Below are 57,671 nucleotides of genomic sequence, written 5' to 3' on the forward strand. Positions count from 1 at the left end.
CCCGTCCATGCGCGCGGCCAGCCAGCGCCGGCGCCGCAATGGACAGAAACCGCGGCCGGCCCCCGCAAGCCGCCAGCGCCAGCCCGCCAGCTCGCAACCCGCTTTTCCCGATTCCCGATTCCCGATTCCCCGCCCCACCAATATGCGAAACTGACACGATGACAATCGTTCTCATCGCGTTCGCCTTGTATCTGCTGGCCACGGCGCTGCTCACCCGGTCGGTGCTGCGTGATGGCAACCAGGCGCCGGCACGCTGGCTGGTCCCGGCGCTGGCGGCCGTGGCGGTGCACGCCGGGTATCACGTGCTGGTGGCATTGCGCACCGCCGGCGGGCCGGACATGCATTTCTTCGCAGCGCTCTCGCTGAGCGGCCTGGGCATGGCCGCGCTGACAGCGGTGTTCGGCGCGCGCGGGCGCATGGCGGCGGTGGGCGTGGTGGTGTTCCCGCTGTCGGCGATCCTGCTGGCCTGCTACCACGCCTACGGCCACGAACCGAGCTCGGACCTGGGCTGGCGGCTGGAACTGCATGCGTGGATGGCGCTGCTGGCCTATGCCACGCTGGGTATCGCCGCGTTGCTGGCGATCATGCTGTGGCTGCAGGAGCGGGCCCTGCGCCGGCGCGATTTCCACACCTGGCTGCGCGCGCTGCCGCCGTTGACCGAGCTGGAGACGCTGCTGTTCCGCACCATCACGGTGGGCTTCGTGCTGTTGAGCCTGACCCTGCTGACCGGCCTGCTGTTCGTGCAGGACTTCCTGGCGCAGCGGCTGCTGCACAAGACCGTGCTCAGCATCCTGTCGTGGATCGTGTTCGGTGCGCTGCTGATCGGCCGCTGGCGCAACGGCTGGCGCGGCACCAAGGCGGTGCACTGGACGCTGACCGCGATGGCGCTGCTGGTGTTGTCGTTCTTCGGCAGCAAGTTTGTGATCGAACTGGTGCTGGGGCCGCGCTGATCGGCCTGGCTTCAGGCGCGCCGCGGCCTCACCGTCGCGGCGATCCACGCGCTCAGGCGTCCAGCGCAGCGCTCACCACCGGCCAGGGCTGATCCGGCCCCGGGTCGGCGAAGTGATAGGCGATGCGGCGGCGGTAGACCTGCCCGGGCCGCAGGATTGTCGACGGGAAGTTGGGGTGATTGGGCGCATCCGGGTAGTCCTGCGGCTCCAGGCAGACGCCGCGGCCGAGGCCGGGGTGGTGGGCGTCCAGATGCTGGCCTTCGTAGAGTTGCACCGCCGGCGCGTCGCTGCTGATGCGCAGCGCCACGCCACTGTGCGGCGAGTACAGCTCGGCAACGCACTCGGCCCCGGCGGCCAGCACCAGGCATTGGTCGTAGCCCTTGCCCAGCACCACCTGCGGGTGCGACGGAATGATGTTGTCGGCCAGCGCCGCCGCATGGCGGAAATCGAACGGCGTGCCGGCGACCGAGGCGATCTCGCCGGTCGGGATCGATTCGGCATCCACCGGCAGATAGCGATCGGCCGGCACGCGCAGCACCTGCAGCGCGGCGCGCTGATGCGGGTCGCCGGAGAGATTGAAGTAGGGGTGATGGGTCAGGTTCAACGGGGTGGCGGCATCGCATTGCGCCTCGAAGTCCAGCTGCAGGCGGCGCCCTTGCAGCTGCAGCCGCGCGCGCACCTGCAGATTGCCGGGATAGCCTTCTTCGCCGTCGGGCGAGTGGTAACCGAGCAGCAGCTGGTCCGGCGCCTGCTCCAGCACGCTCCACACGCGCCGCCCGAAGCCGCGCAGGCCGCCGTGCAACTGGTTACGCCCTTCGTTGGCGGCCAGCGTGTGGGTGACACCGTCCAGCGTGTAGCGCGCACCGGCGATGCGGTTGCCGAAGCGGCCGACCAGGATGTTGAGGCTGTCGCCATCGGCGGCGTACGCCGGCAGATCCGGCAATGCCAGCAGCAGCGGCACTACCCCGCGCGCGGTGGTCAGCCGCAGCGCATGCAGGATGCCGCCGTAAGTGAGCACTTCCGCCTCCAGTCCGGCATCGCTGCGCAGCGTGAGCGCATGGACTTCGACACCGCCTGGCAACTGCCCGAACACTCGCTGCATGGATCGTCCCGCCGATACTGGAAGCTGGCGAGCATAGCGGGGGAGCGCGGTCGACGACCATGCCCCGGCGCACATCCCGGCGCGCGGCGATGGCGATGGCGGCAAGGCATGCACCAGCGTCCGGCGGCTTGATCGCGATGCAGCAATACAAGCCGAGGTTGCAGGCACTAGGCTAGCGACGCGCCCGCCGACGCTGCGGCGTGCGACAACCTCGATCGATCAGCACAGGAGCGCCAAGCCGATGCAGTGGATTCTTCCCGCCTTGCGGATATCGCCCAGACGGCTGTTGCAGGCTGTCGTTGGCGCGGCCTTGGTCGCCAGCGCGCTCGCCGCCTCTGCTGCCGAGGTCGAGGTGACCGGCACGCTGCGCGCGGACCAGCCCGGCGCGCAGGTGTCGCGGCAGCTGTTCGGCCAGTTCGCCGAGCATCTGGGAACCGGCATCTATGGCGGGGTGTGGGTCGGCGAGGACTCGGCGATTGCCAATACGCGTGGCTATCGCAACGATGTGCTGGCCGCGCTGAAGGCGATTGCCGTGCCCAACATCCGCTGGCCCGGCGGCTGCTTCGCCGACGAATACCATTGGCGCGATGGCGTCGGCGCGCCGGCCCGGCGCCCGGTCAGCGTCAACACACACTGGGGCGGCGTGGAAGAATCCAACCGCTTCGGCACGCACGAGTTCATGGACTTCACCGAACTGCTGGGCACCCAGGCCTATATCGCCGGCAACGTGGGCAATGCGGCGCCGGACGAAATCGCGCAGTGGGCCGAATACATGACCGCACCCACCCGCTCCAGCCTGGCCAACGAGCGCCGCGCCAATGGCCGCAACGCGCCGTGGCAGGTGCCCTACTTCGGCGTGGGCAACGAGTTGTGGGGCTGCGGCGGCAACATGCGCGTGGAATACGCGGCCGACGTCTATCGGCGCTACCAGACCTTCGTCAAGGCACCGGCCAACCAGAAGATCCTCAAGATCGCGCCCGGCCCCAACAACGACGACTACCACTGGACCGAAGTGATGATGCGCGAGGCCGGCACGCTGATGGACGGCCTGAGCCTGCACTACTACACCGTGCCCGGTGGCTGGCCGCCGCGCGCCTCCTCCACCGACTTCGACGAAGCCGCCTGGATCGACACGCTGTCGCGCACGCTGGTGATGGACGAGCTGATCAGCAGACACAGCGCGATCATGGACCGCTACGACCCGGGCAAGAAGGTCGCGCTGGTGGTGGACGAATGGGGCACCTGGTACGCCGGGCTGCCGGATGCGAACCCGGGCTTTCTGCATCAACAAAACAGCCTGCGCGATGCATTGGTGGCCGCGTTGAACATCGACATCTTCAGCGCACATGCCGAACGCGTGCGCATGGCCAACATCGCGCAGATGGTCAATGTGCTGCAGGCGATGATCCTCACCGACGGCGACAAGATGGTGCTGACGCCGACCTACCACGTGTTCGCGCTGTACAAGCCGTACCAGGACGCCACCCAGCTGCCGCTGCAACTACGCACACCCGAGTATCGCCACGGCGATGTCCACGTGCCCGCAGTGCACGGCTCGGCGGTCAAGGCCAAGGACGGACACGTCTACATCGCGCTGACCAATCTGGCGGCCAACGCAGCGGCGAGCGTGAGCGTGCAGGTAGAAGGCCTGTCAGCGAGCAGCGTGGATGGGCAGATCCTCACTGCGCCGGCGATCACCACGCACAACACCTTTGCCCAGCCGCATGCGGTGGAGCCGAAGGCATTTAAGGGCGCACGGGTACGAGGCAAGGCCTTGACGGTGGCCTTGCCGGCGCGTTCGATCGTGATGCTCAAGCTGGAGTGAGTGATGGCGGCGGCACCAGCTGCCGTCGCCGCAGTGGCTGGCGAGCGATGACTGCGCAAACGGTGTTGCAAGGCGATTTTCTCGACGCATCGCGCGCCCGCGCATGACGCCTGCGTGCGCCTGGTGGACCAGGGCACGCAACCGGGCGGTCTCCAGATGTCGAATGCCGGCTATACCCCGGTTGCCGCCTGGGCGGGCGCAGGCGCCAGCGTGGGTTCGGCGATACGCCATTGCACGGGCAGGCGTTCGAGTACGTGCTGCATGAAGGCACGCACCTTGGGGGTGAAGTCGCGGCGGTCGGCGACGCAGAGGTAGATACGCAGCGGTTCCGGCAATGCCTGGGCGGTGCTGCCGAGAGCTGAGACAAACAGCGGCTGCAGCTGGTCGCGCTGCAGATAAGGCTGCACCACATAGGCGGCCAGGCGCGCGATGCCGCCGCCGGCGGTGGCCATGGTGGCGAGCGCATCGATATCGTCGCTGACCATCGCCTTGCCCAGCTCCGGCTGGAAGCGCACGCCATTGCGCACGAAATTCCATGGCAGGCAGCGCCCGTCGACCGGGTAACGCAGCAGCAGGCAATCGTGATACTTCAAGTCGTCCGCGGTTTGCGGCGTCCCGCAGCGCGCCAGATACTCGGGAGCTGCGCAGACCACCAGCGGCACCTGGGCGATGCAGCGCGCCACCAGGCCGTCTTCCAGCTGCGCTTCGATGCGCAGGCTGACATCCACGCTTTCCTGGGCGTGCTGCACAGCCCGGTCGGTACACAGCAGCTCGATCTCCAGCTGCGGATACTGCTGACGCAGGGCCGGCAGCATCGGGGCGAGCACGTGCCGCGCGAAGGCCGCGGTGCTGGCCACCCGCAATCGCCCCGCCGGCGCCTGCTGCGGCCCGGCCACCGATTGCCGCGCGCGCTCCAGATCGCGCTCCAGCTGCCGCACCTGTTCGAAGTACAGCGTGCCGCGCTCGGTCAGCGCCAGGCTGCGCGTGGTCCGGTGCAGCAGACGCACGCCCAAATGCTGTTCCAGACGCGCGATGTTCTGGCTGACCGCGGCAGCACTGATCCCCAGCAACTTGGCGCCTCCGGCAATGCTGCCGGCATCGACAGTGCTGACAAAGCTGCGGATGGACTGAAGAATGTTCATTGAATAGGCAAGTATTACCAAACGATTCGTAAGTTTTTCTTACGTAAGCCGCAAGGCTACGCGATCTACCCCGGCCGCGGTGGCGTCCCTACAGTGCTGCCCATCGTGCCGATCCGCGGCAACCGAGGCCATTGCATGTCGACATCTCCCCCTTCCTCCCCGTTGATGCGCCCACGCTGGAAACTCGGCGTGCGCACCACCCCGTTCGTGTTCGCGTTCTACATGGCCGCGATCATGGCCCTGCTGATGTGCCTGGTGATCACGGGCGCCAATACCGGCCTGGCCCCCGGCTACCTGTGGCGCGTGCTGGACGCCTACCGCATCGCGATGCCTACCGCATTCTGCTGCGTGCTGGTGGTGCGCCCGCTGGTGATACGACTGGTGGCGTGGACGGTGCACGCCGGGCATTGAGTCAGGCGTGCGCGAGCATGCCCGGAAACGGCCATACGGCAAGCGTACCGATGCGTCTGCGCAGCCATCGATGAGCAGCAGCATGCGCCTTGCCTGCCGCAGCGGCATCCAGGACGGGGCATTGCGGCAGGTGCAGCACGCGCCCGCATGCATCGTCGATCCGCCATCTCCCCCGCTTGAATGTTCCGACCTGGACGCTGCGCATGCCACCTGCCGGCAGCGGACATTCGCAGCCAGCTGCTGCCGCGCAACATCCGGTGCATGCAGTCTGCGACCGCCGTCATGACAATGCTGGACTATTCCGGAATGAACACCACGGAACTGAAACGCGCCACACAATTGCTTTGACACTGAAGTAGCGGCTGCGCAGCGTCACGTCTCCATGGACATCGGTCCACTTTCTGGAGAAGCACGCATGAACACGCGACGCAGTGCCGCTGTGCAGCTCGCCCTGCTCTGGGCCGTGGCGATGCCACCAGGCGCGCACGCGCAAACCCTGGTGTGGGAGGACAACTTCAATGGGCCCGGCATCGATGGCAACAAGTGGACCTACGATGTCGGCAACGGCTGCCAGATCGGCTTGTGCGGCTGGGGCAATGGCGAGATGCAGTACTACACCAGCCGCGCCGAAAACGCGCGCATCGAGAATGGCCGGCTGGTGATCGAAGCGCGGCGCGAAGCGTTCCAGGGCATGCCGTTCACCTCGGCGCGCCTGAAGACCGAAGGCCGCATGCATTTCAAGTACGGCACGCTGGAAGCGCGCATCAAGACGCCGGTGGTGGGCAACGGGCTGTGGCCGGCATACTGGATGCTGGGCACCATCGGCGTGTGGCCAGGCCGTGGCGAGATCGACCTGATGGAAGCCGGCATGGCCGCGGCGATCGCCAATGGCACCGCCAATCGCCGTATCGGCGCCGCCGTGCACTGGGACTACAACGGCCAGCAAGCAGACTACGACACCAGCTACACCAGCCCGGTGGATCTGCATGCCGACTTCCATGTGTACCGCATGACCTGGGACCCGCAGTTCATCCGCGTGTCGATCGATGGCCAGCAATACTTCGAGTTTGCGATCTCCAATATCGAAGGCGCCTCGCTGCACGAATTCCATCAGCAGCAGTATCTACTGCTCAATCTCGCCGTGGGCGGCACCTATACCGGCATCACCTCGCCTGCGGCGGTGACCGCGCCGCTGCCGGGCAGGATGGAGGTCGACTACATCCGCCTGTATCAAAATCCCGGTTCGCAGCTGTACGTGGGCGCGCAACATGCCGCGCCGGCAGGGCGCTTTGGCGTGTTCACCGAGCAGGCCGACACCAGCGGGCGGCTGCAGTTCGGCCAGGATGCCGAGCTGTATCTGTGGAACAACCTCACCCCGATTGCGCAGGCGCCGTTCGAAGGCAGCAACGTGATGGCGTACCGCGCCAACGCCGGTGCCTGGTATGGCCTGGGCATCCAGACCGACTATCGCAACATGGCCGCCTACGCCGGCGGCGCGCTGAAGCTGCATCTGAAAACCACCACGCCGTCGACGTTCAAGATCGGCATCAACACCAGCTTCGGCGACAGCTGGGTGGATTTCACCGCTGGCGGCAATCAATACGGCCTGGTGCGCGACGGCGCCTGGCACGAGGTGAGCATTCCCTTCAGTGCGTTCTACGATCTGGACCTGCAGGCGGTCAAACAGATGTTCATGCTGGTGGCCGATCCCCCCGCCGCGCCGGTGGAGATCGCCATCGACAAGGTGTATTACCAGAGCCGTTGAGCGGCATCCATGCAGCAATCCCGGCGAAGGCGCCACACGATGGCCGCGCAATTCCGTGCAGCGGTTCCTGCAGCGCGCGACCGGCGCAGCCAGTGCTCAGGCGTTGGCTGCAACGCCTTTCAACACGTCGATCAGCTGACGCAGGCGATACGGCTTGGGCAGGAAATCCACCCGCGCCGGCAGCGGTGGCAACTGCGCCTTTGCGAATCCCGAGGCCAGGATCACCCGCGCCTGCGGCAGCAGTTGCGCCACGTGTTCGCTCAGTTCGATGCCCGACATGCCGTTGGGCATGCGGACATCGCTGAAGACCACATCATAGGGACCATTCTCGCGCAGCATGCGCAAGGCGCTATGGCCGTCGTCGGCGGTCTCGACGGTGATGCCTGCATCGCGCAGCGCCTCGCCGATCAGTTCGCGCAATTCCTGCTGATCTTCCACCATCAACAGACGCAGGGGTTCAGTCATGCTCAGCCTCCTCGATGGCCGGGAGAAACAGGGTAACGGTGGTGCCGCGGGCGGGAGCGGTGTCCAGCTCGACGAAGCCGCCGGACTGGGAGGCGAAGCCATACACCTGGCTCAATCCCAGGCCCGAGCCCTTGCCCACGTCCTTGGTGGTGAAAAACGGCTCACTGGCGCATCGCGCCACGTGCGCGGACATGCCGGGGCCGTCATCGCGCACGGCGATACTGACGTAATTGCACGGCTGGCCATGCGGATCGGACGGCGCAGCACGCTGCTGTACGGCCGTTTCCAGCACGATATTGCCGCCGCCGGGCATGGCATCGCAGCTATTGAACACCAGATTGAGCAAGGCCGCTTCCAGTTGGCCAGGGTCCACGCGGATATCGGGCAACTGCTCGGCGAACGCCAGCGACAGCACGATCCCGGCCGGGCAGGCACGCCGCAGCAGCTCCAGCGAGCGCGTCACCACCGCGTTGGCGCCATGGCGCTCGGGAATCAGCCGCTGCCCACGTGCGAAGGACAGCAGTTGGCGCGTCAGCAAGGTGCCACGATCGACTGCGGTCTGCGCTGCTTCCACCAGCATGCGCGTGCGTGCATCGTCGCCGGCACGCAGCGCGATCAGATCCAGGCTGGTCACCATCACGGTCAGCAGATTGTTGAAATCGTGCGCCATGCCGAGCGTCAGGCGGCCCAGCGCATCCACCTTCTGCGACTGCAGCAGGGCGTGCTGCGCCTGCTGCAACAGCTGCTGCGCCTGGTGTCGCTGGTCGATGTCGCAGGTGACCTTGGCAAACCCCACCAGGACGCCGAATTCCAGCACCGGTTCGATCGCCACGCTCGCCCAGAAGCGGCTGCCGTCCTTGCGAAGCCGCCAGCCCTCGGTGGCAAAGCGCCCTTCGCGCTTGGCGGTGTCCAGATTCTGCGCCGGTTCGCCGCGTTGCACGTCCTCGGGCAGGTAGAAACGCGAGAAGTGCGAGCCAATGACCTCGGCGGCGGTATAGCCCTTGATGCGCTCGACACCGGGATTCCAGCTGCACACATGGCCGCCCGTATCGAGCATGTAGATCGCGTAATTGGACACGCTCTGCACCAACAGCTGGCACTGCCGGCTGTCGTGAGAAAGCGGCCCCGCACTGTCGACGGCCGTCTCCGCATCCATCGCGCGACTTTTCCCCGGAAAAGCGCGCGACCATAGTGACGGGTGCGTGAAGGCTGCGTGCAAGCCGACCCGACTGCAAAGCGTCAAAATACCGGCGATTTGAACGTGAAACTTATCGGCTACCATGACCGCCCCCCAGTCAGGTCCGCGCCGTCATGCAGAACATCTCGACCACACGCGACCGCTGGGTGTGGGTGATCGCGGGGGCCCTGATGGCGGGAACACTCGGCGTGGAGTTGGTCACCCCACTCGGCTATGCAGTGTGGCTGACCTACTTCGTCGCAGTGGGCGTGACGGTCTTCCAGAATCGCGTGCAGGCGCCACTGGTGGTCGCGGCGCTGTCGTGCGTGCTGCTGGCAGTCGGTTTCAAGCTGGCGCCGGCCAGTACCAGTTCGAGTTTCTCCTCGATCAACCGCAGCATCGGCGGGGTCTCGTTCCTGGCGATGGCGCTGGTGGTGATGCAGGCCATCCGCGCGCGCCGTCAGGCCGAACTGGCGTTATGGCTGCAGCAGGCCGAAAACACCGTCGAAGCCAGTCTGCGCGGCGACCACAGCCCGGACGATCTGGCCAATGCGGCCGTGCAGGCACTGTGCGACACGCTGGATGCCCAGGTCGGCGCGCTGTATCGCATCGAAGGCGACCGCCTGCGGCTGACCGGCGGCACCGCGCTGCCGGCCGATGTATCCAGGACGCTGCCGACCGATGCCGGCCAACTCGGCGAGGCCTTGCGTGGCGGCACGGTACGCCGGGTGCGCGGCGTGGACGCCGGACATCTGCAGATCGCCTCCGGCCTGGGCCGCAGCGCCTGCCAGGAGCTGCTGCTGGCGCCGGTCATCGCCGATGGGCGGGTGATCGGCATTCTCGAGCTGGGCCGCGCCGCCGCACCGGGCATCGCCCGCACGCGCGAAGAAGAGCTGCTCGCACGCTGCGGCGAAAACATCGGCCTGGCCTTGCGCACGGCATTGCTGCGCGCGCAGCTGGTGGCCCTGCTGGAAGAAACCCAGCGTCAAAGCGAAGAACTGCAGACCCAGCAGGAAGAGCTGCGCGTGGCCAACGAGGAGCTGGAGGAACAGAGCCGCAGCCTGCAGCAATCGCAGAGCGATCTGGAGATGCAGCAAGCCGAACTCGAACAGACCAATGTGCAGCTGGAAGAACGCACCCAGGCACTGGAAGCGCAGAAGCAGGCCTTGCTGGTGGCGCAGAATCAGCTGGTGCGCAACAGCAACGAGCTGTCCACCGCCTCGCGCTACAAATCCGAGTTTCTGGCCAACATGTCGCACGAGTTGCGTACGCCGCTCAACAGCGCGTTGATCCTGGCCAAGCTGCTGGCGGACAACAAGGACGGCACGCTCAGCCCCGAGCAGGTGAAGTACGCACAGGCGATCCTGTCGTCCAACAACGATCTGCTGGCGTTGATCAACGACATTCTCGACCTGTCCAAGATCGAGGCCGGGCATGTGGAACTGGCCGACGAAACCATCGCCACCAGCTCGGTGGTGCAGCGCCTGCGCGAAACCTTCGAGCCGCTGGCGCGCCAGAAAGGCCTGGCCCTGCAGCTGGCTGCCGAATCCGATGCACCGACGCAACTGGTCGTCGACAGCCAACGTCTGCAGCAGATCCTCAAGAACCTGCTGGCCAATGCGATCAAGTTCACCGAGCACGGCAGCGTCAGCCTGTCGATCCAGGCGCATACGCCGGGCCGGGTGCTGTTCAAGGTCAACGACACCGGCATCGGCATCGCGCACGAACAGACCGAGATCATCTTCGAAGCGTTCCGTCAGGCCGATGGCAGCACACGCCGCCGCTATGGCGGCACCGGCCTGGGCTTGTCGATCTCGCGCGACCTGGCCCAGCGCATGGGCGGCAGCATCCGCGTGGACAGCCAACCGGGGCGCGGCAGCTGTTTTACGCTGGAATTGCCGATCGACGGCGCACCGGCCGAGCTGGCGATGGCCGCGCCGGCAAACGCAGGCGCAGCACTCGGCGGCACGCCGTCGCCGCAGTTCGCCAGCGGCACGGCCATGGCCTCGCGGCTTGATGGGCGCGCCACGGTGGCCTCCACCGGGATGCCGCTGCCGCTGCCGATTCCGGCAACCGCCACTGCGCCGCTGCAGCGTGCCGACGACGATCGCGACCAACGCACCCGCCCCGGCCGGCTGATCCTGGCAGTGGAAGACGAAGCACGCTTTGCGCAGGCGCTGGTCGACCTGGCGCACGAACTGGATTTCGACTGCGTGGTGGCGCCCAGCGCCGAAGAAGCGCTGCGCCTGGCAGCCGAACTGCGGCCCAGCGGCATCCTGCTCGACCTCGGCCTGCCGGATGCGTCTGGCCTGAGCGTGCTCGAACGCCTCAAGCGCGATCCGGCCACGCGCCACATTCCGGTGCATGTGGTATCGGCGCTGGAGCGCAGCCAGATCGCGCTGGAACTGGGCGCGGTGGGCTATTTGATCAAGCCGGCCACGCGCGAGCTGCTGGCAGGTGCGATCCGTCAACTGGAAGACACCAATGCCCGCGCGGTGCGCCGCCTGTTGATCGTCGAAGACGACAGCGCCCTGCGTGCGAATCTGCAATTGTTGCTGGCGCGCGACCAGCTGGACATCATCGCGGTGGGCAGCATTGCCGACGCGATGCAGCAGCTGGCCGGCTCGACCTTCGACTGCATGGTCACCGATCTGGCGCTGCCCGACGGCAGCGGCTACGACCTGCTCGAACGCATGGCCGGCAACGACGCGGTGGCGTTTCCGCCAGTCATCGTCTATACCGGACGCGCGCTCACTCGCGACGAGGAACAGCGCCTGCGCCGGTATTCCAAGAGCATCATCATCAAGGGGGTGCGCTCGCCCGAGCGTCTGCTCGATGAGGTGACGCTGTTCCTGCACAGCGTGGAAGCCTCGCTGCCCAGCGACCAGCAACGCCTGCTGCGCGAAGCGCGCCGCCGCGACGCGGTACTGGACGGCGCCACCGTGCTGCTGGCCGAAGACGATGTGCGCAACATCTTCGCGCTCTCCAGCGTGCTCGAACCGCTCGGCGTGACGCTGCAGATCGCCCGCAACGGCCGCGAGGCGCTGGAACATCTGGCCAAGCACGAGGTGGACCTGGTGTTGATGGACATCATGATGCCGGAGATGGACGGGCTGACCGCGATGCGCCAGATCCGCGCCAATCGCCAATGGCAGGATCTGCCGATCATCGCGCTGACCGCCAAGGCCATGGCCGACGATCGCGAACGCTGTCTGGAGGCCGGCGCCAACGACTACATCGCCAAGCCCATCGACGTGGACAAGCTGGTGTCGCTGTGCCGTGTGTGGTGCTCGCGGCAATGAATGCGGTGGAGCTGTTCGATCTGGAGCTGCGGGTGCTGCTGGAAGCGGTCTACCAGCGCTATCACTACGACTTCCGCGATTACGCGGTGTCCTCGCTGCGCCGGCGCATGCGCCACGCGATGGCACGCATGGAGTGCACGCGCGTGGCCGACCTGCAGCACCGCCTGCTGCACGAACCTGACACCTTCGCGCAGGCGATGCAGTTCTTCACCGTGCAGGTGTCGGAGATGTTCCGCGACCCGGCCTACTTTCGCGTCCTGCGCGAACATGTGGTGCCGGTGTTGCGTACCTATCCGTCGATCAAGCTGTGGGTGGCCGGCTGCAGCACCGGCGAGGAAGTCTGGTCGCTGGCCATCCTGCTGCACGAAGAAGGCCTGCTGGAAAAGGCGGTGATCTACGCCACCGACATCAATCCCGAAGCCTTGGGCATGGCCGAAGCCGGCGCCTTCGGCATCGACCGCATTGCGCAGTTCAGCCGCAATTATCTGGACGCCGGCGGCCGCAGCTCGCTGTCCGACTACTACACCACCGCCTACGATGGCGCGGTGTTCGACCGCCGTCTGAAGCGCAATATCGTGTTCGCCGATCACAGCCTGGCCACCGATACGGTGTTTTCCGAAGTGCACCTGGTGTCGTGCCGCAACGTGCTGATCTATTTCAACCGCAGCCTGCAGGACCGTGCAGTGGGCCTGTTTTACGATGCGTTGGTGCATCGAGGCTTCCTGGGCCTGGGCAGCAAGGAGTCGCTGCAGTTCGGCGCGCATGCGCAGGCGTTCGAAACCGTGGCGCGCGAGCAGCGCCTGTTCCGCAAGGCGGCCGCATGAACGTCTTGCACACGGCGGCAACTCATTTCGACGCGATGGTGATCGGGGCCTCGGCCGGCGGTGTCGTGGCCTTGCAGGCGCTGTTGTCCAGCCTGCCTGCGGATCTGCCGATGCCGGTGCTGGTGGTGCTGCATCTGCCGCGCGACCGCACCAGCCACCTTGCCGAGCTGATGGATGCACGCTGCGCCTTGCCGGTGCGCGAGGCCGAAGACAAGCAGCCGCTGCTCGCCGGCAGCGTGACCATCGCCCCGCCCGACTACCATCTGCTGGTGGAAACGCGCGACAGCCTGGCGTTGTCGATGGATGCACCGGTGCTGTTCTCGCGTCCGGCGATCGACCCCTTGTTCGAATCGGCTGCCGACGTGTTCGGGCAGCGCCTGCTGGCGATCCTGCTCACCGGCGCCAGCAGCGACGGCAGCGCCGGGGTGGCGGCGGTGCGCGCGGTCGGCGGCAGCGCCTGGATCCAGCGCCCCGACGATGCCGCCTCACCACTGATGCCCGCATCGGCGCTCGCCCATGCCGGCGCCGATGCGGTGCTCACCCTGCAGGCGATCTGCAGCCGACTGGAAACCTTTCACCCATGAACCTCACCGCGACCGGCCTGGCGACAACCAGCAACGATGACGAACCGGCCAAGCTGCTGATCGTCGACGACGTGCCGCAGAACCTGGTGGCGATGGAAGCGCTGCTGCAGCGCGACGGCATCCAGGTGCTGTGCGCCGCCTCCGGTGCGCAGGCGCTGGAGCTGTTGCTCGAACACGATGTGGCGCTGGCATTGCTGGATGTGCACATGCCGGAAATGGACGGCTTCTCGCTGGCCGAGCTGATGCGCGGCTCGCAGCGCAGCCGGCATGTGCCGATCATTTTCCTGACCGCCTCGCCTAACGATCCGATGCGCGCGTTCCAGGGCTATGAAACCGGCGCGGTGGATTTCCTGCACAAGCCGATCGAGCCGCACGTGATCCTGAGCAAGGTCAATGTGTTCATCGAGTTGTACCAGCAGCGGCGCCTGCTCAAGGCACGCAATGCCTCGCTGGAACGCGCGCTCACGCTCAACGAAACCATGATGGCCGTGCTCACCCACGACCTGCGCACGCCGCTGTCGGTGATTCTGCTGTGCGCCGACAAGCTCAGCCTGGATGTGGACGCCGATGGCTCGGCCGCGCGCACGCTCGATCACCTGGAAAACAGCGCGCGGCGGATGGCGCGGATGGTCGAGCAGCTGCTGGATTTCTCGCGCCTGCGCAGCGACGGGCTGTCGATGCAGTTCGGCCCCTGCAATCTCGGCGACGTTACCCACAGCGTGGTGGGCGAAGTGGCACAGGCCAATCCGCACACCCCGATCGACCTGCGTACCGAGGGCGACCTGCACGGCGATGGCGATGGCGATCGCCTGGCACAGGTGGTGTCCAATCTGGTCGGCAACGCGGTGCTGCACGGTGGCAGCGAGCCGGTGCGGGTGCACCTGGACGGACGCGAACGCGACACGCTGCGGCTGTCGGTGCGCAACGTCGGACGCATCCCCGACAGCCTGATGCCGCGCCTGTTCGAGCCGTTCAAGGCCAGCTTCCATGCCAGCCAGGGCCTGGGGCTCGGCCTGTTCATCGCCGACCAGTTCGTCAAGGCGCACGGCGGCACGCTGCAGGCACGCAACGAAGACGGCGACGTGGTGTTCGAAGCCATCCTGCGGCGACACAACCTGGCCGCGTAGTCGCGGCCATGCGGCGGCCGGGCAGCACGCCGGGCTGCCGCCACGGCGCACCCGGCAAGGCGTGCGGGGTGATCGAAACCCATGCAATCCCGATGCTGGCGGCCTGTCGCAACCCCAGCCCTTCGTGACAACATAATCCCTCTGACGAACTCATCCAGGACGCCTCACGCAGCGCGCGGCGCATGCGATCCGACAACGGAACTTGGCACGAAAACGGTTTGCAACGTCATGCGAGCGCGACCAGTGCTCGCCATCCAGATGCACCGTATGCTCGCAATCCACGCGGGCAACACGCACCCTGGCGCTGCTTTCCAGCGTGTTCCGATCGCACCAACATCTGTTCGCCGTCATCAGGTGCACGCCGTGCGCCATGTCTGAGGAGGTGCTTATGTCGTATGTGGATGGGTTTGCACTCGCGGTGCCCACGGCCAACAAGGCCGCGTTTCTGGAACATGCCCGCATGGGCGATGCCATCATCATCGAATACGGCGCACTGCGCGTGGTGGAGTGCTGGGGCGATGATGTCCAGCATGGACAACTGACCGACTTCCATCGCGCGGTCGCTGCCGGCGAGGACGAAACCGTGGTGTTCTCCTGGATCGAATGGCCGGACAAGGCGACCCGCGATGCGGGCATGCGCAAGATGATGGACGACCCGCGCATGGACCCGTCGGTCAACCCGATGCCGTTCGATGGCAAGCGCCTGATCTACGGCGGCTTCGTCCCGATCCTGAGCCTGGGGCAAGCGGGCTGACCACGGCAGCGTGCTGCGGCGCGCCTGTCTGTCTGTTGCGGCATTGCGGCACACCCGGTGCGGCGGCGGCAGCCTTCGGCATCGGGTCCTTGGCGATGGCCGTTACACTGGCCGCATGCCGCCGCGCCCGCCGCCCATGGGATGCGGGCGCGGCGACTGCATTGCCTGCCACCGGAGACCGCCAGATGCCCGACGCACCGCTCCTGATCGCCTGCCCGAGCTGCGCGGCGATGAATCGTGTCGCACACGCGCGTCTGCGCGATGCGCCCAACTGCGGCAGTTGCCATAAACCATTGTTCCTGGGCACGCCGGTGGCGTTGTCGGCGGTCGACTTCGACAAGCATGCGGTACGCAGCGCGCTGCCATTGGTGGTGGATTTCTGGGCGCCGTGGTGCGGGCCGTGCCTGAGCATGGCACCACACTTTGCCGCCGCCGCGGCGATGCTCGAACCGCAGGTGCGGCTGGCCAAGGTCGATACCGATCTGCATCCGGCGCTGGGCACGCGCTTTGGCATCCGCAGCATCCCGACCTTGCTGGTCATCCGCGGCGGCAGTGAGCTGGGCCGGCATTCCGGCGCGGTGAGCAGCGCGCAGATCGTCAGCTGGGTACAGTCGGTATTGCGCAGCCGTTGATACAAAAAAACCCGCTGCGTGATGCACGCAGCGGGCCTGGTTCTACGATTGGCATCACTGCGACGCATGCGCAGTGATGCGGTCGATCGACCAGCAACCGGGAGCGGCTGACAAGATGACCGTGCAGCCGCTAGCTACTGGTTCAACCGCTCTTACTGCCAGTTGACGTTGACCGACACACCCACGATGCGCGGCTCGTTGTAGACCGCCGCCATGTAGTTTTCGATCACGCCCTTGACGTTCTTTTCGTTGGTGATGTTGCGCGCGAACGCCGCCACTTCCCATGCACCGTAGCCGCCGGTGTAGCCAAGCTTGAAGCCGCCTTCGACATTGCCGTCGGCGCGGAACTCGGTGGAGTCGTACAGCACGAAGCTGGTTTCGCCCTGCTTGTTCCAGTCGGTGGAAACGAAGAACGCGCCATCGGTGCCCACCGGAATGTCGTAGCGCGCCGCCAGGTTGAGGTTGTACTTGGGCGCGTTGGGCAGCGGGTTGCCGTCGATTTGCGCGAAGGTGTTGGCACCGACGCGGATGGTCGGGTCGTTGACCGTGCACACCACCACGCCATTGAGCGCACAGGCCTGCGCGTAGACGCGATCGTCGTGGATTTCGCTATGCAGCAGGCTCAGGCCCGCGGTCAGCGACAGGTTGGAGATCGGGCGCCAGTCCAGATCAGCCTCCAGGCCGTAGGCCTTGGCCTTGTCGGCATTGAACAGCACGCCGTTGCCGTCCGAATCGTTGCCGTTGAGCTGGATGTCGTCCACCGTGTAGGTGAAGCCGCTGACATTCAGACGCAGGCGATTGTCGAACAGGCTGCTCTTGATGCCCGCTTCCCACGACAGGATGGTTTCCGAATCGGCAGTGGTGAAATCCGAATTGAACACCGCGCTGCGGCCCTGGATGGTCGGGCCGCGGAAGCCGCGTGCCACGCGCGCATAGACGCTCAGCTCCGGATTGATTTCATACATCGCGCTGAGATCCCAGCTGGGCTGGGTGTCGGACAGGCGCACGTCGCGACGGCCGCGATAGGTCACCGCGCCTGCGGCGGTATCGGCGGTCTTGAGCAGGCGGGTTTGCTTGGTGTCCTTGGTCTGGCGCAGACCGGCGGTCAGGGTGAGCGCGTCGGTGGCCTTGTAGCTGAGCTGCCCGAAACCGGCCCAGGAGGTGTTGGTGTTGCGCAGGCGCACCCAATTGTTGGGGTTGCGCGCGGCGGTCTGCAGGAAATACGCACGCTGATAGAAATCGGTGGTGTCGCGCCCGTCGAAGTAGAACGCGCCGACCTGCCATTGCAAGGCATCGTCGCCTTCGCTGGCCAGGCGCAGTTCCTGTGTGTACTGATCCAGGTCGCGGATCTGCCCCATCGACTGGCCGAAGCCGTTCGGCACGCCGTTGACCGGGTAGTTCGCCGCCGCACCGCCATCGGTATCGCCACGGCTATAGCCGGAGGTGGTTTCGTAGGCGGTGATGGAGGTCAGCGACACGCCACCGAAATCGTAGATCGCCTTGATCGAGCCGCCATCGGTCTGATACGCCTGCGGGTTGTCGTGTGCCTCGTCATAGGCCACGCGATCGCGCGGCACGTCGACCTTGTCGCTGCCGCGCATCACTGCATTGCGCAGGAACAACGTGGAGGTGCCGTCGTAGTCGCGCGTATGCACCGAGCCCAGCAGCGAGAATGCGTCGTTGGGCTTGAGCAGCAGCTGCAGGCGCGCATTGCGGTCGTTGTAGCCGCCCATCGCATCCTTGCGCGGCGTGCGCGTCCCGTCGGCGCTGCTGCCGGCGAAGGTGTTGTCCACCCAGTCGTCGCGGTGCTGGTACAGCGCCGACACCCGGAACGACAGCACCTCGTTGATCGGCCCGCCAAAGCCGCCATCCAGCGACACCGTGTTGTAGCTGCCGTAGCTGGCATCGACGCGGCCGGTATAGGTCTCGCCGGGCTTAACCGTGTCGAACTTGACGATGCCGGCGGTGGTGTTGCGGCCGAACAAGGTGCCCTGCGGGCCGCGCAGCACTTCGACCTGGTCCACGTCGTACACCGGGTTGGACTTGAGCACCACGTGTTCCAGTACCACGTCGTCCTGGATGATGGACACCGGCTGCGAAGCGCCGAGGTAGAAGTCGATATTGCCCAGGCCGCGGATATAGAAGCGCGGGAAGATGCGCCCGGTGGTGGTCTCGGCGTAGAAGCCCGGCACGCGGCCGGACAGCGCCAGCAGCGTGTCGTCGCCACCGGCGGTGAACTCGCGCATTGCCGCACCCTGCACCACGCCCACCGACACCGGCACCTCCTGCAGGTTTTGCTCGCGGTGCTCGGCAGTGACGGTGACTGCATCCAGCGCCGTCGGGCTGCCCTCGCCCTGGCGCGCCGGCACCTGCTGCGCAGCGGCCGCTGCCGCCAGCGAGGCGAGCAGCAGGCCGGCGCAGGCGCGCGCCAGCGGCGTGCGCTGCAATGCGGCGCGACGGGGTGCGGTTACGTGCGTGGCGGCGGGCGTCAGCGACGCGGAGACAGACGAGGACAACGACATGCGAGATGATCCTTGGGTAGGTGACGCGAGGGGTGAGACAGGGGCAATAGCGGCGATCAACATGACTGCGCAGCCATCGGGCGCGCGCGGCCGGCGCTCGGAACCGGGTGCACCACCGGCACCCGGTTCCTCTGCGCCATCCGCGCCATCTGACAGCCGCGCTACGTTTTGTTTCCCCCACCAACATCCGTCGGCATCGAACATGCCGGCCGGAGGCGCAACGTGGCGCCGCGCGCACGATATGTCAGCAATGTTGCAGCTCTATGGCAAGCGTGCCGCCACGCACATGGCGGCCGCCGCAGAGCCACGGTCGCCGTGGCGTGTTCAACGCATAAGCGGGTTCGCCACACCATCGTCGTGCGATCGGCAGGCGTCGGCAGCAGGCCCCAGGCGCGCGACCCCCGCGTCAGGCGCGGGCGGCCAGCACGCTGCTGTCGAGCATCTGCCCGACCATGTTCAACAGATCGTTGAGGCTGAAGGGCTTGGGCAGCAGCGCCATGCCGTCGGCCAGGAATTCCTGGCGGGTGGCGGCGTTTTCGGCGTAGCCGGTGATGAACAGGATCGGCAGGCCAGGCCGCAGCGCGCGCGCCACGTCTGCCATGTCGCGCCCGTTCATGCCGGGCAGGCCGACATCGGACACCACCAGATCGATCTCCACGCCGGCACGCAATTGATCCAGCGCGCCGTTGGCATCTTCGGCCTCGACCACGTGGTAGCCGGCGTCGCTGAGCACCTCGCTCACCATCATGCGCACCACGTCGGTGTCGTCCACCAGCAAGATGCGCTCGCTGCGGGTACGGGGCGAATTCGGTACCGGTGCCGGCGGCAATGCGCTGGCAGTGAGTCCACGCGGCAGCAGCAAGGCCACCGTGGTACCGCGCCCCACCGTGCTGGTGATGCGTGCGGTGCCGCCGGACTGGCGCGCAAAGCCGTAGGTCATCGACAAGCCCAGGCCGGTGCCCTCGCCGATCGGCTTGGTGGTGAAGAACGGCTCGAAGACCTGGTTGAGAATGGCCGGCTCGATGCCGCTGCCGTTGTCGATGACGTTCACCGCCACGTACTCGCCATCGTCCAGTTCCGGATCGCCCTGCGCGGTATGGGCCGCGCTCTGGATGCGGATGGTGCCCCTGCCCTTCAACGCGTCGCGCGCATTGATCACCAGATTGAGCACCACGTTTTCGAGCTGGTTGGCATCGGCCACCGCCACCAGCGGCGTGTCCGCCAGGTCCAGCTCCAGCACGATGTTCTCGCCGATCGAGCGGTGCAGCATGTCTTCCAGCGAGCGCACGCGTGCGTTGATGTCGAAGGCCTGCGCATCCAGCGATTGCTTGCGTGCGAAGGCGAGCATGCGCTGGGTCAGCGCAGCAGCGCGATGCGCCGAGCCGGTGGCGATCTCGGCCAGCCGCGGCACACGCTCGATGCGATTGGACTCGACCGCCAGCTGGATCATGTCCAGGCCGGAAATGATGCTGGTCAGCAGGTTGTTGAAGTCGTGCGCGATGCCGCCGGTGAGCTTGCCCAGCGCTTCCATCTTCTGTGCCTGCAGCAACTGGATCTCGGTGCGCTGGCGCTCGGCGATCTGGTGGGCCAGCTCGGTGGTGGCGGTATCCAGTTCCTGGCGCTGCTCGCGCTCGCGCATGCGCTGTTCGGTGACATCCTCGACCAGCAGCAGGCCCAGGTCCGGTTCGCGATACGGCGACACGCGCCACTCGGTTTCGCACACCTTGCCCTCGCGCAGGATCGACAAGGCACCGCTCCAGCGCTCGCGCTGCGCCAGCGCGTCGATCAGCGCGTGCACGGTGGCGGCCTGGTCCACGCCCGGCACGGCCAGCGCCTCGCCGGGTGTGGCGGTGCCGATCAGGCGCTGGAACGCGGCATTGGCTTCATGCGTGTGCAGCCTGGCGTCGACCACCGCAATCGGTGCGCTGATGTGCTCGAAGATCTCGCGGAAGCGGGCCTCGCTGATGCGCAAGGCGTCCTCGGCCTGGCGCGCGCGCAGCAGGGTGCGCAACGTGGCGACCAGCACGCTGGGGTCGACCGGATGAATCAGGTAGGCATCGGCGCCGGCTTCCAGGCCGGTGATCATGTCGCCGGTGGCGATCGAGGCGGCCGACACATGCACCACCGGCAGCAACGCGGTGCGCGGCTCGGCGCGTAGCGTGCGCACGATGTCGAAGCCGCTCATGTCCGGCAGATTGACGTCCAGCACCACCGCAGCAAACGCCTGCTCGGCCAGCCTGGCCAGGCCGTCGGTGCCGGTGCCGGCTTCTTCGACCACGAACTGATGGTGTTCGAGCACGCGCCGCACCGAATAACGCGTCACCGCGTTGTCGTCGACGACCAGAATGTGTGGCTTACTGCCCAAGTGCATCCTCCGCTGCCAGCGTGACCGGCAGCACCACGAAAAACTCCGAGCCCTGCCCGACCACGCTGTTGATTCCCACCCTGCCGCCCAGCAGCTCGGCGAAACGCTTGCAGATCGACAGCCCCAGACCGGTGCCGGTGAGGCGTTTCTGCAACGGTGAATCCACCTGTACAAAATCCTCGAACAAGGCGTCGTGAAGCTCGGCCGGGATGCCGATGCCGGTGTCCTGCACGCCGAAGCGCACATGGCTCTCGCCTTCCAGCTGCGCGAACACGCGCACATGGCCTTGTGGGGTGAACTTGAGCGCGTTGGAAATGAAGTTGCGCAGGATCTGCGCCAGCTTCTTGTCGTCGGTATAGAGCATCGGCAGCACCGGCGGATCCTCGAAGATCAAGGTGGTGCTGCTGACATCGGTGAGCGGGCGGAACATGCCGCGCAAGGCCGCAAACAGGTCCATCAGATCGAACCAGCCCGGCGAGATGGTGATGCGCCCGGCTTCGATCTTGGCCAGATCCAGCAGGTCGTCGACCATCTCGGTGAGTTCGCGCGCCGAGGCGCTGACAAAGCGCACCTGCTTGGACTGCTCGGCAGTGAGCGGCCCGTCCATGCCGTCCTCGAGCAGCCGCGTGATGCTCAGGATCGAGCTGAGCGGGGTGCGGAACTCGTGGCTCATGTAGGACAGGAAGCGGCTCTTGAGCTCGGACACGTCACGCAGCTGCTCGGCCTGCTGATCGAGCTCGGCATACAGCGCCAGCACGCCCTGGTTGGTTTCTTCCAATTCTTCGCGCAGGGCCTGGTTCTGCTGCCGCAGCGCGTCCAGTTCGGCCAGCGGATCGATGGGCGATGTCTCACCGGAAGCATTCATTGCAGACCTCCCAGCCGCATGACAAACACGCCGCAATCGTCGCGGCCCCGCGTGTAATCGCGCAGCAGCACGGCCGCAATCAGGCGCGGATGGCGCGACAGCAGACCCGGATGATCACGCAGGCTCCAGCGTGATTGCAGACCATCACTGTGCATGACCAGCAGTTTGCCGGCGGCGTCCGGAAAATCGAACGGCTGCGCCTTGCGGAACTGCACCCCGACGATGCCCGGATGCGAGGGCATGCCACGCACGCCGTCGCCATCGCACAGCGACGCGACGATATTGCCCACACCGGCAAAGCGTACCCGGCCGGTGCTGCTGTCGAATTGCATCACCGCCGCCGCGCCGCCGCGGGTGCCGGACATGCCCGCATGCAGCTGCGCGATGCGCTCGCCGGGCTCGCCGCTGGCCGCAGCTGCAGCGCGCGTGCCGGCATCGGCAGCGTCGGCGGCGCCTGGACCGTGGCCCAGGCCATCGATCACGGTGACGGTCACGCGCTGCTCGCCAACGGCCAGATGCCAGGCATCACCGCACACCGTTTCGTTGTGCAGCGGCAGGCGGATCGCGCCGTACGGCAGGTCCAGTTCGGCGCGTTGCTGCGCAAACAGCCGTGCCATCACCACCGCGCCCTTGGCATCGGAATACGCGTCCAGCACCTGCGCCTGGCGCTGGATCGCGCCCAGCCCGGTGCCCGGCGTCCCGGCGGTGGAATAGCCATCGCGCAGGCCGTCCACGAGTGCGAAGCCCGGCCCGCCGTCGATGGCGCAGATTTCCACGCCCATGCCCTGGCGTGTGGCCACCGTGGACAACTGCAGGCAGCCGCCACGTCCATGCTTGACCATGTTGGTGGCCAGCTCGGTGGCCACCAGTGCCACGCGGCCGCAGGCGGCCTCGTCGAAACCCAGCGTCTGTGCCAAAACCGTCGCTTCGCGACGTGCCTGCCCGACCTGGCTGATTTCGTCGACACGAAACGCGCGCGTGACCTCGCCGGCGAGCGTCACTTCCATTTGGTGATGGTGATGCGCGTGCCCTTGCCGGCTGCGGTATCCAGGACGAAGTCATCCACCAGCCGCCGGCTGCCGGACAGGCCCAGTCCCAGCCCGCTGCCGGAGGTCCAGCCATCGGTGAGCGCCAGGTCCAGGTCGGGAATGCCGGGACCTTCGTCGCGGAAGGTCAGCTGCACGCCCTTGCGGATGCCGCTTTCCACCAGGGCCCAATCCATCTCGCCGCCACCGCCATAGATCACGGTGTTGCGCGCCAGTTCGCTGGCTGCGGTGACCAGCTTGGTCTGGTCGACCAGACGCAGGCCGCACTGCACCACCAGCTTGCGTACCGTCTGCCTGGCCAGCACCACATCCTGTTCGGTACGCACCGATTGCGAACCGGTCGTCATGAAGTGCGATCGGGCTGCTGCAGCAGGCGCATGCCGCGTTCGACATCGAGCGCGGTGCGCACCGATGGCAGGGTCAGCCCCAACTCGACCAGCGTGATCGCCACGGCCGGCTGCATGCCCACCACCACGGTCCTGGCATCCATGATCGCCGCCAGCCCGGAGATGGTGCTGATCATGCGGCCGATGAAGGAGTCGACGATGTCCAGTGCGGAAATGTCGATCAGCACGCCACGCGCGGAGGTGGCGCTGATCTTTTCCGACAGGTCCTCCTGCAACGTCATCGCCAATTGATCGTGCATGTCCACCTGGATGGTGACCAGCAGCAGGTCGCCCATCCGCAGGATCGGGATGCGCTCCATGTCAGCCTGCCTTGTTCACGGTCACGCCGATGCGCTTGAGCGCCAGCGCCAGCGCATCGGACAGGTTGGCCTTGGTGACGATGCCCTGCAGGTCCAGCCCCAGATGCACGATGGTCTGCGCGATCTGCGGGCGCACGCCGCTGATGATGGCATCGGCGCCCATCAGGCGGATCGCGGTGACGGTCTTGAGCAGGTGCTGCGCGACCAGGGTGTCCACGGTGGGCACCCCGGTGATGTCGATGATGGCGATTTCCGAGCCGGTATCGACGATGCGCTGCAGCAGCGACTCCATCACCACCTGGGTGCGCTGCGAATCCAGCGTGCCGATCATCGGCAGTGCCAGTACACCGTCCCACAGCTTGACCACCGGGGTGGACAGCTCCAGCATTTCTTCCTGCTGGCGCACGATGATGTCTTCGCGGGTCTTCTGGAACGCCTTGACGGTGTACAGGCCCAGGCGATCCAGCAGCTCGGACAGCGCCCACAGCTGCTGGCCCAGATCCTCCGGCGTGTCGGCGTATTCGCGCTGCACAAGCGCGAACAGCACCCGCTTCAGCGAGAAGATGAAATTGGCGGTTTCCTGCGAATCAAAGCCACGGGTGGCGCGATCGCGCGACAGGTTTTCCAGGAAGCGACGCACCTCGCTCCAGTCGGCGCTGTCCAGGCTGCTGCCACCGTCCTTCAGGGAGGCGACCAGCAGGTGCAGGAAATCCGCGCTCTGGGTTTCGACGTCCTGTCGGGAAATACGTCCATCGCTGCCCAGGCTGGAGCCCAGCCATGCCGCCAACAACGCAGCTTCCTGGCCACGAATCGCATCGATCGAGCGCTGCTGCAATGCCACCATGAGATCACCCGCCAAGAGTTAGAAGAGAGAAGGCTGGGCATGCGGGGCGATTGCGCCCCCCTGACTGGCGCGGCGCCCCCACGCCGAAGCGCTGCAGAGTAAAGCAATTCAGTTTCGGCAACCAGCGACGAACCTGTAGCGGTCAGAGGAAGATCCGTACGGAGTTTGACATTGCCGCGCACGCCGCGAACGTGAGCGCGACCACGCCTGGACAGATGCGCTTGCCGCCGGCCCGCCACCCTGCGCTCGGGCGCGAGGCGCCCGGCTACAGACTGCCGCCGGACCGGCCGTGATGCGGTCACCGACCGCTGCGCGAAGGTGGTCCAACTTGTGGGAAGACCGCCTGACGCCGGCCCGGACCGATCGCAACGCCCCTCCCATGGCAGCGGACGCGCTCGATGTGCCGGCAGGCCGGTTTGCCCCCCGGCGCCGCATGCACGCGCCGGGTCTCGCCACTGCGGGGTCAGCCTGCAGTGCGTATTGAAGCCATCGCTTGCCGATCGGCACTAGCGATACCGGGAGCATGGTGCCGCGTCCGGGGGCGGGACCGTGTGGCGGCATGGATGCCGCCACCGAGCCTACATGGACGTACTTGCGGCGTGTCCCGACACCGGATGCGGCGCCGCGCCGCCAACCGACTCCGCACACCGACCAACCCTGCGTGAGATCTGCCGGTGCTACGTAGAAGCTTCGGTCTACGGCGGGCGCTTGCACGCGTACCGGCGTGGGACACGCCGCAAGTACGTCCTTGTAGGCTCTGGCGCTGCATCCATGCCGCTCAAGGTCCCACGCCGGCACGCGCGCAAGCACCATCAGTTGCTATCGGTTCCGGAACGAAATGCGAACGACTTGCTGGACTACACGTCTCTGGAGTGCCCCTCCTGGCGACGTGACAGTAGATAGATGACTCGCCAATTGCGTTAGCGACGGAGTCCGCAGGCATCTACACGTGCTGACCGCATTGCTTGCCAATCAGCGGTAGCGCTATTGGGAGCGCGGTGCCGCGTCCGGGGGCGGGACCGTGTGGCGGCATGGATGCCGCCACCGAGCCTACATGGACGTACTTGCGGCGTGTCCCGACACCGGATGCGGCACCGCGCTGCCGACCAACTCCGCATACCGACCAACCCTGCGCATGAGGTCTGCCGGTGCTCCTTAGAAGCCTGGGTCTGCTGCGGGCGCTTGCCCGTGTACCGGCGTGGGACACGCCGCAAGTACGTCCGTGTAGGCTCTGGCGCGGCATCCATGCCGCTCAAGGTCCCACACCGGCACGCGCGCAAGCACCACCGGTTGCTATCGGTTGCGGAAAGAAATGCGAACAGCCAGGTGGGCTGCACGTTCTTCCGAGCGTCACCATTGCTGACGACATACCAGCAGTTGGCATGCAAACCACACATGCCAATCCCGAATGCCCACTCCCCAATCCCGGCGGCAACGGCGACCGCATCAGCAGCCGCTGCGCGACGAGCCTGATCGCCGCCCTACAGCCCGTAGCGCTCCACCGCCTCCAGATGCGGGCGCGGGTCCTGATCGCAGGCCTCGGCCAGGCGCAGCCAGCACATCGGGTGCGCCCACTGCGCGGTTGTGGCCAGCAGGACGCGATGCAGTTCCAGCGGCGCCGCCGCTTCCGGCAGCGCCACGGTGAACAGCACGCCCGGCAGACCCGTGCTTGCATCTTCCGGGTCGAATGCGTCCGCGTGTGCCGGATCGACCACGCGATAGTCGTCGCGGCTATGCAACCACAGCTTCCAGCCGCGCGCTTCGACGTCCTGCCGCAAGGCCTCGATCGCCTCCTCGCCAGGATGCACGCCATCCACCAGCCAGCTGCTGCCGTAACCGCCTGGCTCCAGCACATGCACCTGCGCATAGGTCGGCACGAACCGCTCGCGCTCGGCCTCGTCGTCCGGTGGCGGATACAGCAACTCCGCGTCGAACACCACCCAGTCGCCGACATGCTGGCGCCGATGTGCCGGTGCATTTTCGACGATACGCGCGGTGACCGGGCCGGTGCGCCGTGCGTAGTACTCGGCTACCTCGCCGTCGTCCACGCAACGCACGATCACCCACCCCCAGGTTTCTTCGACCACGCCACTGGTGCTGCTCAGCTCCATGCCGAGCGCCAGCGCCGAGGCGCGCACCGCGTCCCATTGCTGCGCCGCGCTGGCCGCGGTCATGTGATCCCAATGCGCGGAGCGCGGCTCCTCCATCAACTCGGTCAGCTGGCGATACACCTCGGCGGCTTCGGCGAAGCGGCCGGTGTTGAGATACATGCGCCCCAGCAACCCGCGCGCGCCATGCGAGCCTGGCGACAATTCCAGCAACGCGGTGCAGGCCTGCTCCAGCGCCGGCCAATCGGCCAGCCGCTGGGCCAGCTGCGCCTCGCACCACAGCGCCGCCACCGGCACCAGCGGGCGATACAGCTGCGCCAGCCGCCGCAGGCCGGCTTCGTCGCCGCGGCCCAGCAACAGGTTCATCAGCCGGAAGGTCGGGCTGGTCTCGCGGTCGGCATGCCGCTGCACGAATGCCCACAGCAGCGCGATCGCCTCGTCGTCGGCCGCACACGCGCTCAATGCCGACGCCGTGGTGTCCACCAACTCGGCGTCGTCGGGACGCTCGGCCACTGCCAGCAGCAACCACTGCGCCTCGCGCTCGGGATTCCGTGCCACGTCTTCGGCTTGCGCATCCAGCCACTGCAGCAACTGCTCAGCGGGCACCGGTGCCGGCTCGCCCGCCGGTGCGGCCTCGACGCGCGCAGCCAGGCCGTCCAGCAGTTGCGTGGCGCCACGGTCCTGGCGCAACTTGGGCACATGCGCACGCGCAAGCGCCAGGTGCCGGCGCGCGGTCCACACCGCACCACGCTGCAACGCCAGCGCGATCGCCATCTCGGCCGCTTCGATCAGGATGCGATGCGCACCCACCTGCGCGTAATGATCGAGCATCACCTGCAGGCGGCTGCCCAGATCCCAGGTGTTGCGCTCGGGCTGGCGCGATACCAGCACCACCACCGCACGCAACCAGTGCAGGCGGTAGCGCGGCGCAACCTCGCGCCACGGCAGAAAGGCTTCCAGTGCTTCGTCGTCGCGATTCAACATTGCCAAGGCACGGGCTTTCTGCAGGCGCCGCGGCTGACTGCAGTTGGCCCATTCGGCCCCTTCGCGCGCGGCTTCGCGTTCGCGCTGTTCGATCAGCGCCAGCGCCTCTTGCGCGCGGCCCAGCGAGAGCAGGATCGAGATGCGCATGTCCGGCACGCCGTCGTAGATCTGCCCGCCATGCGCAACGATGGTCTGCGACTGCTGTTCCAGATAACTCAGTGCCGCCTCGCCGCGTCCATCGTCGAGCAGGGCATCGGCTTTTTCGCAGCTCAGGCACTGGTAGCACGACCAGCTCGGATCGATGCGGCCCAGCGTTTCCTCGCACACCTCGATGCGCTCTTCCACCCAGCCCGGCCCGTCGATATTGGCGTAGCAGGCGGCCAGGTCCTGGGTCACGCACACCGACTGCGGGCACTCCACCGCATCGGCGCGATGCGCGCGTTCGAACAACGCCACCGCGTCGCTGAGCGCACGCTCGCCTTCGCAGAGATTGCCGACGCGGTTGCGCATTTCCCAGTGCCCGACGAACACCTCCAGCCACGGATTGGCCAGCGTCTTGCCCAGCGCACGCGCCTCGGGCAACAACGCTTCGGCGCGTTCGATCTGCAGATCGCAGATATGGTCGGTCAGGCGTGTCAGCAGCTGCGCATTCTGCGGCTGCCCGGCTTCGCCCAGATCGTCCTGCAGCTTTTCTACCCAGTTCCAGATTTCCATCGTGTTGCTCCTTCGATGCGGCGCTCAGCGCGCCAGCAGTTGGGTCACGGCCTCGGCAAGATCGCCAAAGGCCCGGTTCAAATCCGATCCGCCCGATGCGTTGGCACCCGGCTGCGGCTGGCTGCGCCCCTGCGTCGACACGATCACCTTGAGTGAGCGCAGCAACCGCGCCGCCACCGCCGCCTGCGGATTGCCGGCGCGCTGCGCCGCCAGCAGTGCCTGCAAGGCCGGGTTGTCGAGATTCAGATACAGCCGCTGGGTCTGCCGCGCCTGAATCCCCGCCGTGAACTGCCGGGCCAGCCGCAACGCGGCGGTGGACACGCGCTTGTCGTTCTCGTCCTGCTCCAGCCGGCGTTTGAGTTCGGCCTCGCGGTCGGGCACCACCACCAGCGGCAATGCCTCAGGGCTGAAGCGTGCCGGCACCAGCGCCTCGCCATCGCCCAGGTGCTGTTCCAGCCAGGCCAGTTCGTCGGCCGGCAACGTATCCAGCTGGAACAACTGCCGGTTGCCCTGCTCGGTGCCCAGCTCGACCAGGCGCACGCCCTTGGCCTGCGCCCAGCGGCGCAGGAACGGCACCACCGCATAGCGGTTTCCGTAGGCCACCGGCACGCCCATCGCGCGGAACAGCATTTCCTCGAAACCGCTGTCGCTGTCCAGGATCACATGTACCGCGCCACGCGCCGGCAACTGCTGCGCGGGCAGGTCGCCCTGCGAGGTCGGCACCCGCACGTGTTCCATCAGCAGCGCGAACAAACGCTCGTCGCACAGCGCCGCGCCCAGCAATGCCTCGTTGTGCCGCAGCAGGATGCGCCGCCAGGCTTCCGGCTGCTGACGCGCCACATCGGCCAGGCCTTGCACCAGCGCTTCGGACAGCGCGTGCTGCACGGCCGTGTAGGTGGCATCGCGTTGCAGATCTTCGCGGCTGGCGGTGGGCGTCAAGCGATTGGACTCGATCACGCCCCCGATAAAGCCCGCCCACGGTGGCAGCAGTTCGCGCGCGTTGTCGTCCAGCAGCATGCCGCGCAGGAACACCGACAGGTTGCGGTTGTCGCTGGTGCCGTAGGTGGCTCCGTCCTGCACCCACAGCAGGCCGACCGCATCGCTGCCCTCCTCCGCACGCACCGGCATGCAGCACAAGGGCTCGAAGTTGCGCTCGAAACGCGCGGCAAACTCGCGCTGACGCCGCCAGGCCTGCACCGGATGCAACGGCACCGCATCGTGCATGCGCCACGGCGGCGGCTCGGGGTTGATCGCCTGGGTATCGCCGCCGATCCAGATCGGCTCGCGCAACAGCGCGCAATAACGGGACAGGATCTCGCGCAGCCGTGCTTCCTGGGCCAACGGCAGATAGTCCTCGTGCAGCTCCAGCACCACTTCCGTTCCGACCTGGGCGCGTGCCGGGATCGGACTCACGGTGTATTGCTCGGCATTGCTGGAGATATAGCAATGCCCCAGCGTCGGGCTCTGGTAGGAGGTGGTGCGCACGGTGACGCGGCGCGCCAGCACGAAGGCCGACAAAAAGCCCAGCCCGAACATGCCGATCAGGCCGCTGTCCTCATGCCCACCCTGACGCAGGCCACGCGTATACCCCACGCCGACGGTAGCAAGGTAATCGTGGATTTCCTGTTGGGTCAGCCCGGCGCCGGTATCGACGATGCGCACGATGCCCTGGGCAGCATCGGCATGCACTTCGATGCGCGATTGGCCTTGCCAGTCGGGTTGTTCCAGGCGGCGACGCAGGATCGAGTCGTGCGCGTTCTGCACCAGCTCGCGCAGCGCGACCACCGGCGTGGAATACAGATGCTTGCTGAGAACGGACATCAATCCGTTGAGATCGACGCCTGCGCGGCGGATCTGGGAGGCGTCCGTCGCCTCGGAGGTGTGATCTTGCATGATCGTTCGTCGTTTCCTTGGCGGCCACGCCCATCCTCGGACGCGCCTTCCTGGGTGGCAGTGCGAGCCGCACAGGATAGCCGCAAGCCGCCCCACACGCACGCACGTCACACTATGACGGCGTCTCGCGCGTGGCCGGCGCGCGGCCGCCACGGCAGCGCCCCCCTTGCAGAAACGACGCGCCACGGCCTGCGTCGACGCATGGCCGTGGCGCGCAACGGCTTACCGCTGCAAGGTTTCCATCGGTGCCTCATTGAAATGCTGGCGATAGCCCTTGGCCAAGGCCGACCGGCTGCCCACGCCCCAGCGGCTCGCCGCCTGCAGCACGCTGCCGCAGCCGCCTTCGGCCAACAGTTCGTCGCGGATGCTCTGCATCCGGTAACGCCGCAGCACCTGGGTCGGCGACAGCCCGGTGGCGGACTTGAACGCCTGCTGCAAGGCGCGCCCGGTCACGCCGATCTGCGCGGCCACCTCGTTGATGGACAGGTCCGAACGGTGCGCATTGGTGATCATGTAGGCGTAGGCACGCCGATACTTGGCCGGCAGCCGCGCGGAGATGTCGTCGCTGACATGTGCCGGCGTGCCGCTTTCCAGCAGCCGCGGCGCCTGCACCTCGCTGCGCAGGCACTGCACCGCGCCCAGCGCATACCGGTTGTACAGCAACAGCGCCTGCTCGGTCTTGCCCAGCGCCTGGCTGATCTTGGCCTGGCAATACTCGAACTCCAGATTCCAGCGCGGCGCGTGGTGCCGCCCGGCACCGGCCAGGGCGCGCTCTGCCAGATCCGCGCGCCCCACCGCCAATGCGGCAAGCGCCAGTTCCACCTGCGCATCCTGCCGGGCGCATGGCGGGCACCCGGTGGCAGCGGCCGGCAGCGCATCGATCTGCGCATCGAAACCGAAGGTGTCGCCACCGGCAATGCGCAGCAGGTTGCGCACGTGGCGCATGCGCTGGGCGAGCACCGGCATGCTCTCGGCCAGGTCGGCGATGCAGGCGCGCAACTCGTTGGGCTCGAACGCATGCGCCGCATCCTCCTGGCGCAGCGTGGCCTGCCAGAACACGTGGTCGCTCATCCGGTCGGCACGCCGGATGCGCAGCTGCGCGATCATGTCCAGACGCAGCGCGTTGGCGATGCGCTGCCACTCGGTTGCGCCGCTGTCCAGTTCCCCCAGCGCTTCGTTGGCACGCTCCAGCGTCTGCAGCGCCAGCGTGCTCTGGCCCAGATGGAAGTGGGTCAGCGCCTTGCCCAGCAGACTCTCCCCGCACAGGCAGGGCGGCGTTTCGCGGTCCATCGCCAGCTGTGCGAAGCAATTCAATGCAGCGCTCAGGCGGCGCTGGCTCAGCATCAACCAGGCGGTGTTGCGGCAGGACAGCAGCCGCAGTTGGCGCTGATGCCCGCGCATCGCCTTCAAGGCGTGGCGGTAGGCATCTTCGGCCTCCTCCTGGTATTCGAGGATCAACAATGCATCGCCGCTGGCACCGAGCAGGCTGACTTCATCCTCTGCACCATCCGGGGCGGCCTGGCCGTCGCGGCGTTGTTGAAGATGTTGCAGACCTTGCGGCCAGGCACCAACCAGCATCCTGCTTGTATAGATAGGAAGACGGTCTGCGTACGACAACGCAGAGATTGCCGCGAAGTAGGTTGAAAGGATCATGCCGGGCTCTCTCATAGGGGGACGAGCAAAAACAACAATGCGCCGGTCTGGCTGGCGCAAACGATTGTATGCAGCGGATCCAATGGAATTTCTCACTCCAAGGCACTAAGAAAATCAAAAATCCTCACTCTGTCTATCGGCGAGCCAGTTAAGCGGCGTGCAGATAAAGGGCACTTTTTGCATACCGCCACCGCATGCGTGCACAGGACATTCCACGCCATGCGAAGCCGTATTGAAGACAGGACGCCAGCCAAAAAAGCAATCGTCGGCCATTCGAGCACCTGAGCCCGTGCGCAGCGGGACCATTGTCCTGGCATGTCGCGGCGATGGCCGCGTGCAAGGTATTTCAGTAAATGAAAGATGCACTTCAAACCAATGCTGCCGCATTCCATGGCATCAACCGATGGCCCACATATTCCATGCGCGCTTCGCGCACGTGCAAATCGCAATACCGTGGTATAGACCTGACATTGCATTCAACGACCTGGCGATCGTGCGTATTGTTTTCCGCCGGAACCATCGGCCCGCGTACCGCGCGATGTCGGAATTTTGTTAGTCGCCGTCGACGCATGCCCTGGATGTAAGAGCTGCATTGCGCCTAAATGAGCGTACGTTAAAGCCGGCCCGCCCGAAGCCGAAGAAAAGTACGCAGCAGTGAAACTTTCTGGCTCCGCAATGGTACATACCATTCGTCCGGCCTCAGGCCGGATCCCCTGGCAGCCGAAGGCGATGGCGATGCACTTATCTATACATGTGGGTTTTGTATTGGCGCCTGCTGTCCACAACAGGCATCCAGCACATGACTGGTACGTGGGCAGACATGGGAAGGCCGGCTGATGCACGGCAACCCTACCGGCAAGCAAGGATCGGCTTTCCTGTTGACGCAGGACGCGCGTCTGGCATCGCAGGTCAATGCGAGCCTTGCACCGCTGGCCCCGAGTTTTGCGGTGTTTTCCGACGAACTCGAACTCCTGCGCTCGCTGCGGCATTCCCCCTGCGAGCTGCTGGTTTTCGACGCGACCTGCGTCGCGTCGGACGACAGCTCGCTGCTGGCCTGGCAACGCTGCCACAGCGGTCATCCCACGCCACTGATCGTGCTGGGGCGTTTCGACTGTGCGCACGACATTCTGGCCTGGTACCGCGCCGGCGCACACGACGTGCTCGCCCTGCCGTTCAATTCCCACGAACTGCATGTGCGCGCGGCATTGGCGCTTTCGCCGGTGGCCGAGGCATGCTCCGAGAGCCAGCAGCTGAGTGTTGGTCCCTACCACCTGATTCGCGACGAAAATACCGTGTACCTGCACGGCAAGCCGATCGTGCTGACCGCACGCGAGTTCTCGATCGCCTGGCTGTTGTTTTCCAGCCCCGGCGTATGTTTCCGCCGCTGCCAGTTGGCCAAGGCGGTGTGGGGTAGCCACACCGAGTTCACCGACCGCACGATGGAGCAGCACATCTACAAGCTGCGCAAGAAGCTGCAGCTATGCAACCACAGCGGCGTGGTGCGCATCAGAACCGTGTATTCGCATGGTTATAAGCTGGAACTTGCTACGCCCGACAAGCACGCGCCCAGCAAGGCCGTCAGCCCCAGCACCGCCCATCACGCCGCGGCCTGTTGACCAACGCGGGCTCGCAACAGCGGCAGCGCGGCGAACGGCGGCGAGCCGCGCTTGCTGCATGCCATCGGCGCCTGCAGTGCAGTGAGCCGTCCGCTGTGATGCGTTGATCTGGTCGGGCATTGGCTGGACTGCTTTTCGCCTGCTGCCACGCCGGGCGGAAAACCTATCCACCTGGTAGTTCAATCATGTAGTGAACACACGAGCAGGCCCTTGCCCTATTGCCGCTCGACCGCTTCCCACGCCCTGGCAAGACGGTTACGTTTTTGCGGGCAGCTCAAAATGCCCCCATCGCACCAAGTGCCGCACTCGAACAGGTGCGTGCCCTTCGACAGCCTGAGCCGGCCGGCTCTCCAGAAACGACAATGGCGCGGAGGACTCCCCGCGCCATTGTTCGATCAGGCATTGCACCCGGTTACTGCTTGGGATTCTCGCCGTACTCGTTCGGGCCGGGCGTGCCTTCCAGGCACATGAAGACCAGCACGATGAAGCCACCGACGTAGGGCACCAGGCTGATCAGATAGAACCAGCCGGACTTGCCCTGGTCATGCAGGCGACGCACGGTCACCGCAATGCTCGGCACGATCAGTGCCAGTACGAAGATCCCCATGATGGCAAGCACCAGCCATGCCAGTGCGCCGGGACCGTTCTCGCCGCCCATCACTGCCGCCGCGATGCCGAACAAGCCGCCCAATACCAGCAGGACGATCGCCTGCAGCAGCATGAACATCCAATATTCCTTGCGGCGCGAGCGGCCATTGAAGTCGGCGTAGCGCTTGAGTGGCAACAACATCCATTCCATCGTGTTCTCCTGGTGACGCGCAGTGGGCGCTGTCTGTGATCCGGTGCACCGTGCAACGGGCCGCGCATGTTGCCATAGCCGCCCTCTGCTGAAAACGGTTTCTTACCGGCTGGCGGCATCTCGCGACTGCTGGCCGACCAACGGTCGCCGCAGTTGCCGGCGGCCAACCCGACAACCTCACTGATGCAACTCCGGCATCGCGCGGCGCAATGTGTGCAGCCCTGCACCGGGCGCGCGATCAGCTCACCGCGTGCAGCGCGATGCCCTGCGCACGCGCGCTCCCATACACGCCGGCATCACTCGGCCGCCGCTTCCAGCGCCTGGCTCAGCCGCTCCACCGCGACGATCTCCATGCCCTTGATGCTGGCAACCTTGGGCGCGTTGGCCTTGGGCACTATCGCGCGCTTGAAGCCGTGGGTGGCGGCTTCTTTCAGACGATCCTCGCCGTTGGGCACCGGCCGGATCTCGCCCGACAGCCCCACTTCGCCAAAGGCAATCGTCTTCTCCGACAGCGGCCGGTCGCGCAGCGAGGACAGCACTGCCAGCAGCACCGGCAGATCGGCAGCGGTTTCCTGCACGCGGATGCCGCCGACCACATTGACGAACACGTCCTGGTCGCCCACCACGATGCCGCCATGGCGATGCAGCACCGCCAGCAGCATCGCCAGCCGGTTCTGCTCCAGCCCCACCGCCACGCGCCGCGGATTGGACAGCGGCGAGGCGTCCACCAGTGCCTGCACCTCCACCATCAGCGGCCGGGTGCCTTCGCGGGTGACCATCACGCAACTGCCCGGCTGCTGGGTGCTGCCGCCGGACAGGAAGATCGCCGACGGGTTGGAGACCTCCTTGAGGCCCTTCTCGCCCATCGCGAACACGCCCAGCTCGTTGACCGCCCCGAAGCGGTTCTTGAACGCGCGCAGCAGGCGAAACCGGCTACCGCTCTCGCCTTCGAAGTACAGCACCGCATCGACCATGTGTTCCAGCACGCGCGGGCCGGCGATGCCGCCCTCCTTGGTCACATGGCCGACCAGGAACACGGCGGTGCCGGTCTCCTTGGCATAGCGCACCAGCCGCGCCGCGCTCTCGCGCACCTGGCTGACCGAGCCCGGCGCCGCGGTCAGCGACTCGGTCCACAGCGTCTGGACCGAGTCGGCCACGATCAGCTTCGGCCGCGCCACGCTGGCATGCTGCAGGATGTTTTCGATGCCGGTTTCGGCCAGCGCATTCAAGCCTTCCAGCGGCAGATCCAGCCGCACCGCGCGCCCGGCCACCTGTGCCAACGATTCCTCACCGGTCACGTACAGCACCGGCAGCGTGCTGGCCATGCTCGCCAGCGCCTGCAGCAACAATGTCGACTTGCCGATGCCCGGGTCGCCACCGATCAGCACCACCGCGCCCTCGACCAGCCCGCCCCCCAGTACCCGATCGAACTCGCCGATGCCCGTGGACACACGCGCCTGCTCGGACTGCTGCACATCCTTGAGCGCGGTGATCTTGGGCGCCTCGGCCTTGCCGGCCCAGCCGCTACGTCGCGAAGCCGCAGGCGAGGCCTTGCCGCCGGGCGTGGCGCTTTCGAGCACGATCTCGCTGAGCGTGTTCCAGACCCCGCACTCGGTGCACTGCCCCTGCCACTTGTTGTATTCGGCGCCGCACTCGCCGCAGACATAGGCCGTTTTCGCCTTCGCCATCGTCAGTTAACCCATCGCTTCTGGAGCGACAGCATAGTCGGCGTCGGTCTCAGGATGCGCGACGCTGGCTCGGGAATCGGGAATCGGGAATCGGGAATCGGGAATCGGACAGCTGACGCCGCCGCAGGAAGGGATGCAAGCACCCATTCCTGCGGCGGCGTTTTTCACCTGGCCGCATTGATGAGCGGACCAGTCGGCTGGCGCGCCGTCTTTCGATCGGTCGCACCGGCATCGGTACCGACGAAAACCGGCGCCTGGCACTGCATGATCAATCGCAGCTGGTCATGCAGACACCAGATCCTGCCATTGCCCGCTCGAACGGCTGCTCGCAGGCAACCGCCGCTCAGCGCGGCTTGTACAACTCGCTCAGGCGATCCGGCTTGCCAGCAATACGTTCCAGATGCGGATACAGCAGGCCGCCGTGGTAATCGATGCGCACGGTGTCGTAGCGGTCCAGGCGCTTGACCAGCAGTTCGATCGGCGCGGTGGTGCCCTTGGCCGCCTTGATCGCGTCCTTGATCACCTCGCTGCTGAAGGCGCGGCCGTTGACCGCCACGATGGTGTTGCCGGCGATCAGGCCGGCATTGAAGGCCGGGCCGTCCCAGAGCACATCACCGATGTCGCCAGAGGCTTTCAAGGACACGCCAAGCGAATAGGCCAGGTTGGCGTCCTTGTCGTCGCTCTCGTCGGCCTTGGTGGCCAGATTGGGCTCGTCGTTGTAGACCAGCTTCCAGCCATTGGCCTCGATGCCCCCGTTCAACGAGCCATGCCCGTCCATGCGGCTGCGCAACAGGCTGGCCCAGTCGTAGGCGGCAATGCCGTTGAGCGTGGCGACGATGTCGTCGAAGGTGTACGGGTTGACGTCCCAGTCGCCGTTGTTCATGCCGAAGAACGCCTTGCCGAAATCGTCGATGGAGCGCTTGTTGTTGGTCAACGCGCGCAACTTGCTGTCCACTTCCAGCCACATCATCTGGCCGCCGGAATAGTAGTCCTCGCTCATCTGATAGCTGCGGTACGCCTTGGGCCGGCGCATCGACATGGTCGGGTCGTTGGTGGTGTCCTGCACGGTGCGCCAGGCCATGCCGGGGCGCCCGCGCTCATAGCTCGCCGCCACGCCGGCCAGCATCTCGCGCGCCTGGTCCTGCGTCCACAGGCCCGAACGCGCGGCCATCACTTCGCCCCAGAACTGGGTCTGGCCCTCGTACAGCCACAGCAGGCTGTCGCCCATCGGCACATTGAAGTTCGGCGTGGCCAGGTCGGCACCGCGACGGTACTTGCCGTTCCAGGAGTGGTTGAACTCGTGTGCGAGCAGGTCGCGCCCGGTCCAGCTCTTGTCCCACTCGGTGAAGTACGTCGGCACGCCGCTGTTTTCGCTGGAGCGGTGATGCTCCAGTCCGATGCCACCCAGTTTCTTGGTCAGCGCCAGCAGGAATTCGTAATGATCGAAATGGCGCGCGCCGTAGAGCTTGTCCATCTGCTGCACCAGCGCTGCATGCGCCTTGATCTGCTCGGGCTTGGCCTCCAGCGACTTGGCTTCGTCGGCGAACACGTTGAGGTAGACCGGCTGCTTGCCGGCGCTCAGCTCAACGCGCTTGTAGTACTTGCCGGCGAACATCGGCGAATCGACCAGGTCGTCGAAATCGATCGGCTTGAAGGTCACCGTGTCGCCGACGCGGCGGTCGGTTTCCAGTGCCGTGGCATAGCTCCAGCCGGCTGGCAAGGTGACGCTGGCCTGGGCCTTGATGTTGCGTGCGAACACGCCGGCCGGATACAGCGCGGTGGTGTTCCACTGCAGGTTGAGCATCTCCGGGGTCATCATCACCCGGCCCTGGTTGGGGGCCTGCGGCGAGAGGAACTTGAACTCGGCCACCAGCTCGCTGGCGCCCTGCGGCACGTCCACGGTGAAGGCGTACACATCGAACTGGTCGCGTTTCCACGGCACCACCTTGCCATCGACCTTGATCACCAGACCGGCCAGCTTGTCGATCGGCCCGGTCGGCGAGTGATTGCCGGGAATCCACTGCGGATACAGCAGCGTCATCGGGCCGGGCTTGGCCGGCATGGTGGTTTTGACCTTGAAGATGCGGTGGGCCAGATCGGTGGCATCGACGTCGATCTTCAAGGTGCCGTCGAACGGCACGTCCTGCGGCGCAGCGGTTTGTGCGGCCGCAGGCAACGACAGTGCCGCCAGCAGCGACACGGACAACAAGGTGGGGATCTTCATCGCAACTCCGCAGGGACCTGGAACAGGCAAGCCCACGATGCTAAGCGCCTGCCTGCGCTTCCCCCGTATGCCATAGGTCATGCTGCGCACCGATTCGCACGCAAAAAAAAAGCCGCCAGTGACCTGGCGGCTTCGTTCTGTCCGGTATGCGTCGATCCGGCGTGCCGGGATCGGGCGCCATGCCGTCTCAATGCATCATGTTGACGTTCATGTTGTGCAGCACCCACAGCGAACCCACGATCACGATGCCGATAATCAGCAACGAGAACAGGCCCACCTGCACGTTGGAACGCTGCTCGGGCGAGCGATCCATGTGCAGGAAGTACACCATGTGCACCAGCATCTGCACCGCGGCCATCAGCGAGATCACGATGACGGTGACACCCTTGGAGAACGCTCCGCTCATCACCATCGCAAACGGGATGACGGTGAGGATCACGGCCATCACAAAGCCGATCAGGTAGGACTTCAGGCCGCCGGCATGTGCGTCGGCAGCGGTTTCATGCGCGTGGTGATTGGCCATTACAGCGCTCCCAGCAGGTAGACGACGGTGAACACACCGATCCAGATGATGTCCAGGAAATGCCAGAACAGGCTCAGGCAGGCCAGACGCGTGCTGTTGCGCGGGGTCAGGCCGTTCTTGGAGATCTGGATCACCAGCACTGCCATCCACAACAGGCCGGAAGCCACGTGCAGGCCGTGCGTCCCCACCAGGGTGAAGAAGGCCGACAGGAACGCGCTGCGTCCCGGACCCGCCCCTTCGTGGATCAGATGGTTGAACTCCCAGACTTCCATGCACAGAAAGCCAATGCCCAGCAGCGCGGTGACGCCCAGCCAGGCGTACAGCCCGGTCATGTTGCGCTTGTGCGCGGAAATCATCGCAACGCCGAAGCTCAGGCTGCTGAACAACAGCAGGAAGGTTTCCACCAGCACGAACTTCAGGTCGAACAGCTCCTTGGCGGTCGGTCCGTCCACCGTGGCGCCGGAGAGCACCGCATAGGTGGCGAACAGGCCGGCGAACAGCAGGCAGTCGCTCATCAGGTAGACCCAGAACCCGAAGACGGTGTTGCCACCGGCATCGTGATGTTCGTGGTCGTCGTGGCCGCCCGCGTGGGCGGCGTGGTCTAGCGTGGTCGAGGAAGACATGGTCATACCACCTTCGCGGCCTGCGCCGCATGTTGCTGTTCGAGCAGGGCAAAGCGCGCGTTTTCGATACGCTCCACTTCGTCGGCCGGCACCCAGTAATCGATGTCGTCATCGAAGGTACGGGCGATGAAGCTGCCGATCATGCCGACCAGGCCGACGATGGCCAGCCACCAGATGTGCCAGATCAGACCGAAGCCCATCAGCACGCTGAAGGCGCCGATATACACGCCTGCACCGGTGTTGCGCGGCATGTGGATGGCCTCGTACTTGGACGGACGCACCCAGCCCTTGCCGTTCTGCTTGTCGGCCCAGAACTGATCGCGGTCGTCGATGTGCGGCAGCACGGCGAAGTTGTAGAACGGCGGTGGCGAGGAGGTGGCCCACTCCAGCGTCCGGCCATCCCACGGATCGCCCGTGTGGTCCATGTGCTCCTTGCGCTTCCACACGCTGTAACCGATCTGCACCAGGTTCAGGAAGATACCCAGACCGATGATCGCAGCACCGGCCGCGGCGACATACAGCCACGGCGCCCACTCGGGGTGGTTGTAGGTGTTCATGCGACGGGTCATGCCCATGAAGCCGAGCACGTACAGCGGCATGAAGGCCACGAAGAAGCCGATGATCCAGCACCAGAACGAGGCCTTGCCGATCTTTTCGTTGAGCTTGAAGCCGAACGCCTTCGGGAACCAGTAGGTCAGGCCGGCCAGGTAGCCGAACACCACGCCGCCGATGATCACGTTATGGAAGTGCGCGATCAGGAACAGGCTGTTGTGCAGCACGAAGTCCACTGCCGGGATCGCCAGCATCACGCCGGTCATGCCGCCGATGGTGAAGGTGATGATGAAGCCGATCGTCCACAGTACCGGCGAGGTCATGTGCACACGACCGCGGAACATGGTGAACAGCCAGTTGAAGATCTTCACGCCGGTCGGGATCGAGATGATCATCGTCGTGATGCCGAAGAAGGCATTGACGTTGGCACCCGAGCCCATGGTGAAGAAGTGGTGCAACCACACCACGAACGACAGCACGCCGATGCACGAGGTGGCGTAGACCATCGAGGTGTAGCCGAACAGGCGCTTGCGGCTGTAGGTGGCGATCAACTCGGAGAAGATGCCGAACGCCGGCAGGATCAGGATATAGACTTCCGGGTGACCCCAGATCCAGATCAGGTTGACGTACATCATGGCGTTGCCGCCACCGTCATTGGTGAAGAAGTGCGTGCCCAGGTAACGGTCGGCACCCAGCAGCGCCAGCGCCACGGTCAGGATCGGGAATGCGGCGATGATCAGGATGTTGGTGATCAGCGCGGTCCAGGTGAAGATCGGCATGCGCATCAGGGTCATGCCCGGCGCGCGCATCCGCATGATCGTCACGAAGAAGTTGATGCCGGTCAGCAAGGTGCCCAGGCCTGAGACCTGCAGCGCCCAGATGTAGTAGTCGACGCCGACCCCCGGACTGTATTCCAGCCCCGACAACGGCGGATACGCCAGCCAGCCGGTCTGGGCGAATTCGCCGACACCCAGCGAGATGTTGATCAGCGCCGCACCGGCCACGAACAGCCAGAAGCTCAGCGAGTTCAGGAACGGGAACGCCACGTCGCGCGCACCAATCTGCAGCGGCACGATCAGGTTCAACAGGCCGGTCATGAACGGCATGGCCATGAAGAAGATCATGATCACGCCGTGCGCGGTGAAGATCTGGTCGTAGTGATGCGGCGGCAGCACGCCTTCGCCGCCGTTACCTGCCAGCGCCTGCTGGGTGCGCATCATCGCCGCATCGGCGAAGCCGCGCAGCAACATGACCAGCGCCACGATGATGTACATCACGCCGATGCGCTTGTGGTCCACCGAGGTGAACCACTCGTTCCACAGGTAGCCCCACAGCTTGTACTTGGTGATGGCGCCCGCGATGAGCAGGCCGAGCAGGCCTGCACCACCGAGTGCGACCATGATGATCGGCTCGTGGTACGGAACCGCCTCGATCGTAAGTTTGCCTAGCATCACTTGTCTCCAGAAGTGCACATGGCAACCGGCTCTGCAGCCGCTGCCTGATGGTCGCCATGGCCTTTGTTATGGCCAGGACCATTCATGTATTTGTCGACGAGCGAGCGGAACATGCCGTCCTGCACCGACGAGTAGTAGGTGACCGGATACTGTTCCTTGTCGTTGCGGTTGGCTGCCAGCACCTGGTACTCGGCGGCGTTCAACGCGGTCGGCGATGCCTTGACCTTGGCCACCCATGCATCGAAGCCGGCCTGATCGACGGCATGCGCCTTGAAGCTCATCTTCGAGAAACCGTGACCGCTGTAGTTGGTCGACAGGCCGAAGTATTCGCCCGGCTCGTTGGCCACCAGGTGCAGCTTGGTTTCCATGCCGGCCATCGCGTAGATCATCGTGCCCAGGTGCGGGATGAAGAACGAATTCATCACCGTGTCGGAGGTGATCTTGAAGTTCAGCGGCGTATGCACCGGGAAGGCGATTTCGTTGACCGTGGCGATGTTCTGGTCCGGGTAGATGAACATCCACTTCCAGTCCAGCGACACCGCTTCGATGGTGATCGGCTTGACGTCCGAATCCAGCGGCCGGTAAGGGTCCAGCGCGTGCGAGGAGCGCCAGGTCAGCACCGCCAGCACCAGGATGATCACGCACGGGATCGACCACACCACCACCTCGATCGCGGTGGAGTGCGACCAGTCCGGCTCGTAGCGTGCCTTCGTGTTGGACGCGCGGTATTTCCACGCGAACGCAATCGTCATCACGATCACCGGGATGACCACGATCAGCATCAGCACGACCGAGGTGATCAGCAGCTGCTTCTCGTCGTGGCCGATCTGGCCTTTCGGATTGAGAATAGCCGAACTGCAGCCTGCCAACAGCAGGAACGGCAGCATCAGGCCTGGACGAAGTACACGCCCGAGATGTTTCAACGGAATCATCGGTCGATCCAAGTGCGAAGGAACGCCAGCCTCGTTCGTCGTATCCAGGTGGGACTTGTCCTGACGGCACGCTTCCTGAAGGAAGGCGGCCACGCAGACCGAAGACACGAGTTAGCTCCCTGATTTTAGACTTTGCTGCACCTGCACGAAACCCATCGGCAATGATCTGTCGCAATTAATGCGCACAAAACTGTGCGACATGTTGTCGCAGCGCTGCGCAGGACGACAAAGATGCAGCCGCGGCCATCGATTGCGGACGCCACGATGTGTGGCGTATATGGCCGGGCCAGCGGCAAGATGCGCGTGCTTCGGCCCAAACGCAGCTGGGCCGACCAATGGTCGACCCAGTGTTGAAGCAATGGTGCCGGAAATAGGAATCGAACCTACGACCTACGCATTACGAATGCGCCGCTCTACCAACTGAGCTATTCCGGCGAGCCGTGCATTGTAGGAGCGGAGCCGGTGCCCGGTCAATCGCCGCCAGGCGCCGCACTGCGTATCCCGGCCCCGGACCTGTGGACCATGGCCGGCGGAGGACGACCACCTGCAGCTGCGAAGCACCCGGGCTTGCGGCAGGGACCCGCCGCCGCAAGCAGCCCGGAGCGCCCGCTGTCAGCTGACCAGGCGCAACCGCAATTCCTTGGGCAGGGCGAACACCATCGATTCCGGCTCGCCTTCCAGCTCCGACACACTGCTGGCGCCCAGCTCGCGTAACCGCGCCAGCACGCCATCGACCAGCACCTGCGGCGCGGAGGCGCCGGCGGTCAGGCCGATGTGCTGCTTGCCCACGATCCAGGCCGGGTCGATCTCGCTGGCGTTGTCGATCAGGTAGGACTCCACCCCGTCGCGCCGGGCCAGCTCGCTGAGGCGATTGGAATTGGAGCTGTTGGGCGAACCGACCACCAGCACCAGATCGCATTGGCGCGCGAGATCGCGCACCGCGTCCTGGCGGTTCTGGGTGGCGTAGCAGATATCGTCGTGGCGCGGCCCCTGCATGGCCGGGTAGCGCGCACGCAGGGCCTCGATGATGCCCATGGTGTCGTCCACCGACAGCGTGGTCTGGGTGGTGTAGGCAATGTTCTCCGGCTGGCGGATCTGCAGCGTGGAAACCTGCTCGATGTCCTCGACCAGATAGATCGTGCCCGGGCCGCGTTCGCGGCTCCACTGCCCCATCGTGCCTTCCACCTCCGGGTGTCCGGCGTGGCCGATCAGCACCACGTCGCGGCCGGCCCGGCAATGCCGCGCCACCTCGAAATGCACCTTGGTCACCAGCGGGCAGGTCGCGTCGAACACCTTCAGCCCGCGGCGCTCGGCTTCCTGGCGCACCGCCTGCGAGACGCCGTGTGCGCTGAAGATCACCGTGGCGTTGTCCGGCACCTCGTCCAGCTCTTCGACGAAGACCGCGCCGCGCTGCTTGAGGTCGTCGACTACGAAGCGGTTGTGCACCACTTCATGGCGCACATAGATGGGCGCGCCCAGCGTTTCGATCGCGCGCTTGACGATCTCGATCGCACGGTCGACACCGGCACAGAAACCACGGGGATTGGCGAGCAGGACATCCATGGCGGGCATTCTACGGGAATGGGGAATGGAGGATGGAACCGGGCGATGCCGGTACGCCGCGACTTCAGCGACGATTCCTACTTCCGGATCCCCGCCTCCCGCTTGCCGGACCTGTCGAACAGGCCGAATACCGCGATGCCGATGGCGCCGCCCACGATTGCCGAGTCGGCGATGTTGAACGCAGGCCAAGTGTGGCTGCCGATATACCACTGGATGAAATCGACCACGTGGCCGTGCATCAGCCGGTCGATCACGTTGCCGATCGCCCCGCCGATCACCAGTGCATACGGCAACGCGCTGCGCCATTCGCCGCGCGCGGTACGCGACAGCCAGAACGCCAGCAGCCCGCTGATGCCCACCGCCAACGCAGTGAAGAACCACAGCTGCCAGCCGCCGGCATCGCTCAGGAAGCTGAAGGCCGCGCCGGTGTTGTAGGTGCGGTACCAGTTCCAGAAGCCGTCGATCACCGGCACCGGGGTGTACTCGGGCAGGCTGGACAGCACCCAGGCCTTGCTCCACTGGTCCAGCCCGACCACCAGTGCCGACAGCAGCAACCAGATCAGGGCGGAGGGTTTGGGGCGTTGACTCATGTCGAAAGATCGCAGTTGGTGGTGACTTCTCCGACGCCGGAGAAGATGCCTGGATGGCGTTGGGGATGGCGGTTAGCGGAACAAAAGCTGGAAGACAGGCGGGCAAGGATGGCATGGACGCCCGAGCCAGCCGCCCTGCCCCGCATTGCCGCGTGCGCCACGCTTCAGCAAGCGAGGGACTGCGGCGCCGGGGCCATCGACGGCAGCGGTGGCTGCCGATGAGGTCGCGCGCAGGCGCACGCCCGGCCCATCCGGGTCTCGATCACGCGTGGCAGGATCGGCCCGCCACGCGCAATCATGCGCACCCCATCAGAACCAGCGACGCTCCTCGCCGGGGCCTTCGATATTGCTGACGCAGCGGCTGCACAGTTCCGGGTGACGCGGATCGCTGCCCACGCTGGCCTGGTGGTGCCAGCAGCGCACGCACTTGGCCTTGCTGGTCGGCTGCGCGCTGACGAAGATGTCGTCGGTGCTGGCCGCAGTGACGGTGACATCGCCACTGATGAACAGGAAGCGCAGCTCCTCGGCCAGCGGCTGCCAACGCGCGGCAGTCTGTGCATCGGCAGCCACGGTGATCTCCGCTTCCAGCGCCGCACCGATCGCGCCGTTGGCACGCATCGGCTCCAGCACCTTGGCCACCTGCTCGCGCAAGGCCAGCAACTTGTCGACATCCGCACCGGTCAATGCAGCATCGGCCGGCAGCGGCGCCAGGCCGTCGTACCAGGTGGCGAACAGCACGTTGTCGGCGTGCTTGCCCGGCAGGTAGCCCCACAGCTCTTCGGCGGTGAAGCTCAGCACCGGTGCGATCCAGCGCACGAACGCCTCGGCCACGTGATACATCGCGCTCTGCGCCGAACGGCGGCCGCGTGCATCCTCGGCCATCGTGTACAGGCGGTCCTTGGTCACGTCCAGATACAGCGAGCCCAGATCCACGCTGCAGAAATTCAGCAGCGCCTGAACGATCTCGGCAAAGTCGTAGCGCGCATACGCGGCGACGATCTTCTCCTGCAGCTCGTGCGCGCGATGCACGATCCAGCGGTCCAGCAGCACCATGTCGTCCAGCGCCACCAGGTGCTGCAACGGATCGAAGCCATGCAGGTTGCCGAGCAGGAAGCGCGCGGTATTGCGCAGGCGACGGTACGCGTCGGCATTGCGCTTGAGGATCTCCTGCGACAGCGACATCTCGTTGCTGTAATCGGCCGAGGCGATCCACAGGCGCAGGATGTCCGCACCCAGGGTCTTCATGATGTCCTGCGGCTCGATGCCGTTACCCAGCGACTTGGACATCTTGCGGCCGTGCTCGTCCACGGTGAAGCCGTGGGTCAGGCACTGCTTGTACGGCGCCGCCTTGTCCATCGCCACGCCGGTCAGCAGCGAGGACTGGAACCAGCCACGGTGCTGGTCGGAGCCCTCCAGGTACAGGTCGGCCGGCTTGGGCAGGCCGCGGTCCACCAGCACCGCCTCGTGGGTCACGCCGGAGTCGAACCACACATCCAGGATGTCGGTGATCTTGTCGTAATCGGCCGCCTCGTCGCCCAGCAGTTCGGCCGCGTCCAGCGTGTACCACACGTCCACACCGCCCAGCTCCACGCGGTCGGCGACCTGTCGCAGCAACTCGGTGCTGCGCGGATGCGGCTCGCCGGTTTCGCGATGCACGAACAAGGCGATCGGCACGCCCCAGGTGCGTTGGCGCGAAATCGTCCAGTCCGGACGCCCGTCGACCATGCCGGCGATGCGTGCCTGGCCCCAGGACGGATACCAGTGCACGTTGTCGATGGCCGCCAGCGCATCGGCGCGCAGGTTGGCCTGCTCCATCGAGATGAACCACTGCGGCGTGGCGCGGAATGCGATCGGCGTCTTGTGGCGCCAGCAATGCGGATAGCTGTGCTCCATCTTGCTGGCCGCCAGCAGCACGCCGGTGTCGCGCAGCGCCTCGATGAGGATGTCGTTGGCCTTCCAGATGTGCAGCCCGGCCAGCACGGTCTCGCCCAGCGGCGGCGTCGACGGCAGGTACACGCCCCGCCCGTCCACCGGGTTGATCTGCGCAGCGCCATAGCGCTCGAGCAGGCCGTACTGCTTGGAAACCTGGTAGTCCTCCTGGCCATGTCCCGGTGCGGTGTGCACCGCGCCGGTACCGTCCTCGGCCGACACGTGGTCGCCCAGCAACAGCGGGATTTCGCGCTCGGCATAGAACGGGTGGTTCAGCAGCATCTGCTCCAGCGCCGCACCCTTGGCATGCCCGTGCACCACCACCGTGTGCACGCCGTAGCGCGCCAGCGCCTTGCCGGCCAGGGCTTCGGCCACCACCAGCCAGCGCGGCTGGCCGCGATCGGCGGGGCCTTCGACCAGCACGTAGTCCAGGTCCGCGCCCAGGCTCACCGCCAGCGACGCCGGCAGCGTCCACGGGGTGGTGGTCCAGATCGGCACCGCCACGCCCACGCCCGCCGGCAGGCTCGCGCCGAATGCAGCAGCCACGGCCGCCGGATCGCGCGCCGGATAGGCGATATCCACCGTCGGCGACACCTTGTCGGCGTATTCGATCTCGGCCTCGGCCAGCGCCGAGCCACAGTCGAAGCACCAATGCACCGGCTTGACGCCGCGGGTCAGATGGCCGTTGTCGACCACCTTGGCCAGCGCACGGATCTCGTTGGCCTCGAAGCGGAAATCCAGCGTCTTGTACGGGTTGTCCCAGTCGCCGATCACGCCCAGGCGCTTGAAGTCGCGCCGCTGCAGGTCGATCTGCTCGGTGGCGTATTCACGGCACTTCTGGCGGAATTGCGCCGCATCCAGCTTCACGCCGACCTTGCCGTACTTTTTCTCGATCGCGATCTCGATCGGCAGGCCGTGGCAGTCCCAACCCGGGATGTAGGGCGCATCGAAGCCAGCCAGGTACTTCGACTTGACGATGATGTCCTTGAGGATCTTGTTGACCGCGTGGCCCAGATGGATCTGGCCATTGGCATACGGCGGGCCGTCGTGCAGCACGAACAGCGGGCGCCCGGCCGCATTGGCGCGCAGTTGCGCGTACAGCCCCTCGCGCTCCCAGCGCTCCAGCATCGCCGGCTCGCGCTTGGGCAGGTCGCCGCGCATCGGGAATTCCGTCGCGGGCAGATGGAGAGTGGCTTTGTAGTCTTGGGTCACAGGTCTCTACCGTTGCGCTGCGTTGTCTGAAGTGTCTGCACTTACATGTGCAGACGTTTGCGAGGAACTCGCATGTCCATTGTCCGCACACGGATGTGCGGGCTCCTGCGAGGGACTCGCATCATAGGCGGGCTGTTGCGAGGAACTCGCGTGTGTCGCAGAAACTGCATGCCTGTCCAGCACCGCACGCGCCTGCTCGGCATCGCGGTGCATCTGCACCGTCAGCGCGTCCAGGCCGTCGAACTTCTCTTCGTCGCGCAGCTTGGCGACGAATTCGACGGCAATATGCCGGCCATACAGATCGCCCTGGAAGTTGAACAGGTGCGCTTCCAGCAGCGGCTCCACGCCGGCCACCGTCGGCCGCGTGCCGAAGCTGGAGACCGACGGCCACGGCCGCTCGGCCACACCATGCACCCAGGTCGCGTAAATACCCGACAGCGCCGGCGTGCGCGGAAACCGCAGATTGGCGGTCGGATAGCCCAACGTGCGTCCAAGCTGCTTGCCGCGCACCACCCGCCCGCCAATGGCATACGGCCGGCCAAGCAATTGCCCGGCGTGCGCGAACTCGCCTGCACCCAGCAACTCGCGGATGCGCGTGGCCGAGATGCGCTCACCGTGCAGATGCACCGGCGCGATTTCGCCCGCCTCAAAACCGTAGTGCGCACCGAGCGCGCGCAGCAGGCCGATATCGCCACCACGCCGATGGCCGAAACGGAACTCCGGGCCGATCCAGACCTCCTTGGCGCATAGCCGGCCGACCAGGGCCAGCCGTACGAAATCCTCGGCGCTCATCGCCGACAGGCGGCCGTCGAAACGGATCATGCCCACGCTGTCGGCACCGAAGCCGTGCAGCCCTTCGATCTTGGCGCGGGCCAGGGTCAGCCGGGGTGGCGGCGCGGCCGGGGCGAAAAATTCGCGCGGCAGCGGCTCGAAGCTCACCGCCACCGCCGGCACGCCCAGCGCGCGCGCGCGCGCGACTGCGTGCTGCACCAATGCCCGATGCCCCAGGTGCAGGCCATCAAAGGCGCCGATGCAGACCACGCTTCCGTGCGGGAACAGCGTCCCGCCCTCGACGTCTCTAAACAGCCTGCTCATTCCTCGATCCAAACAGATGCCGGCCTGCCGGCCGACCCTCGTTGATGCATAACCCGCAAGTATAGCCGTGCCTGTCAACCCGCATGGGCGCCGCCCGGCCGGTGCCGCGCCCAGCTGCGCCCCGGAAGCGGGCAGGCGATTGCGCGCCCGCCTGGCCCGGCATCAACTCCCACCGTCTGACCGATGGCTCTGCACCCGCGGCCGACTTGGCAGGCGACTAGCCTTCGCGCAGATGCCGCGGCCGCAAACCGAGCGCCACCTGCGCCACCAGATAAGTCGCCCCGCCGCTACCGACCAGCACTGTCAGCCATCCGATGCGATCCCACTTGTCCATCACGGTGAACGATGGCAGCCACCACAGCAGGCTCAACAGCACCGCCACCATCGCCGTGCACGCCAGCAGCAGGCGCAGCGCATAGCCTGCCCAACCCGGCCGGCGCTGGTAGACGCCGGACTTGCCCAGCCAGTACCACAGCAAGCCCAGGTTGAGGTAACTCGACAGCGCGCTGGCAATGCCCAGCGCCAGATGCAGACCCGGCTGCTTGCCCAGCGCCTGCATCACGCCCTGCGCCTTGAGCTCGGGCGGCACCATGACCTGGTAGACCACCGCCAGCAACACGAAGTTGAACACCATGTTGGCGATCAACGCCGCCACGCCGGCCCGCACCGGGGTACGGGTGTCCTGGCGGGCGTAGAAGGCCGGCAGCAGCACCTTGAGCATGGCGTAAGCCGGCAGGCCGAAGCTCAGGCCATAGACCGACATCGCGGTCATCCGCGTATCGAAGGCAGTGAACTGACGGTACTGGAACAAGGTCGCCACCAGCGGCTCGGCCAGCAGCAGCAAGCCGAGCATTGCCGGCACTGCGATCAACAGCGTGGTGCGGAACCCCCAGTCCAGCGCGCCGGAGAACGCACTGCGGTCGGTCTTGACGTGATGGCGCGCCAGCGCCGGCAGGATCACCGTGCCCAGCGCCACCCCGAACACGCCCAGCGGCAGCTCCAGAAAGCGGTCGGCCAGCGACAGCCACGACTGCGAGCCATCGGCCAGGCGCGCGGCGATGACCGTGTCCAGCATCAGGTTGATCTGCGCAATCGACGAACCGAACAGGGTCGGGATCATCAAGGTCAGCACCTTGCGCACGTCCGGATGCGTCCAGCTCCAGCGCGGCAGCGTCAGCAGATCGATGCCTCTCAAGGCCGGCAGCTGAAACAGCAACTGCAGCGCACCGGCCACCAGCACCGCCCAGCCCAACGCCAGGATCGGCACCTCCAGCCGCGGCGCCAGCCACAGGGCACCGGCGATCATGCACAGGTTGAGGATCACCGGCGTCAGTGCCGGAATCGCAAACCGCTGAAAGCTGTTGAGGGCCCCGCCCGCCAGCGCGGTCAACGACACGAACAGCAGAAACGGAAACGTCAGCCGCAGCAGATCCACCAGCAGGCCGTACTTGTCCGGATCGGTGGCCGCGCCATCGGAAAACACCGACGCCAGCTGCGGGGTGAAGATCAGCCCCAGTGCGGTGATCACAAGCAACATGCCACCCAGCGTGCCGGACACCCGCGACATCAGCTCGCGCAGGTCCGCATGCGGGCGGGTTTCCTTGACTTCGGTGAACACCGGTACGAAGGCGGTGGCGAACGAGCCCTCGGCGAACAGGCGACGCAGGAAATTGGGGATCCGGAATGCCACCCAGAACGCGTCGGTCACCGCATTGGCGCCAAAGGTGGTGGAGATCGCCTGGTCGCGGATCAGGCCCAATACCCGCGACACCATGGTCATACTGCTGAATGAGAGCAGGCCTCTCAACATGCCGGGCTTGCTCACGCAGCCTCCCTCTTGACAACTGACTTGACGTACATAACTAAGCCCATCATACTTTCCCGCTTGCTTTTTCCACTACACCGATTTTTCAGGAACCCACCACCGTGGCCAATATCAAGTCCGCCAAGAAGCGCGCCAAGCAGACCGTTGTGCGCAATGAGCGCAACACGGGCCAGCGTTCGATGCTGCGCACCGCCGTCAAGAAGGTGATCAAGGCCCTTGACGCCAACGATGCTGCAGGCGCCGAAGCTGCTTTCGCCGTCGCTCAGCCCATCCTCGACCGTTTCAGTGCCCGTGGCCTGATTCACAAGAACAAGGCTGCGCGTCACAAGAGCCGTCTGACCGCTCGTATCAAGGCCATCAAGGCCGCGTAAGCGCGCCGTGTCGGCATCACCGCAGGCCTGGCTTGCGGTGGCATAGAAAAACCCGGCCTTGGCCGGGTTTTTTGTGTGCCTGCGCATGCGCTCAGCCGGCATTGCGTGCCTCGAGCTCGTCCTCGCGCTGACGGTCGAAGAAGGCCATGACGTCCTTCATGATCGGGAAGGTGCCATCGCGACCCAGCGCCGAGACCAGATACCACGGCGCGGTCCAGCCCAGTTCGGCCACGATCGTCTCGGCCGCGGCGCGCGCCTCGTCCTCGAACATCAGGTCGGCCTTGTTGAGCACCAGCCAGCGCGGCTTCTTCAGCAATTCGGGATCGTGACGTTCCAGTTCGCGCTCGATGGTGCGCACCTGGTCCACCGGCGACGCCTCCACGCCACCATCCATCGGCGAGATGTCCACCAGATGCAGCAGCAGGCGGGTGCGCTGCAGATGGCGCAGGAACTGCGTGCCCAGCCCGGCACCGTCGGCCGCGCCCTCGATCAGGCCCGGCACGTCGGCGATGACGAAGCTGCGATACGCCTCGACACTGACCACGCCCAGATTCGGATACAGGGTGGTGAACGGATAGTCGGCCACCTTCGGGGTCGCCGAGGACACCGCGCGGATCAGCGTGCTCTTGCCCGCGTTGGGAAAGCCCAGCAGGCCGACGTCGGCCAGCAGCTTCAGCTCCAGCTTGAGCAAGCGCTCCTCGCCCTCTTCACCGGTGGTGGACTGGCGCGGCGCACGGTTGACCGAGCTCTTGAAATGCATGTTGCCCAGGCCGCCCTTGCCGCCCTTGGCCACCAGCAGGCGATCGCCATGCTGGGTCAGGTCGCCGATGACTTCGTCGGTCTGCACGTTCATCACCACGGTGCCGACCGGCACCACGATGATGCGGTCTTCGCCACCCTTGCCGTAGGCCTGGCGACCCATGCCGTTCTCGCCGCGCTGCGCCTTGAAGGTGCGCTCATGCCGGAAGTCGACCAGCGTATTGACGTTCTCGTCGGCCACGATCCACACGCTGCCGCCGTTGCCGCCATCACCGCCGTCGGGCCCGCCGAGCGGGATGAACTTCTCGCGGCGAAAGCCGACACAGCCATTGCCGCCATTGCCGGCACTGACCAGGATTTCTGCTTCGTCGACTAACTTCATGAGATTTGAGATTCGTAATTTGGGATTGGTAACACCACCGCAGGACGCCGCTAGGCCGCTGCGGAAACAGCAGGAAGCAGCGGTATCAGGACTATCGAGATCCGCCGTTGCGAATCCCCAATCCCGAATCCCCACTCCCGGCCGTCAAACGAAAAACCCCGCAAAAGCGGGGCTTTCCGTCTCGTCCACCGGGCAGCGATGCCTGGCGGACTGGCCTGCATGGAGCGGGCGATTACGCCTCGGCAACCACACTGACGGTACGACGCTTCTTCGGGCCCTTGGTGGAGAACTCCACCTTGCCGTCGACCAGCGCAAACAGCGTGTGGTCACGGCCGAGGCCGACGCCGGCGCCCGGATGAAACTGGGTGCCGCGCTGACGCACGATGATGTTGCCGGCATCGATGGCCTGGCCACCGAAGATCTTCACACCCAGGTACTTCGGGTTGGAATCGCGACCGTTGCGCGAGGAACCTACGCCTTTTTTATGTGCCATGACTGGTTCTCCTTACTTCTTATCGCCACCGGCAATGCCGGTGATCTCGATTTCGGTGTAGTACTGACGGTGTCCCTGACGCTTCATGTGGTGCTTGCGGCGACGGAACTTGATGATGCGCACCTTGTCGGCGCGGCCATGGGCCACGACCTTGGCGGTGACCGAGGCGCCCTTCAGCGCATCGCCCAGCTTGATGCCATCGCTATCGCCCAGCATCAGGACGGTGTCGAACTTGATCTCGTTGCCAGCTTCGACTTCGAGCTTTTCCACGCGGAGCGTTTCGCCCTGCGCGACGCGGTATTGCTTACCGCCGGTTACCAGAACTGCGTACATGACCAGGTTTTCCTCTGTAGTTATTATGGTCGCACTGACGTGCCCTAGGGCAGACAGGAGCGGGATTGTACGGGCTGACGGGGTTTGGGGTCAACCTGCCGGGCGCCGGGCCGCAGCCATGCCCGATCCACCCGTGCAACGCATCATCCGGCCGCCACAGCGGCCCGGTCAGACTGGCATTTGGGGCAATTGCCCTCACCTAGGTCGGCGGGTAGGCTGATCGACTGCCACTCATTCCTGCTGAGCACGCTCGCACCACTGCCGGTTCGCCGGCCCGACATCGGATCCCCCATGGCGATGGATTTCATCCGCATCCGCGGCGCGCGGACGCACAACCTCAAGAACATCGACCTCGACCTGCCTCGCGACAAACTGATCGTGATCACCGGCCTGTCCGGCTCGGGCAAGTCGTCGCTGGCGTTCGACACCATCTATGCGGAGGGTCAGCGCCGCTACGTCGAGTCGCTGTCGGCGTATGCGCGCCAGTTCCTCAGCGTGATGGAAAAGCCGGACCTGGACCACATCGAAGGCCTGTCCCCGGCGATCTCGATCGAACAGAAATCGACCTCGCACAACCCCCGTTCCACGGTCGGCACCATCACCGAGATCTACGACTACCTGCGCCTGCTGTACGCGCGTGTCGGCCAGCCGCGTTGCCCCGATCATGGTTTCCCGCTGGAGGCGCAGACCGTCAGCCAGATGGTCGACCACATGCTCACGCAGGACCAGGAGCAGCGTTACATGCTGCTGGCGCCGGTGATCCGCGAGCGCAAGGGCGAACATGCCCAGGTCTTCGAGCAACTGCGCGCGCAGGGCTTCGTGCGCGTGCGCGTGGATGGCGAGTTGTACGAGATCGACGCGGTGCCGCCATTGGCGCTGCGCCAGAAGCACACCATCGAGGCGGTGATCGACCGCTTCCGGCCGCGCGAGGACATCAAGCAACGGCTGGCGGAAAGCTTCGAGACCGCACTCAAGCTCGGCGAAGGCATGGTCGCGGTGCAGTCGCTGGACGACCCGGCCGCCGCGCCGCACCTGTTCTCGTCCAAGTACAGCTGCCCGGTCTGCGATTACTCGCTGCCGGAGCTGGAGCCGCGGCTGTTTTCGTTCAACGCACCGGTGGGCGCCTGCCCGAGCTGCGACGGCCTGGGCGTGGCCGAGTTCTTCGATCCGGATCGCGTCGTGGTGCATCCGGAGCTGTCGCTGTCGGCCGGCGCGGTGCGTGGCTGGGATCGGCGCAACGCCTATTATTTCCAGCTGATCGCCTCGCTGGCCAAGCACTACAAGTTCGACGTGGATGCGGTGTGGAATTCGCTGCCGGCCAAGGTGCGCCAGGCGGTGCTGTTCGGCAGCGGCGATGAGGTGATCAGCTTCACCTACTTCACCGATGCGGGCGGTCGCACCACGCGCAAGCACCGGTTCGAAGGCATCCTGCCGAACCTGGAACGCCGTTACCGCGAAACCGAATCGCCGGCCGTGCGCGAGGAGCTGAGCAAGTACGTCAGCCAGCAGCCCTGCCCGGCCTGCAACGGCACGCGACTGAATCGTGCCGCGCGCAACGTGTTCGTCGCCGACCGGCCGCTGCCCGAACTGGTGGTGCTGCCGGTCAACGAGGCACTGAGCTTTTTCCGTGGCTTGTCGCTGCCTGGCTGGCGCGGCGAAATCGCCAGCAAGATCGTCAAGGAAATCGGCGAGCGGCTGGGCTTCCTGGTCGATGTCGGCCTGGATTACCTGACGCTGGAGCGCAAGGCCGACACCCTGTCCGGCGGCGAGGCGCAGCGCATTCGCCTGGCCAGCCAGATCGGTGCCGGCCTGGTCGGGGTGATGTACGTGCTGGACGAGCCGTCGATCGGCCTGCATCAGCGCGACAACGAACGCCTGCTCGGCACGCTGACGCGGCTGCGCGACCTGGGCAATACCGTCATCGTCGTCGAGCACGACGAGGATGCGATCCGCCTGGCCGACTACGTGCTGGATATCGGCCCCGGCGCCGGCGTGCACGGCGGCGAGATCTGCGCGCAGGGCACGCTGCAGGACATCCTGGATGCGCCCGGCTCGCTGACCGGCCAGTACCTGTCGGGCAAGCGCCGCATCGAGATCCCCAAGCAGCGCCACAAGCCCAACCCGAAGATGATGCTGCATCTGCGCGGGGCCACCGGCAACAACCTGAAGAATGTCGATCTGGACATTCCGGCCGGCCTGCTGACCTGCATCACCGGCGTGTCCGGCTCGGGCAAGTCCACGCTGATCAACGACACCCTGTTTTCGCTGGCCGCCAACGAGATCAACGGTGCCTCGCATCCGGTGGCCGCGCATCGCGAGGTCGAGAACCTGGATCTGTTCGACAAGGTCGTGGATATCGACCAGTCGCCGATCGGGCGCACCCCGCGCTCCAATCCGGCCACCTACACCGGCATGTTCACGCCGTTGCGCGAGTTGTTCGCGCAGGTGCCGGAAGCGCGCGCGCGCGGGTATTCGCCGGGCCGTTTCAGCTTCAACGTGCGCGGCGGACGCTGCGAGGCCTGCCAGGGCGATGGCCTGATCAAGGTGGAGATGCACTTCCTGCCCGACGTCTACGTGCCCTGCGATGTTTGCCACGGCAAGCGCTACAACCGCGAGACGCTGGAGATCCGCTACAAGGGTTTCAACATCAGCGACGTGCTGCAGATGACCGTCGAGGACGCGCTGCGGCTGTTCGAGCCGGTGCCGTCGATCGCGCGCAAGCTGGAAACGCTGGTGGATGTGGGCCTGAGCTACATCAAGCTGGGCCAGAGCGCGACCACGCTGTCCGGCGGTGAGGCGCAGCGCGTCAAGTTGTCCAAGGAGCTGTCGCGTCGCGATACCGGACGCACCCTGTACATCCTCGACGAGCCGACCACCGGCCTGCACTTCCACGACATCGAGGCGCTGCTCGGCGTGCTGCACAAGCTGCGCGACGAGGGCAACACGGTGGTGGTGATCGAACACAACCTGGACGTGATCAAGACCGCCGACTGGATCGTGGACCTGGGCCCGGAAGGTGGCCATCGTGGCGGCAGCATCCTGGTCTCCGGCACGCCGGAAGATGTGGCTGCGCACAAGGCGTCCTACACCGGACAGTTCCTGGCCAAGATGCTGCCGTCGGTGAAGGCGCGCGAGACCCGGCCGGCGGCGATGGCCAACAAGCCCGACGCGCGTCCGCCACGCAAGGTCAAACCGGAGAAGGTGGCGAAAGTCGCCAAGTCCGCCACCAAGAAAACCGCGAAGAAGAAGGCAAGCTGATGAGCGAAGAGCACAAGGTGTTGGCACGCATCCCGATCAGCGTGCGCTGGCGCGACATGGACAGCATGGGCCATGTCAACAACGCCAAGTACATTTCGTATCTGGAAGAAGCGCGCGTGCGCTGGATGCTGGGCGTGCAAGGCGTGGCGATGACCGACCGCATCGCGCCGGTGGTTGCGGCCACCAACGTCAACTACAAGCGCCCGCTGGTGTGGCCGAACGACATCCTGGTGGAACTGTTCGTCGAGCGCCTGGGCAGCAGCAGCATCACCATCGGCCACCGCATCCTCGACCAGAAGGACGAGGGCGTGCTGTATTCGGACGGCAACGTGGTGGTGGTGTGGATCGATACGCAGACCGGCAAGAGCGCACCGCTGCCGGACGCGGTACGCGCCGCCAGCAGCTGAGATTTGCCAGTTGCGCGCTGGATCTCCAGCGTCATAAGACGACGGCGGCTCTTCCGGGAGCCGCCGTTTTTGTTTGCAGCGATCCTGTCATGCCGCTGCGCGATATCACCGACAGGCCGCGTGATCGGGAACGGACCGACACAATGAAGTGACAGCCTGCTCGCCACCACGCATCGCGTTTGATCGGCTACATCGCGCAGTGGGCTCTGCAAGGACTGCAGCCTGCGAGGCTACAGCCTTGCTCAGCCACGCCCTGCGCGCGGTTACGCCCCCGGCGCGCGCTTGCGCGCCTGCAGCGTGGTCTTGATCTGGCGGCCATCCTGCAGGGTGAAGGTCACCGGCACCTGCGCGCCGTCCTGCAGCGGCGCACGCGCTTCCATCAGCATCAGATGCAGACCGCCCGGCGCAAGCGGCACCGACCTGCCGGCCGGCAACGCCAGCTCCGGCACCGCGCGCATGCGGCTGACACCGTTGGTCTGCGTGGTCTCGTGGATGGACACATCGGCAAACGCACTGCTCCTGGCCGCGGTGACCTTCGACGGCTGCGCACAGCCGTTGTGGAACTGCCCGAATCCCGCTGCCATGCCCATGCCACCAGGCGGCGGAATGCGGATCCAGCCGTCCTTGAACTCGGGCAGGCACTGCGCGCCAGCGCCTGCACTTGCCAGCATCAGCAACGCACCCAGCAGCACGCACCGCTGCATGCGCCGCCTGCTTCGACTGCCGTCTATCATGACCCAACCTCCAGGAGCCCCGAATGAGCATCCAGATCTTAGACCATGGCCGTCTTCGCGAAATCCGTCTGGCGCGCCCGCCGGTCAATGCACTGGACAGCGCGTTGTGCCAGGCGCTGAGCGTTGCGGTGCAGCAGGCCGGCGAGGAGACCGACGGCATCGTGCTGTCGGGCAGCGAGCGGATCTTTTCCGGTGGCATGGACGTGCCGCACCTGCTGGCGCACGGCACCGACCGTGCCGCGTTGCTGGCCAGCTGGACGGCCTTCTTCGAGGCCGCGCAGGCGCTGGCCAACAGCCGCGTGCCGGTGGTGGCGGCCATCGGCGGGCATGCGCCGGCCGGCGGCTGCGTGCTGGCGCTGTGCTGCGACTACCGGGTGATGGCGCGCAGCGCCGATACCGCCAGGCCCTATGCGATCGGCTTGAACGAGGTGCAGGTGGGCCTGGCCGCACCGGAAGGCATCCAGCGCCTGTTGCGCCGTGTGGTCGGTGCGCACCGCGCCGAGCGCCTGCTGATCTCCGGCCAGTTGCTGCCTGCCGAACAGGCGGTCA

General features: G+C 65.9%; 45 protein-coding genes and 1 tRNA gene (1 of these 46 running past the window's edge). 15 read left to right on the top strand and 31 right to left on the bottom strand.

Features of this window, described 5'->3' with window-relative positions; all coding sequences use genetic code 11:
* Window positions 1-158: 158 nt before the first annotated feature.
* On the top strand, window positions 159-950 hold the full coding sequence (gene ccsA / locus EO139_RS14795) for a cytochrome c biogenesis protein CcsA (protein ID WP_126947445.1): 792 nt from the start codon (window positions 159-161) through the stop codon (window positions 948-950).
* Window positions 951-1,002: 52 nt separating this feature from the next.
* Here ccsA and EO139_RS14800 read toward each other — a convergent pair whose 3' ends face one another.
* The gene (locus EO139_RS14800) at window positions 1,003-2,052 is read right to left on the bottom strand and encodes an aldose epimerase family protein (RefSeq protein ID WP_126971277.1); all 1,050 of its coding nucleotides are present in this window, start codon (window positions 2,050-2,052) and stop codon (window positions 1,003-1,005) included.
* 241 nt (window positions 2,053-2,293) lie between these two features.
* Here EO139_RS14800 and EO139_RS14805 point away from each other — a divergent pair, with 241 nt between their 5' ends.
* The gene (locus EO139_RS14805; protein ID WP_164739870.1) at window positions 2,294-3,877 is read left to right on the top strand and encodes an alpha-L-arabinofuranosidase C-terminal domain-containing protein; all 1,584 of its coding nucleotides are present in this window, start codon (window positions 2,294-2,296) and stop codon (window positions 3,875-3,877) included.
* A 170-nt stretch (window positions 3,878-4,047) separates the two neighbouring features.
* Here EO139_RS14805 and EO139_RS14810 read toward each other — a convergent pair whose 3' ends face one another.
* Complete coding sequence (locus tag EO139_RS14810) at window positions 4,048-5,019, bottom strand: LysR family transcriptional regulator (protein WP_126971279.1); 972 nt, start codon at window positions 5,017-5,019, stop codon at window positions 4,048-4,050.
* A gap of 135 nt (window positions 5,020-5,154) precedes the next feature.
* On the opposite strand from EO139_RS14810, the gene EO139_RS14815 reads away from it, so the two are divergent.
* Together EO139_RS14815 and EO139_RS14820 are read left to right on the top strand one after the other, a co-directional pair.
* Window positions 5,155-5,430: a DUF2798 domain-containing protein gene (locus EO139_RS14815; RefSeq protein ID WP_104582468.1), complete on the top strand. Its 276-nt coding sequence runs from the start codon at window positions 5,155-5,157 to the stop codon at window positions 5,428-5,430.
* A 415-nt stretch (window positions 5,431-5,845) separates the two neighbouring features.
* Complete coding sequence (locus tag EO139_RS14820; RefSeq protein ID WP_126971281.1) at window positions 5,846-7,195, top strand: glycoside hydrolase family 16 protein; 1,350 nt, start codon at window positions 5,846-5,848, stop codon at window positions 7,193-7,195.
* A 96-nt stretch (window positions 7,196-7,291) separates the two neighbouring features.
* On the opposite strand, the gene EO139_RS14825 is transcribed toward EO139_RS14820, so the two are convergent.
* Together EO139_RS14825 and EO139_RS14830 are read right to left on the bottom strand one after the other, a co-directional pair.
* Window positions 7,292-7,660 (bottom strand): response regulator, encoded by a 369-nt coding sequence (locus EO139_RS14825; RefSeq protein ID WP_104582466.1) that lies wholly within the window; start codon window positions 7,658-7,660, stop codon window positions 7,292-7,294.
* Complete coding sequence (locus EO139_RS14830; protein ID WP_126941837.1) at window positions 7,653-8,816, bottom strand: PAS domain S-box protein; 1,164 nt, start codon at window positions 8,814-8,816, stop codon at window positions 7,653-7,655. The genes EO139_RS14825 and EO139_RS14830 overlap by 8 nt, the downstream gene beginning before the upstream one ends.
* Before the next feature lie 155 nt (window positions 8,817-8,971).
* Between EO139_RS14830 and EO139_RS14835 the strand changes: the two genes are divergently transcribed.
* From EO139_RS14835 to trxC, 6 genes are all read left to right on the top strand, one after another.
* A complete protein-coding gene (locus tag EO139_RS14835; protein WP_104582464.1) occupies window positions 8,972-12,139 on the top strand; it encodes a response regulator in 3,168 nt (1,055 codons plus the stop codon).
* Window positions 12,112-12,963, top strand: coding sequence for a CheR family methyltransferase (locus EO139_RS14840; protein ID WP_180496911.1), 852 nt, complete (start codon window positions 12,112-12,114; stop codon window positions 12,961-12,963). The genes EO139_RS14835 and EO139_RS14840 overlap by 28 nt, the downstream gene beginning before the upstream one ends.
* The gene (locus EO139_RS14845) at window positions 12,960-13,547 is read left to right on the top strand and encodes a chemotaxis protein CheB (RefSeq protein WP_104582462.1); all 588 of its coding nucleotides are present in this window, start codon (window positions 12,960-12,962) and stop codon (window positions 13,545-13,547) included. The genes EO139_RS14840 and EO139_RS14845 overlap by 4 nt, the downstream gene beginning before the upstream one ends.
* A complete protein-coding gene (locus tag EO139_RS14850) occupies window positions 13,544-14,674 on the top strand; it encodes a hybrid sensor histidine kinase/response regulator (protein WP_104582461.1) in 1,131 nt (376 codons plus the stop codon). The genes EO139_RS14845 and EO139_RS14850 overlap by 4 nt, the downstream gene beginning before the upstream one ends.
* Before the next feature lie 388 nt (window positions 14,675-15,062).
* The gene (locus EO139_RS14855; protein ID WP_104582460.1) at window positions 15,063-15,428 is read left to right on the top strand and encodes a DUF1428 domain-containing protein; all 366 of its coding nucleotides are present in this window, start codon (window positions 15,063-15,065) and stop codon (window positions 15,426-15,428) included.
* 185 nt (window positions 15,429-15,613) lie between these two features.
* Complete coding sequence (gene trxC, locus EO139_RS14860) at window positions 15,614-16,060, top strand: thioredoxin TrxC (protein WP_104582459.1); 447 nt, start codon at window positions 15,614-15,616, stop codon at window positions 16,058-16,060.
* Window positions 16,061-16,212: 152 nt separating this feature from the next.
* Here trxC and EO139_RS14865 read toward each other — a convergent pair whose 3' ends face one another.
* From EO139_RS14865 to EO139_RS14915, 10 genes are all read right to left on the bottom strand, one after another.
* Entirely contained in the window at window positions 16,213-18,582 is a 2,370-nt protein-coding gene (locus tag EO139_RS14865; protein WP_126971283.1) for a TonB-dependent receptor, read from the bottom strand.
* A 406-nt stretch (window positions 18,583-18,988) separates the two neighbouring features.
* Window positions 18,989-20,947, bottom strand: coding sequence for a response regulator (locus tag EO139_RS14870; RefSeq protein ID WP_180496910.1), 1,959 nt, complete (start codon window positions 20,945-20,947; stop codon window positions 18,989-18,991).
* Entirely contained in the window at window positions 20,937-21,812 is an 876-nt protein-coding gene (locus EO139_RS14875) for an ATP-binding protein (protein WP_104582456.1), read from the bottom strand. The genes EO139_RS14870 and EO139_RS14875 overlap by 11 nt, the downstream gene beginning before the upstream one ends.
* Window positions 21,809-22,819: an ATP-binding protein gene (locus EO139_RS14880; RefSeq protein ID WP_104582455.1), complete on the bottom strand. Its 1,011-nt coding sequence runs from the start codon at window positions 22,817-22,819 to the stop codon at window positions 21,809-21,811. The genes EO139_RS14875 and EO139_RS14880 overlap by 4 nt, the downstream gene beginning before the upstream one ends.
* Window positions 22,810-23,205, bottom strand: coding sequence for an ATP-binding protein (locus EO139_RS14885; protein WP_104538234.1), 396 nt, complete (start codon window positions 23,203-23,205; stop codon window positions 22,810-22,812). The genes EO139_RS14880 and EO139_RS14885 overlap by 10 nt, the downstream gene beginning before the upstream one ends.
* A complete protein-coding gene (locus EO139_RS14890; RefSeq protein WP_104538235.1) occupies window positions 23,202-23,564 on the bottom strand; it encodes an STAS domain-containing protein in 363 nt (120 codons plus the stop codon). The genes EO139_RS14885 and EO139_RS14890 overlap by 4 nt, the downstream gene beginning before the upstream one ends.
* A gap of 1 nt (window position 23,565) precedes the next feature.
* Window positions 23,566-24,408, bottom strand: coding sequence for an STAS domain-containing protein (locus tag EO139_RS14895; protein WP_104582453.1), 843 nt, complete (start codon window positions 24,406-24,408; stop codon window positions 23,566-23,568).
* A gap of 1,481 nt (window positions 24,409-25,889) precedes the next feature.
* A complete protein-coding gene (locus EO139_RS14905) occupies window positions 25,890-28,214 on the bottom strand; it encodes a hypothetical protein (RefSeq protein ID WP_126947466.1) in 2,325 nt (774 codons plus the stop codon).
* A gap of 24 nt (window positions 28,215-28,238) precedes the next feature.
* A complete protein-coding gene (locus EO139_RS14910; protein ID WP_164739871.1) occupies window positions 28,239-30,107 on the bottom strand; it encodes an ATP-binding protein in 1,869 nt (622 codons plus the stop codon).
* A gap of 222 nt (window positions 30,108-30,329) precedes the next feature.
* Window positions 30,330-31,685, bottom strand: coding sequence for a helix-turn-helix transcriptional regulator (locus EO139_RS14915; RefSeq protein ID WP_180708131.1), 1,356 nt, complete (start codon window positions 31,683-31,685; stop codon window positions 30,330-30,332).
* Between the two features lie 911 nt (window positions 31,686-32,596).
* Here EO139_RS14915 and EO139_RS14920 point away from each other — a divergent pair.
* A complete protein-coding gene (locus EO139_RS14920) occupies window positions 32,597-33,376 on the top strand; it encodes a response regulator transcription factor (protein ID WP_104582449.1) in 780 nt (259 codons plus the stop codon).
* A 412-nt stretch (window positions 33,377-33,788) separates the two neighbouring features.
* Here EO139_RS14920 and EO139_RS14925 read toward each other — a convergent pair whose 3' ends face one another.
* From EO139_RS14925 to murJ, 13 genes are all read right to left on the bottom strand, one after another.
* Entirely contained in the window at window positions 33,789-34,175 is a 387-nt protein-coding gene (locus EO139_RS14925; RefSeq protein ID WP_104582448.1) for a DUF805 domain-containing protein, read from the bottom strand.
* A 296-nt stretch (window positions 34,176-34,471) separates the two neighbouring features.
* Window positions 34,472-35,863: a DNA repair protein RadA gene (gene radA, locus EO139_RS14930; RefSeq protein ID WP_104650266.1), complete on the bottom strand. Its 1,392-nt coding sequence runs from the start codon at window positions 35,861-35,863 to the stop codon at window positions 34,472-34,474.
* A 343-nt stretch (window positions 35,864-36,206) separates the two neighbouring features.
* Window positions 36,207-38,087, bottom strand: coding sequence for a tetratricopeptide repeat protein (locus tag EO139_RS14935; protein ID WP_164739872.1), 1,881 nt, complete (start codon window positions 38,085-38,087; stop codon window positions 36,207-36,209).
* Window positions 38,088-38,274: 187 nt separating this feature from the next.
* Window positions 38,275-38,610 carry a cytochrome o ubiquinol oxidase subunit IV gene (gene cyoD, locus EO139_RS14940; protein ID WP_006450195.1) on the bottom strand — a complete coding sequence of 112 codons (336 nt, stop codon included), beginning with the start codon at window positions 38,608-38,610 and terminating at the stop codon, window positions 38,275-38,277.
* A complete protein-coding gene (gene cyoC / locus EO139_RS14945; protein WP_180496907.1) occupies window positions 38,610-39,239 on the bottom strand; it encodes a cytochrome o ubiquinol oxidase subunit III in 630 nt (209 codons plus the stop codon). The genes cyoD and cyoC overlap by 1 nt, the downstream gene beginning before the upstream one ends.
* On the bottom strand, window positions 39,236-41,236 hold the full coding sequence (gene cyoB / locus EO139_RS14950; protein WP_104582446.1) for a cytochrome o ubiquinol oxidase subunit I: 2,001 nt from the start codon (window positions 41,234-41,236) through the stop codon (window positions 39,236-39,238). Before cyoB ends, cyoC begins: the two co-directional genes overlap by 4 nt.
* Window positions 41,236-42,171: a ubiquinol oxidase subunit II gene (cyoA, locus tag EO139_RS14955; RefSeq protein WP_104650267.1), complete on the bottom strand. Its 936-nt coding sequence runs from the start codon at window positions 42,169-42,171 to the stop codon at window positions 41,236-41,238. Before cyoA ends, cyoB begins: the two co-directional genes overlap by 1 nt.
* 359 nt (window positions 42,172-42,530) lie before the next feature.
* Window positions 42,531-42,606, bottom strand: a tRNA-Thr gene (locus EO139_RS14960).
* Between the two features lie 177 nt (window positions 42,607-42,783).
* Window positions 42,784-43,734 carry a 4-hydroxy-3-methylbut-2-enyl diphosphate reductase gene (gene ispH / locus EO139_RS14965; RefSeq protein WP_104582444.1) on the bottom strand — a complete coding sequence of 317 codons (951 nt, stop codon included), beginning with the start codon at window positions 43,732-43,734 and terminating at the stop codon, window positions 42,784-42,786.
* A gap of 77 nt (window positions 43,735-43,811) precedes the next feature.
* Window positions 43,812-44,324 carry a signal peptidase II gene (gene lspA / locus EO139_RS14970; RefSeq protein WP_104582443.1) on the bottom strand — a complete coding sequence of 171 codons (513 nt, stop codon included), beginning with the start codon at window positions 44,322-44,324 and terminating at the stop codon, window positions 43,812-43,814.
* A 309-nt stretch (window positions 44,325-44,633) separates the two neighbouring features.
* On the bottom strand, window positions 44,634-47,465 hold the full coding sequence (gene ileS, locus EO139_RS14975) for an isoleucine--tRNA ligase (protein WP_126947472.1): 2,832 nt from the start codon (window positions 47,463-47,465) through the stop codon (window positions 44,634-44,636).
* A gap of 6 nt (window positions 47,466-47,471) precedes the next feature.
* The gene (locus EO139_RS14980) at window positions 47,472-48,560 is read right to left on the bottom strand and encodes a bifunctional riboflavin kinase/FAD synthetase (RefSeq protein WP_126971287.1); all 1,089 of its coding nucleotides are present in this window, start codon (window positions 48,558-48,560) and stop codon (window positions 47,472-47,474) included.
* 217 nt (window positions 48,561-48,777) lie between these two features.
* Entirely contained in the window at window positions 48,778-50,370 is a 1,593-nt protein-coding gene (gene murJ / locus EO139_RS14985) for a murein biosynthesis integral membrane protein MurJ (protein ID WP_126971468.1), read from the bottom strand.
* A 116-nt stretch (window positions 50,371-50,486) separates the two neighbouring features.
* On the opposite strand from murJ, the gene rpsT reads away from it, so the two are divergent.
* Window positions 50,487-50,756 (top strand): 30S ribosomal protein S20, encoded by a 270-nt coding sequence (gene rpsT, locus EO139_RS14990; RefSeq protein ID WP_002807888.1) that lies wholly within the window; start codon window positions 50,487-50,489, stop codon window positions 50,754-50,756.
* 91 nt (window positions 50,757-50,847) lie between these two features.
* Here the strand turns inward: rpsT and obgE are convergent, their stop codons facing one another.
* The 3 genes from obgE to rplU all read right to left on the bottom strand — a co-directional run bounded on the left by obgE (window position 50,848) and on the right by rplU (window position 52,723).
* A complete protein-coding gene (gene obgE, locus EO139_RS14995; protein ID WP_104582439.1) occupies window positions 50,848-51,897 on the bottom strand; it encodes a GTPase ObgE in 1,050 nt (349 codons plus the stop codon).
* A gap of 232 nt (window positions 51,898-52,129) precedes the next feature.
* Window positions 52,130-52,390 carry a 50S ribosomal protein L27 gene (rpmA, locus tag EO139_RS15000; protein WP_003484326.1) on the bottom strand — a complete coding sequence of 87 codons (261 nt, stop codon included), beginning with the start codon at window positions 52,388-52,390 and terminating at the stop codon, window positions 52,130-52,132.
* Window positions 52,391-52,402: 12 nt separating this feature from the next.
* Window positions 52,403-52,723 (bottom strand): 50S ribosomal protein L21, encoded by a 321-nt coding sequence (rplU, locus tag EO139_RS15005; RefSeq protein ID WP_016901712.1) that lies wholly within the window; start codon window positions 52,721-52,723, stop codon window positions 52,403-52,405.
* 291 nt (window positions 52,724-53,014) lie between these two features.
* On the opposite strand from rplU, the gene uvrA reads away from it, so the two are divergent.
* Window positions 53,015-55,981: an excinuclease ABC subunit UvrA gene (gene uvrA, locus EO139_RS15010; RefSeq protein ID WP_104650273.1), complete on the top strand. Its 2,967-nt coding sequence runs from the start codon at window positions 53,015-53,017 to the stop codon at window positions 55,979-55,981.
* On the top strand, window positions 55,981-56,388 hold the full coding sequence (locus EO139_RS15015) for a thioesterase family protein (protein WP_126971289.1): 408 nt from the start codon (window positions 55,981-55,983) through the stop codon (window positions 56,386-56,388). Before uvrA ends, EO139_RS15015 begins: the two co-directional genes overlap by 1 nt.
* A 263-nt stretch (window positions 56,389-56,651) precedes the next feature.
* Here EO139_RS15015 and EO139_RS15020 read toward each other — a convergent pair whose 3' ends face one another.
* Window positions 56,652-57,080, bottom strand: coding sequence for a copper chaperone PCu(A)C (locus EO139_RS15020; protein ID WP_126971470.1), 429 nt, complete (start codon window positions 57,078-57,080; stop codon window positions 56,652-56,654).
* A gap of 65 nt (window positions 57,081-57,145) precedes the next feature.
* On the opposite strand from EO139_RS15020, the gene EO139_RS15025 reads away from it, so the two are divergent.
* A protein-coding gene (locus EO139_RS15025) for an enoyl-CoA hydratase/isomerase family protein (protein WP_104582436.1) crosses the window boundary here: on the top strand, window positions 57,146-57,671 show its 5' portion. Its footprint extends 245 nt past the window's final position; the window shows 526 of its 771 coding nt (coding positions 1-526); it begins with the start codon at window positions 57,146-57,148; its stop codon lies off the right edge, out of view.

The sequence above is a fragment of the Xanthomonas sp. BRIP62411 genome (assembly GCF_003993525.1).
Lineage (GTDB): Bacteria > Pseudomonadota > Gammaproteobacteria > Xanthomonadales > Xanthomonadaceae > Xanthomonas > Xanthomonas euroxanthea.

Bases quoted from the DNA above. Each gene is read 5' to 3' on its own strand.
- EO139_RS14925 (WP_104582448.1), bottom strand. From the start codon at position 34,175: ATGGAATGGATGTTGTTGCCACTCAAGCGCTACGCCGACTTCAATGGC.
- uvrA (WP_104650273.1), top strand. From the start codon at position 53,015: ATGGCGATGGATTTCATCCGCATCCGCGGCGCGCGGACGCACAACCTC.
- EO139_RS14800 (WP_126971277.1), bottom strand. From the start codon at position 2,052: ATGCAGCGAGTGTTCGGGCAGTTGCCAGGCGGTGTCGAAGTCCATGCG.
- EO139_RS14875 (WP_104582456.1), bottom strand. From the start codon at position 21,812: ATGAATGCTTCCGGTGAGACATCGCCCATCGATCCGCTGGCCGAACTG.
- EO139_RS14825 (WP_104582466.1), bottom strand. From the start codon at position 7,660: ATGACTGAACCCCTGCGTCTGTTGATGGTGGAAGATCAGCAGGAATTG.
- EO139_RS14910 (WP_164739871.1), bottom strand. From the start codon at position 30,107: ATGCAAGATCACACCTCCGAGGCGACGGACGCCTCCCAGATCCGCCGC.
- cyoD (WP_006450195.1), bottom strand. From the start codon at position 38,610: ATGGCCAATCACCACGCGCATGAAACCGCTGCCGACGCACATGCCGGC.
- EO139_RS14920 (WP_104582449.1), top strand. From the start codon at position 32,597: ATGCACGGCAACCCTACCGGCAAGCAAGGATCGGCTTTCCTGTTGACG.
- cyoB (WP_104582446.1), bottom strand. From the start codon at position 41,236: ATGCTAGGCAAACTTACGATCGAGGCGGTTCCGTACCACGAGCCGATC.
- ispH (WP_104582444.1), bottom strand. From the start codon at position 43,734: ATGGATGTCCTGCTCGCCAATCCCCGTGGTTTCTGTGCCGGTGTCGAC.
- EO139_RS14815 (WP_104582468.1), top strand. From the start codon at position 5,155: ATGTCGACATCTCCCCCTTCCTCCCCGTTGATGCGCCCACGCTGGAAA.
- EO139_RS14820 (WP_126971281.1), top strand. From the start codon at position 5,846: ATGAACACGCGACGCAGTGCCGCTGTGCAGCTCGCCCTGCTCTGGGCC.
- EO139_RS14895 (WP_104582453.1), bottom strand. From the start codon at position 24,408: ATGGTGGCATTGCAGCAGCGCTCGATCGATGCGATTCGTGGCCAGGAA.
- ccsA (WP_126947445.1), top strand. From the start codon at position 159: ATGACAATCGTTCTCATCGCGTTCGCCTTGTATCTGCTGGCCACGGCG.
- cyoC (WP_180496907.1), bottom strand. From the start codon at position 39,239: ATGACCATGTCTTCCTCGACCACGCTAGACCACGCCGCCCACGCGGGC.
- rpmA (WP_003484326.1), bottom strand. From the start codon at position 52,390: ATGGCACATAAAAAAGGCGTAGGTTCCTCGCGCAACGGTCGCGATTCC.
- EO139_RS14915 (WP_180708131.1), bottom strand. From the start codon at position 31,685: ATGCTGGTTGGTGCCTGGCCGCAAGGTCTGCAACATCTTCAACAACGC.
- EO139_RS14905 (WP_126947466.1), bottom strand. From the start codon at position 28,214: ATGGAAATCTGGAACTGGGTAGAAAAGCTGCAGGACGATCTGGGCGAA.
- radA (WP_104650266.1), bottom strand. From the start codon at position 35,863: ATGGCGAAGGCGAAAACGGCCTATGTCTGCGGCGAGTGCGGCGCCGAA.
- EO139_RS14865 (WP_126971283.1), bottom strand. From the start codon at position 18,582: ATGTCGTTGTCCTCGTCTGTCTCCGCGTCGCTGACGCCCGCCGCCACG.
- EO139_RS14885 (WP_104538234.1), bottom strand. From the start codon at position 23,205: ATGACGACCGGTTCGCAATCGGTGCGTACCGAACAGGATGTGGTGCTG.
- EO139_RS14980 (WP_126971287.1), bottom strand. From the start codon at position 48,560: ATGAGCAGGCTGTTTAGAGACGTCGAGGGCGGGACGCTGTTCCCGCAC.
- EO139_RS14845 (WP_104582462.1), top strand. From the start codon at position 12,960: ATGAACGTCTTGCACACGGCGGCAACTCATTTCGACGCGATGGTGATC.
- EO139_RS14890 (WP_104538235.1), bottom strand. From the start codon at position 23,564: ATGGAGCGCATCCCGATCCTGCGGATGGGCGACCTGCTGCTGGTCACC.
- EO139_RS14855 (WP_104582460.1), top strand. From the start codon at position 15,063: ATGTCGTATGTGGATGGGTTTGCACTCGCGGTGCCCACGGCCAACAAG.
- EO139_RS14810 (WP_126971279.1), bottom strand. From the start codon at position 5,019: ATGAACATTCTTCAGTCCATCCGCAGCTTTGTCAGCACTGTCGATGCC.
- EO139_RS14935 (WP_164739872.1), bottom strand. From the start codon at position 38,087: ATGAAGATCCCCACCTTGTTGTCCGTGTCGCTGCTGGCGGCACTGTCG.
- cyoA (WP_104650267.1), bottom strand. From the start codon at position 42,171: ATGATTCCGTTGAAACATCTCGGGCGTGTACTTCGTCCAGGCCTGATG.
- obgE (WP_104582439.1), bottom strand. From the start codon at position 51,897: ATGAAGTTAGTCGACGAAGCAGAAATCCTGGTCAGTGCCGGCAATGGC.
- EO139_RS14835 (WP_104582464.1), top strand. From the start codon at position 8,972: ATGCAGAACATCTCGACCACACGCGACCGCTGGGTGTGGGTGATCGCG.
- EO139_RS14805 (WP_164739870.1), top strand. From the start codon at position 2,294: ATGCAGTGGATTCTTCCCGCCTTGCGGATATCGCCCAGACGGCTGTTG.
- EO139_RS14830 (WP_126941837.1), bottom strand. From the start codon at position 8,816: ATGGATGCGGAGACGGCCGTCGACAGTGCGGGGCCGCTTTCTCACGAC.
- lspA (WP_104582443.1), bottom strand. From the start codon at position 44,324: ATGAGTCAACGCCCCAAACCCTCCGCCCTGATCTGGTTGCTGCTGTCG.
- EO139_RS14850 (WP_104582461.1), top strand. From the start codon at position 13,544: ATGAACCTCACCGCGACCGGCCTGGCGACAACCAGCAACGATGACGAA.
- rplU (WP_016901712.1), bottom strand. From the start codon at position 52,723: ATGTACGCAGTTCTGGTAACCGGCGGTAAGCAATACCGCGTCGCGCAG.
- murJ (WP_126971468.1), bottom strand. From the start codon at position 50,370: ATGTTGAGAGGCCTGCTCTCATTCAGCAGTATGACCATGGTGTCGCGG.
- EO139_RS15015 (WP_126971289.1), top strand. From the start codon at position 55,981: ATGAGCGAAGAGCACAAGGTGTTGGCACGCATCCCGATCAGCGTGCGC.
- trxC (WP_104582459.1), top strand. From the start codon at position 15,614: ATGCCCGACGCACCGCTCCTGATCGCCTGCCCGAGCTGCGCGGCGATG.
- EO139_RS14880 (WP_104582455.1), bottom strand. From the start codon at position 22,819: ATGGAAGTGACGCTCGCCGGCGAGGTCACGCGCGCGTTTCGTGTCGAC.